The sequence below is a fragment of the Paeniglutamicibacter sulfureus genome, from assembly GCF_030512175.1.
Classification (GTDB): domain Bacteria; phylum Actinomycetota; class Actinomycetes; order Actinomycetales; family Micrococcaceae; genus Paeniglutamicibacter; species Paeniglutamicibacter sulfureus.
Genome location: NZ_JAULBL010000002.1, coordinates 2,352,454 through 2,407,751 on the forward strand (window position 1 = coordinate 2,352,454; position 55,298 = coordinate 2,407,751).

Annotated in this window: 56 protein-coding genes (2 of these 56 only partly in view); 29 read left to right on the forward strand and 27 right to left on the reverse strand. The window is 64.6% G+C overall.

Features of this window, described 5'->3' with window-relative positions; translation table 11 throughout:
* From ffh to Q2T94_RS20705, 5 genes are all read left to right on the forward strand, one after another.
* On the forward strand, positions 1-792 hold the 3' portion of the coding sequence (gene ffh / locus Q2T94_RS17330; protein ID WP_264269753.1) for a signal recognition particle protein. Its footprint begins 759 nt before the window's first position; 792 of the gene's 1,551 nt are visible here — the last part of the coding sequence; its start codon lies off the left edge, out of view; its stop codon occupies positions 790-792.
* A 22-nt stretch (positions 793-814) separates the two neighbouring features.
* The gene (locus Q2T94_RS17335) at positions 815-1,999 is read left to right on the forward strand and encodes a hypothetical protein (protein WP_302265947.1); all 1,185 of its coding nucleotides are present in this window, start codon (positions 815-817) and stop codon (positions 1,997-1,999) included.
* A gap of 772 nt (positions 2,000-2,771) precedes the next feature.
* Positions 2,772-3,290 carry a hypothetical protein gene (locus tag Q2T94_RS17340; protein WP_302265948.1) on the forward strand — a complete coding sequence of 173 codons (519 nt, stop codon included), beginning with the start codon at positions 2,772-2,774 and terminating at the stop codon, positions 3,288-3,290.
* Positions 3,287-3,742, forward strand: a complete 456-nt coding sequence (locus Q2T94_RS17345; RefSeq protein ID WP_302265949.1) for a phage holin family protein — start codon at positions 3,287-3,289, stop codon at positions 3,740-3,742. Before Q2T94_RS17340 ends, Q2T94_RS17345 begins: the two co-directional genes overlap by 4 nt.
* A gap of 214 nt (positions 3,743-3,956) precedes the next feature.
* Positions 3,957-4,175: a metallothionein gene (locus tag Q2T94_RS20705; protein ID WP_495885115.1), complete on the forward strand. Its 219-nt coding sequence runs from the start codon at positions 3,957-3,959 to the stop codon at positions 4,173-4,175.
* Between the two features lie 84 nt (positions 4,176-4,259).
* Here the strand turns inward: Q2T94_RS20705 and Q2T94_RS17355 are convergent, their stop codons facing one another.
* The 6 genes from Q2T94_RS17355 to Q2T94_RS17380 all read right to left on the reverse strand — a co-directional run bounded on the left by Q2T94_RS17355 (position 4,260) and on the right by Q2T94_RS17380 (position 9,300).
* Positions 4,260-4,469 carry a hypothetical protein gene (locus Q2T94_RS17355; RefSeq protein WP_302265951.1) on the reverse strand — a complete coding sequence of 70 codons (210 nt, stop codon included), beginning with the start codon at positions 4,467-4,469 and terminating at the stop codon, positions 4,260-4,262.
* A 247-nt stretch (positions 4,470-4,716) separates the two neighbouring features.
* Positions 4,717-5,037, reverse strand: coding sequence for a hypothetical protein (locus tag Q2T94_RS17360; RefSeq protein ID WP_302265952.1), 321 nt, complete (start codon positions 5,035-5,037; stop codon positions 4,717-4,719).
* A gap of 284 nt (positions 5,038-5,321) precedes the next feature.
* Positions 5,322-6,314: a DNA topoisomerase IB gene (locus Q2T94_RS17365; RefSeq protein WP_302265953.1), complete on the reverse strand. Its 993-nt coding sequence runs from the start codon at positions 6,312-6,314 to the stop codon at positions 5,322-5,324.
* Positions 6,315-7,280, reverse strand: coding sequence for a non-homologous end joining protein Ku (gene ku / locus Q2T94_RS17370; RefSeq protein WP_302265954.1), 966 nt, complete (start codon positions 7,278-7,280; stop codon positions 6,315-6,317).
* A 60-nt stretch (positions 7,281-7,340) separates the two neighbouring features.
* On the reverse strand, positions 7,341-8,876 hold the full coding sequence (locus tag Q2T94_RS17375; RefSeq protein ID WP_302265955.1) for an FAD-dependent oxidoreductase: 1,536 nt from the start codon (positions 8,874-8,876) through the stop codon (positions 7,341-7,343).
* 67 nt (positions 8,877-8,943) lie between these two features.
* Positions 8,944-9,300: a DUF6098 family protein gene (locus Q2T94_RS17380; RefSeq protein WP_302265956.1), complete on the reverse strand. Its 357-nt coding sequence runs from the start codon at positions 9,298-9,300 to the stop codon at positions 8,944-8,946.
* Positions 9,301-10,189: 889 nt separating this feature from the next.
* Here Q2T94_RS17380 and Q2T94_RS17385 point away from each other — a divergent pair.
* The 5 genes from Q2T94_RS17385 (at position 10,190) to Q2T94_RS17405 (ending at position 15,081) form a co-directional block, all read left to right on the forward strand.
* Positions 10,190-10,606 (forward strand): hypothetical protein, encoded by a 417-nt coding sequence (locus Q2T94_RS17385; RefSeq protein WP_302265957.1) that lies wholly within the window; start codon positions 10,190-10,192, stop codon positions 10,604-10,606.
* A 1,110-nt stretch (positions 10,607-11,716) separates the two neighbouring features.
* The gene (locus tag Q2T94_RS17390; protein ID WP_302265958.1) at positions 11,717-12,631 is read left to right on the forward strand and encodes a hypothetical protein; all 915 of its coding nucleotides are present in this window, start codon (positions 11,717-11,719) and stop codon (positions 12,629-12,631) included.
* On the forward strand, positions 12,628-13,083 hold the full coding sequence (locus tag Q2T94_RS17395) for a phage holin family protein (protein ID WP_264269742.1): 456 nt from the start codon (positions 12,628-12,630) through the stop codon (positions 13,081-13,083). Before Q2T94_RS17390 ends, Q2T94_RS17395 begins: the two co-directional genes overlap by 4 nt.
* Positions 13,080-13,721 (forward strand): DUF3618 domain-containing protein, encoded by a 642-nt coding sequence (locus Q2T94_RS17400; RefSeq protein WP_302265959.1) that lies wholly within the window; start codon positions 13,080-13,082, stop codon positions 13,719-13,721. The genes Q2T94_RS17395 and Q2T94_RS17400 overlap by 4 nt, the downstream gene beginning before the upstream one ends.
* Before the next feature lie 187 nt (positions 13,722-13,908).
* Positions 13,909-15,081, forward strand: a complete 1,173-nt coding sequence (locus Q2T94_RS17405) for an alcohol dehydrogenase catalytic domain-containing protein (RefSeq protein ID WP_264269740.1) — start codon at positions 13,909-13,911, stop codon at positions 15,079-15,081.
* Positions 15,082-15,150: 69 nt separating this feature from the next.
* Here the strand turns inward: Q2T94_RS17405 and Q2T94_RS17410 are convergent, their stop codons facing one another.
* Positions 15,151-16,272 carry a YihY/virulence factor BrkB family protein gene (locus tag Q2T94_RS17410; protein ID WP_302265960.1) on the reverse strand — a complete coding sequence of 374 codons (1,122 nt, stop codon included), beginning with the start codon at positions 16,270-16,272 and terminating at the stop codon, positions 15,151-15,153.
* Between the two features lie 543 nt (positions 16,273-16,815).
* On the opposite strand from Q2T94_RS17410, the gene Q2T94_RS17415 reads away from it, so the two are divergent.
* Positions 16,816-17,610: a GAF and ANTAR domain-containing protein gene (locus tag Q2T94_RS17415; RefSeq protein WP_302265961.1), complete on the forward strand. Its 795-nt coding sequence runs from the start codon at positions 16,816-16,818 to the stop codon at positions 17,608-17,610.
* A 321-nt stretch (positions 17,611-17,931) separates the two neighbouring features.
* Here the strand turns inward: Q2T94_RS17415 and speB are convergent, their stop codons facing one another.
* Together speB and Q2T94_RS17425 are read right to left on the reverse strand one after the other, a co-directional pair.
* Entirely contained in the window at positions 17,932-18,930 is a 999-nt protein-coding gene (gene speB, locus Q2T94_RS17420; RefSeq protein ID WP_302265962.1) for an agmatinase, read from the reverse strand.
* Positions 18,927-20,324 (reverse strand): MFS transporter, encoded by a 1,398-nt coding sequence (locus tag Q2T94_RS17425; protein ID WP_264269736.1) that lies wholly within the window; start codon positions 20,322-20,324, stop codon positions 18,927-18,929. Before Q2T94_RS17425 ends, speB begins: the two co-directional genes overlap by 4 nt.
* Before the next feature lie 207 nt (positions 20,325-20,531).
* Between Q2T94_RS17425 and Q2T94_RS17430 the strand changes: the two genes are divergently transcribed.
* From Q2T94_RS17430 to Q2T94_RS17445, 4 genes are all read left to right on the forward strand, one after another.
* Entirely contained in the window at positions 20,532-22,037 is a 1,506-nt protein-coding gene (locus Q2T94_RS17430; protein ID WP_264269735.1) for a PucR family transcriptional regulator, read from the forward strand.
* 394 nt (positions 22,038-22,431) lie between these two features.
* Entirely contained in the window at positions 22,432-23,301 is an 870-nt protein-coding gene (locus Q2T94_RS17435) for a VOC family protein (protein WP_302265963.1), read from the forward strand.
* Between the two features lie 167 nt (positions 23,302-23,468).
* Positions 23,469-24,251, forward strand: a complete 783-nt coding sequence (locus Q2T94_RS17440) for a CatB-related O-acetyltransferase (protein WP_302265964.1) — start codon at positions 23,469-23,471, stop codon at positions 24,249-24,251.
* A gap of 340 nt (positions 24,252-24,591) precedes the next feature.
* On the forward strand, positions 24,592-25,662 hold the full coding sequence (locus Q2T94_RS17445) for a 2,3-butanediol dehydrogenase (RefSeq protein ID WP_302265965.1): 1,071 nt from the start codon (positions 24,592-24,594) through the stop codon (positions 25,660-25,662).
* A 20-nt stretch (positions 25,663-25,682) separates the two neighbouring features.
* On the opposite strand, the gene Q2T94_RS17450 is transcribed toward Q2T94_RS17445, so the two are convergent.
* Entirely contained in the window at positions 25,683-26,297 is a 615-nt protein-coding gene (locus Q2T94_RS17450) for a flavodoxin family protein (protein WP_302266456.1), read from the reverse strand.
* 242 nt (positions 26,298-26,539) lie between these two features.
* On the opposite strand from Q2T94_RS17450, the gene Q2T94_RS17455 reads away from it, so the two are divergent.
* Entirely contained in the window at positions 26,540-27,094 is a 555-nt protein-coding gene (locus Q2T94_RS17455) for an isochorismatase family protein (RefSeq protein ID WP_264269730.1), read from the forward strand.
* Between the two features lie 74 nt (positions 27,095-27,168).
* Here Q2T94_RS17455 and Q2T94_RS17460 read toward each other — a convergent pair whose 3' ends face one another.
* A complete protein-coding gene (locus tag Q2T94_RS17460; protein WP_302265966.1) occupies positions 27,169-28,047 on the reverse strand; it encodes a class I SAM-dependent methyltransferase in 879 nt (292 codons plus the stop codon).
* A gap of 68 nt (positions 28,048-28,115) precedes the next feature.
* Here Q2T94_RS17460 and Q2T94_RS17465 point away from each other — a divergent pair, with 68 nt between their 5' ends.
* Complete coding sequence (locus tag Q2T94_RS17465) at positions 28,116-28,682, forward strand: helix-turn-helix transcriptional regulator (protein WP_264269728.1); 567 nt, start codon at positions 28,116-28,118, stop codon at positions 28,680-28,682.
* A gap of 227 nt (positions 28,683-28,909) precedes the next feature.
* Positions 28,910-29,020 (forward strand): hypothetical protein, encoded by a 111-nt coding sequence (locus Q2T94_RS20615; protein ID WP_344760958.1) that lies wholly within the window; start codon positions 28,910-28,912, stop codon positions 29,018-29,020.
* 97 nt (positions 29,021-29,117) lie between these two features.
* Here the strand turns inward: Q2T94_RS20615 and Q2T94_RS17470 are convergent, their stop codons facing one another.
* A complete protein-coding gene (locus Q2T94_RS17470) occupies positions 29,118-30,743 on the reverse strand; it encodes a peptide chain release factor 3 (protein WP_302265967.1) in 1,626 nt (541 codons plus the stop codon).
* Positions 30,744-30,883: 140 nt separating this feature from the next.
* Positions 30,884-31,312, reverse strand: a complete 429-nt coding sequence (locus Q2T94_RS17475; protein WP_264269726.1) for a hypothetical protein — start codon at positions 31,310-31,312, stop codon at positions 30,884-30,886.
* Between Q2T94_RS17475 and Q2T94_RS17480 the strand changes: the two genes are divergently transcribed.
* Positions 31,296-31,877 carry a dihydrofolate reductase family protein gene (locus tag Q2T94_RS17480; protein WP_302265968.1) on the forward strand — a complete coding sequence of 194 codons (582 nt, stop codon included), beginning with the start codon at positions 31,296-31,298 and terminating at the stop codon, positions 31,875-31,877. The two genes, Q2T94_RS17475 and Q2T94_RS17480, sit on opposite strands and share 17 nt — an antisense overlap.
* Here the strand turns inward: Q2T94_RS17480 and Q2T94_RS17485 are convergent.
* From Q2T94_RS17485 to Q2T94_RS17495, 3 genes are all read right to left on the reverse strand, one after another.
* Positions 31,859-32,470, reverse strand: coding sequence for a hypothetical protein (locus tag Q2T94_RS17485; protein WP_302265969.1), 612 nt, complete (start codon positions 32,468-32,470; stop codon positions 31,859-31,861). The genes Q2T94_RS17480 and Q2T94_RS17485 overlap by 19 nt on opposite strands.
* 262 nt (positions 32,471-32,732) lie before the next feature.
* Positions 32,733-34,097: an MFS transporter gene (locus Q2T94_RS17490; RefSeq protein WP_302265970.1), complete on the reverse strand. Its 1,365-nt coding sequence runs from the start codon at positions 34,095-34,097 to the stop codon at positions 32,733-32,735.
* A 249-nt stretch (positions 34,098-34,346) separates the two neighbouring features.
* Positions 34,347-35,576: an MFS transporter gene (locus tag Q2T94_RS17495; RefSeq protein WP_302265971.1), complete on the reverse strand. Its 1,230-nt coding sequence runs from the start codon at positions 35,574-35,576 to the stop codon at positions 34,347-34,349.
* Between the two features lie 208 nt (positions 35,577-35,784).
* On the opposite strand from Q2T94_RS17495, the gene Q2T94_RS17500 reads away from it, so the two are divergent.
* Positions 35,785-38,091, forward strand: a complete 2,307-nt coding sequence (locus Q2T94_RS17500) for an FdhF/YdeP family oxidoreductase (protein ID WP_302265972.1) — start codon at positions 35,785-35,787, stop codon at positions 38,089-38,091.
* Here Q2T94_RS17500 and Q2T94_RS17505 read toward each other — a convergent pair.
* Together Q2T94_RS17505 and Q2T94_RS17510 are read right to left on the reverse strand one after the other, a co-directional pair.
* Entirely contained in the window at positions 38,088-39,032 is a 945-nt protein-coding gene (locus Q2T94_RS17505; RefSeq protein WP_367281557.1) for a DUF4389 domain-containing protein, read from the reverse strand. The genes Q2T94_RS17500 and Q2T94_RS17505 overlap by 4 nt on opposite strands.
* A 73-nt stretch (positions 39,033-39,105) precedes the next feature.
* Positions 39,106-40,137, reverse strand: a complete 1,032-nt coding sequence (locus tag Q2T94_RS17510; protein WP_302265973.1) for an NAD(P)-dependent alcohol dehydrogenase — start codon at positions 40,135-40,137, stop codon at positions 39,106-39,108.
* 96 nt (positions 40,138-40,233) lie between these two features.
* Here Q2T94_RS17510 and Q2T94_RS17515 point away from each other — a divergent pair, with 96 nt between their 5' ends.
* Positions 40,234-40,911 carry a TetR/AcrR family transcriptional regulator gene (locus tag Q2T94_RS17515; protein ID WP_302265974.1) on the forward strand — a complete coding sequence of 226 codons (678 nt, stop codon included), beginning with the start codon at positions 40,234-40,236 and terminating at the stop codon, positions 40,909-40,911.
* 15 nt (positions 40,912-40,926) lie between these two features.
* Here Q2T94_RS17515 and Q2T94_RS17520 read toward each other — a convergent pair whose 3' ends face one another.
* Entirely contained in the window at positions 40,927-41,367 is a 441-nt protein-coding gene (locus Q2T94_RS17520; protein WP_302265975.1) for an arsenate-mycothiol transferase ArsC, read from the reverse strand.
* Positions 41,368-41,369: 2 nt separating this feature from the next.
* The gene (locus tag Q2T94_RS17525) at positions 41,370-41,753 is read right to left on the reverse strand and encodes an ArsR/SmtB family transcription factor (RefSeq protein ID WP_302265976.1); all 384 of its coding nucleotides are present in this window, start codon (positions 41,751-41,753) and stop codon (positions 41,370-41,372) included.
* Between the two features lie 210 nt (positions 41,754-41,963).
* On the opposite strand from Q2T94_RS17525, the gene Q2T94_RS17530 reads away from it, so the two are divergent.
* Both Q2T94_RS17530 and pstS read left to right on the forward strand, forming a co-directional pair.
* Positions 41,964-43,406, forward strand: coding sequence for an FAD-dependent oxidoreductase (locus tag Q2T94_RS17530; protein ID WP_302265977.1), 1,443 nt, complete (start codon positions 41,964-41,966; stop codon positions 43,404-43,406).
* Positions 43,407-43,787: 381 nt separating this feature from the next.
* Complete coding sequence (pstS, locus tag Q2T94_RS17535; protein WP_302265978.1) at positions 43,788-44,918, forward strand: phosphate ABC transporter substrate-binding protein PstS; 1,131 nt, start codon at positions 43,788-43,790, stop codon at positions 44,916-44,918.
* Between the two features lie 86 nt (positions 44,919-45,004).
* Here pstS and Q2T94_RS17540 read toward each other — a convergent pair whose 3' ends face one another.
* The 3 genes from Q2T94_RS17540 to Q2T94_RS17550 all read right to left on the reverse strand — a co-directional run bounded on the left by Q2T94_RS17540 (position 45,005) and on the right by Q2T94_RS17550 (position 47,970).
* The gene (locus Q2T94_RS17540) at positions 45,005-46,045 is read right to left on the reverse strand and encodes a hemolysin family protein (protein ID WP_302265979.1); all 1,041 of its coding nucleotides are present in this window, start codon (positions 46,043-46,045) and stop codon (positions 45,005-45,007) included.
* Positions 46,042-47,382, reverse strand: coding sequence for a hemolysin family protein (locus Q2T94_RS17545; protein WP_302265980.1), 1,341 nt, complete (start codon positions 47,380-47,382; stop codon positions 46,042-46,044). The genes Q2T94_RS17540 and Q2T94_RS17545 overlap by 4 nt, the downstream gene beginning before the upstream one ends.
* 99 nt (positions 47,383-47,481) lie before the next feature.
* Positions 47,482-47,970, reverse strand: coding sequence for a potassium transporter TrkG (locus tag Q2T94_RS17550; RefSeq protein WP_302265981.1), 489 nt, complete (start codon positions 47,968-47,970; stop codon positions 47,482-47,484).
* Between the two features lie 218 nt (positions 47,971-48,188).
* Between Q2T94_RS17550 and Q2T94_RS17555 the strand changes: the two genes are divergently transcribed.
* Together Q2T94_RS17555 and Q2T94_RS17560 are read left to right on the forward strand one after the other, a co-directional pair.
* A complete protein-coding gene (locus tag Q2T94_RS17555; protein WP_302265982.1) occupies positions 48,189-49,406 on the forward strand; it encodes an amidohydrolase in 1,218 nt (405 codons plus the stop codon).
* A gap of 153 nt (positions 49,407-49,559) precedes the next feature.
* On the forward strand, positions 49,560-49,688 hold the full coding sequence (locus Q2T94_RS17560) for a hypothetical protein (RefSeq protein WP_256449130.1): 129 nt from the start codon (positions 49,560-49,562) through the stop codon (positions 49,686-49,688).
* Positions 49,689-49,808: 120 nt separating this feature from the next.
* Here Q2T94_RS17560 and Q2T94_RS17565 read toward each other — a convergent pair whose 3' ends face one another.
* Together Q2T94_RS17565 and Q2T94_RS17570 are read right to left on the reverse strand one after the other, a co-directional pair.
* Positions 49,809-50,708, reverse strand: a complete 900-nt coding sequence (locus Q2T94_RS17565; RefSeq protein WP_302265983.1) for a uracil-DNA glycosylase family protein — start codon at positions 50,706-50,708, stop codon at positions 49,809-49,811.
* Between the two features lie 157 nt (positions 50,709-50,865).
* The gene (locus tag Q2T94_RS17570) at positions 50,866-51,498 is read right to left on the reverse strand and encodes a uracil-DNA glycosylase family protein (RefSeq protein ID WP_302265984.1); all 633 of its coding nucleotides are present in this window, start codon (positions 51,496-51,498) and stop codon (positions 50,866-50,868) included.
* 440 nt (positions 51,499-51,938) lie between these two features.
* On the opposite strand from Q2T94_RS17570, the gene rpsP reads away from it, so the two are divergent.
* The 4 genes from rpsP (at position 51,939) to trmD (ending at position 54,192) form a co-directional block, all read left to right on the forward strand.
* Positions 51,939-52,352 carry a 30S ribosomal protein S16 gene (rpsP, locus tag Q2T94_RS17575; RefSeq protein ID WP_217388303.1) on the forward strand — a complete coding sequence of 138 codons (414 nt, stop codon included), beginning with the start codon at positions 51,939-51,941 and terminating at the stop codon, positions 52,350-52,352.
* Between the two features lie 3 nt (positions 52,353-52,355).
* Complete coding sequence (locus Q2T94_RS17580) at positions 52,356-52,595, forward strand: RNA-binding protein (protein ID WP_264269707.1); 240 nt, start codon at positions 52,356-52,358, stop codon at positions 52,593-52,595.
* A 239-nt stretch (positions 52,596-52,834) separates the two neighbouring features.
* On the forward strand, positions 52,835-53,380 hold the full coding sequence (rimM, locus tag Q2T94_RS17585; RefSeq protein WP_302265985.1) for a ribosome maturation factor RimM: 546 nt from the start codon (positions 52,835-52,837) through the stop codon (positions 53,378-53,380).
* Between the two features lie 5 nt (positions 53,381-53,385).
* Positions 53,386-54,192, forward strand: coding sequence for a tRNA (guanosine(37)-N1)-methyltransferase TrmD (gene trmD, locus Q2T94_RS17590; RefSeq protein ID WP_302265986.1), 807 nt, complete (start codon positions 53,386-53,388; stop codon positions 54,190-54,192).
* A gap of 22 nt (positions 54,193-54,214) precedes the next feature.
* On the opposite strand, the gene Q2T94_RS17595 is transcribed toward trmD, so the two are convergent.
* The gene (locus tag Q2T94_RS17595) at positions 54,215-54,964 is read right to left on the reverse strand and encodes an ankyrin repeat domain-containing protein (RefSeq protein WP_302265987.1); all 750 of its coding nucleotides are present in this window, start codon (positions 54,962-54,964) and stop codon (positions 54,215-54,217) included.
* A 167-nt stretch (positions 54,965-55,131) separates the two neighbouring features.
* A protein-coding gene (thiC, locus tag Q2T94_RS17600; RefSeq protein ID WP_302266457.1) for a phosphomethylpyrimidine synthase ThiC crosses the window boundary here: on the reverse strand, positions 55,132-55,298 show its 3' end. It continues 1,618 nt past the right edge of the window; only the last 167 of its 1,785 coding nucleotides appear in the window; its start codon lies off the right edge, out of view — the gene reads right to left on this strand; its stop codon occupies positions 55,132-55,134.

Here is a 55,298-nt window from a genome sequence, read left to right on the forward strand (position 1 = left end):
GTGCTCACCAAGCTCGACGGCGACGCCCGCGGCGGTGCCGCCCTCTCGGTGGCCTCGGTCACCGGCAAGCCCGTCATGTACGCCTCCACCGGCGAGAACCTCGACGACTTCGAGATCTTCCACCCGGACCGCATGGCGTCCCGCATCCTGGACATGGGCGACATCCTCACCCTGATCGAGCAGGCCGAGCAGAACTGGGACAAGGGCGAGGCCGAGCGGATGGCGAAGAAGTTCGCCGACCGCGAGGACTTCACGCTCGATGACTTCCTGGCCCAGATGGCCCAGATCCGCAAGATGGGGTCGATGAAGAAGATCCTGGGCATGATGCCCGGATCGCAGATCTCCCGCCAGCAGCTCGAGCAGTTCGACGAGTCGCAGATCGACCGGATCGAGGCCATCGTCCGCTCCATGACCCCGCACGAGCGCGTGGCACCGAAGATCATCAACGGCTCGCGCCGCGCACGTATTGCCAAGGGCTCGGGCGTGCACGTCTCCGAGGTCAACTCGATGCTCGAGCGCTTCGGCGAGGCCCAGAAGATGATGAAGAAGCTGGCCTCCGGCGGGGCCATCCCGGGCATGCCCGGCGGGCGTCCAGGCGCCAAGAAGGGTTCCAAGGGCTCGGCCAAGAAGAAGCAGAAGTTCGGGAATCCGGCCAAGGCCGCGCAGCTGGCGGCGGCGGAGGCCAACAAGGCCAAGACCCCCTCGGGTGCCGCCTTCGGCGCCGGGCCCAAGGACTTTGACCCCTCCGAATTGAACCTGCCGAAGGGGTTTGAGAAGTTCCTTGGCAAGTAGCCCCGGGGAGCCGGATGGAGGCGTGGCGCCAGCGTGGCTGATCGCCTCCATGGCGTTCATCTTCGATGAGCCCTCCGGCGTCCAGGCCCACCGACGCCTGAAGGAGACCCTGCGCGCCCGGCAAAGCATTTCCCTGCTGGCCGAACCCGTCTCCTGGGGCAAGCTCTCGGTGGTCGAGATGGTCGTGGCGGTGAACCCCGACGGTTTCATCGTCATGGCCGATGAAGCGGGGGAGATCTCCTTCGGCCAGCAGATCGAGGGATTCGCCATCGCCCTGAAACGTGGCACCGGAGCGCTTTACGCCGACTTTGACGGTGTGGATGCCGAGAGCGGGGAACCTATCGCCGACGACGCGCTCGAGCACCCGACCGGAGGGCGATCGGTGCTGTTGGGCACGTTCAAGGAATCCGAGGTGGCGTTCTTTGCCGGTGCCACCAAGACGGCCTGGCAGCACTTCTCCACCGAACACGGCGACGTGGCGGTGCACCAGGGCTACATGCCCGAGATCATGTTGTCGAAGTCGACGTTCCCCGCCATCATGCTCTCGCGCCTTGGCCCGCGCTTTTCCATGGTCTTCTGGTTCGAGGGCCAGAGCCGTAAGCTCCACGGCTACCCGGGTTTCGGCCACGGCTGGTCGGTCGCTGCCGAGCCGGTGCTCGACCCCGTTCCGGGCACCAAGGCGGCCGAGGTTTCCGACTTCCTCACCCGCGAATGGCTCGCGCCGGACCTGGAATCCATTGCCCGGCTCTCCGAATACGGCATCGGCGAGGACGTGATCACCCAGCTCAACGAGGCACTTGGCGGCAGCGGGTCGGTCGAGAAGTTGCGCGCCGTGCTGGAAATCTTTGGCAGGCCCCGTGCCTTGGCCGACTACGTCGAGGATGGCACGGTGCCGGAATCTGCGCGCCTGGTCGAGCCCCGCGGACTGGGCCCAACCGTTGCCAAGGCCATGGGCGCCGACGCGCGCGAGGCCAAGGGCATCCGCAAGTTCTTCAACATTCTTTCCTGGCGACCCCGCACGCAGGTCCTGTGGGGCGTGTTCGAGGCGGTGGTTGCCATGGCACTGGTGCTGCTCACCGACTGGCAGCAACCCTGGCTGCCCTTCTGGGCCGTGGCTCTCATTGCCGCGCTCTGGGGAGTAGACGCACTGTCGAACATCGGCATCGGCACCTGGCGGCTCACCCGGGATCGTCGCTCGGGCCACTAGCAAGTACCCCCATCTCCCGGCCGGACTGGCCACAATGTCCGCTGGCGGGGTCCGGGCCCCGGCCCTTTGCCGTCGATTCCGGGCCGACCAGGACAGCACGCACCCATGCGACCATGGGGGCGACTCCGGGACGCGCAGTGTTTCCCTCGCCGACAGGTCATAAGCCGTCCAGTGAAGCGATTCCCTGCCTCCGATGTCAAAACCCTTGTGCCGAGGCGGAACTGTTGCTTTGCTCTTATTGACAGGGTTTTCCCGGGCGCCCCAGAGCTCCGGAAGACCGCATCGTGGCAGCGCCGATGGCCGCCGGGATACGTTGAGGACCCCACATGGGGCCGCTGTCTCCAACGGCGTCGACACGCAACGACGGGCCATTCACCAATTCACATCGAGTCCAGAGATAACCGAACCGGGGCGCGAGGAGAATCATGCGCTGTGAAAGGTCATGGGCGGCCGGGTTTCCATGGCAGACATCGCTTCCAAGGCGCGGACCTATTGGAGGAAGACCATGAACGTCAATGATTTCAGTGCCCCCTACCCACCGGAGTTCCCGATGGATCGGCAAGCAGTTCGGCCGACCGTGCAGCCGGCAATCAAGAACCAGTGGACCGATACCGCCAGGCGGACGGCGACCGGACCCGCCCCTCCGGCAGTGGGCCCCTCCGGTCCGGCCGTAGATGGGGAAGCCGGTAACGACGCGCCGGGACCGGTCGTCTCCGGGAGCGAGTCCGCGGGGACCCATATCGCGCGGGACCTTGGGGATGAGGGGTCCAGATTGTTCTCCACACTCGTCGGCGAGATCGGGAACCAGGCCTCCCTCCAGCAACGCCGGGTCGTCACCACGCTCCGTGAAATCAGCGACGAATTCGCGTGGATGCTGCATGACGGTTCAGCCAGGGGTCTGGCCGCGAACGTCGTCGAACGGGCAACGGTGTACAGCGCAAACGCGGCTGATTGGTTGGACGGTCGGGACCCCGGCGACCTTGTTCAGGAGACCAAGCGGTTTGCGAAGCGACACCCGGCGGCATTGCCTGGAATTGCCCTGGGCGCCGGCCTGGTTGCCGGCCGTCTGACCCGGAACGCCAGCGAAGGTCTGTCCGTACGGGAGGCAGACGACGCGCGGACAGGCAGGAACCCGGTGTCTGCAGAGCGTCCATGGAATAACTCCGCGATGCAGCCGGCGAAAGGTGCGAACATTGGCGGCATCGAGCCTCGGCGCACCGAAGGCGAGCCCGATGTTGGAGGAAAGCCTTCGGGACTGCACGGCCCGGGGCCGGGATTCAGCCGACCATGAGCAGGCAACCAGCGGACGTCCAGCCCGAAGGCACCTTGGATTCGCCCCGCACCCATGGGTCGGACCGGATGCAGCGCCATGGGCTGGAGGACCGGTTCAGGGGATTCACCGAAAAATTTGATGTCATCGTCCACCAGCAGATCGGGCTGGTCAAGGGCGAGATCCGGATCCTCTACCGGACGGTGCGCAAGGGGGTGAGGCTTTACGCCGGGGCCGTCCTGGCCGGACAGTTCGCGTTCCTCTTCCTGGCATTGGCCGCCCTGGCAGGCCTGGCAACCTGGATCGGCTGGGGATACGCAGGACTTCTTCTGGCAGCGTTCTGGGTCATCATCGCCGCCGTACTCATCGGCATGGGCCGGAACGGGTTCGAAGCTTTCGATGGCTTGCCCGATGGCAACGCAACCCACCGGGAGATGCCCCCGAAAACCAGTTCCCGGCACACGGCACCGTGAAACGCGCGCCGGAGACGGAAAGGATGCGCTTGGACGATGAAGCATGACACTTCCCGGCTTCCGCCGGGGATGCCCTGGGGGACCGGGAAGGAGGTTTCGAGCGGGACAAGCAAGGTAGGGGACCTGTCTCGCCTCATCCTTCCGGAACGGAAAAAAATTGGTTTACCCCCCCGAAGAAGATCATACAAAAGGAGCAACCATGGCTACGTGCGATATGTGCGGCAATGACTATGACAAGACCTTCACGCTTACCCGGGGCGGGGAGACCCGGACGTTCGACAGTTTTGAATGTGCCATCCACATGATGGCACCGGCATGCGCCCACTGCGGATGCAGGATCCTGGGCCACGGCGTGGAAAGTGAGACCGGTATGTACTGTTGTGCCCATTGCGCCCGCGAGGCGGGGCACGCGCAGGCAACCGACAGGGCCTGACAATCGCGAGGCGTTCGCTCGGCTCACGGGAGGGGCATGGGCCCCGACCGGAAAATGAAAGCCCGGGGCGAGAACACGGTGCTCTCAGCCTCTCGTGGCGACATTCCTCGGTAGTCCCGCGACGTGGGGAATGTCGCCGGTCTCTTTGCGGGCTGCGGCGATTTCCGCGGCGGGGACACCGTGTTCCAGCGCCGCGCGCGTGATGGCGTCCAAGGTTTCCTGGCGTTGTCTCAGCAAGAGCCGAGCGGCCGCCACGTCTTCGCTGGCTGCTCGGATCAGGTCCAACTCATGCACGGCACTTTCCTTTCACTGGCCGCTTCAATGCGGCCTCTTATCTTCGGTCATTTCGTTCGTCAGGCATGCTGGACAACTGGAACGCGGACAGCGTGCTGGTCGATGCTTCCGGCACATCATGGGCGGCTTGCTTCGGCACTCGTTTCGAAGGGACAGTCCGTCATTCGGCATCCGATGGTGGCATGCCAGCCTCTTACCGCTCATCCCAAGTCAAGCATTGGCCAGCTGATGGATCAATGAATGGGAGTCAGATGCGCCCGTGTTTCTGTCCCGTCGCCGCATTAAGGATGGAATGCGGCGTTAGCGGCGGTTGGGTGGTCCGCACCGCCAGGAATTTCTCGCACCGGCCGCACCAGCATTCAATCTCCCAAGTTGCCAGTTGGGAACTCCGATGCGGCAGGGGAATGACTTTTTCGAAGACGAGGTAGTGATCGCTTTGGCAGCTTTCACAGATGACTGCCGAACCATTTTTTGGCGGGGCTGGCGACGTAGTGACGCCCATGGCTGCCGCCGGCACGGGCAAGGAAACGTGTCGTTGCGGCTCCGCAAGCAATTGGGGGGACTTCATGAACCCGATCCTCGAGTTTCGTTGAAAGACAACGGGTTCCCGGGGACTGGAGAAGCGCCGTGTGGCTGGCGGAAGAATCCGCCAACTGAAGACCTTTTGATTATGTAGGTGAGGTGTCGCGGAGCACAAGCATTTCGACATCCACGCGTCCATGTTCGTCACACGCCCCGGGGAGGGCCGGCCGAACACACACGCAGATTCCAAGGACGGCGAAAGCAATAGCTGATGACGTAAAGGATTCGGGCGTTCGTGTTTAGCGGTGACCACCTGGAGCGGTACAGGGCTCACCCACGGTGTCCTTCACGCCCATCGAGCAAGAGGTCCAGCACCGCACGATCCGGCCGGTGCCCGGGATTGGCAACCACGCCACGTTCAAAGAGCGCAATCACCCGCGGGTTCACGTAGGAGTCCCGGGCGACGGCGGGGGTGTTGTGCAACCAGTCGGCGGCTTCCTGGATGGCGGCGGTGACGGCGGCGGGCGACGTGGCCCCCGCCCGCTGGGCACGGCCCAAGGACACGGCCGCCACTACGGTGCCTTGCCATGTGCGAAAGTCCTTGGCGGTGAACCCATGACCGGCAACGTCGCCCAGATAAGCGTTAACCTCGGTATCCGATACTGCCGTCCATTGCTTCCGGCGACCGGATGCCACGGCGTGGCAGATCGCCGGCCCCGAGCCGGGTGTGCGCGGCAGCGAGGAAAAATAGTCGGCCAGTAGGGGATCGCTGATCGTCACGTCCCAGGTTCCGGCTGATTTGCCGGAGAAATGCAGGTGTACGGTGTGGCTCTCGGTTTCAACGTGTCGCTTGAGCAGCGTGGTCGCGCCGAAAGAACCGTTCTCCTGGGCATAGGCAACGCCGCCGATCCGAAGTCCGGCCCGGTCCATGAGCCGTACGGCAGCTGCCAGCGCCCGTCGTCTGGGGTCTTGGGTCTGCTTAAGGTCACGGGTCACAATGCGGCGGAGGACCGGGAGTCGCTGGGCGAAGGCCAGGGAGCGGATGAATTTTTCGTCATCGCGCACCTCGCGCCAGCGGGCATGGTAGAGGTACTGCGTGCGTCCCGCTGCGTCCACCCCTGTTGCCTGGATGTGGGCCTTGGGGGAGGAAGCGATCCAGACCTCCGTCCAGGCCGGGGGAATCGCCAGTTGCCGGATCCGCTCGAGCAGCCGCTCCGAGCGGATCCGCCGCCCGTTGGCCGACAGGTAACTGAAGCCGCGCCCGGCAACCTTCCTGCGAATGCCCGCGGTACCGGGCTCCACGCGTTCAAGGCCATCGTGCATTTACGCGCCCTTGCGGGACTTGCTTTTTGCAGCGGGGGCATCGGCGGTCTTGGTTGTCGTGGTCTTCTTTTTCGCAGGTGTCTTCGTCTTCGCCGGCGTCTTTTTTGTGCCCGTCGCCTTCTTGCCGGTACCGCTTTGCCCCTCCGTGCCGCCCTCGTCCTTGTCCTTGGGCTGGCCCTTCCGGGCAATGCTGCGCTTGAGCGCCTCCATCAAGTCAATGACGTCCCCGGACTCGGCCTCCTGCGTATCGGTGTCCTTCGCGCCGAAGGTCTTTTCGGTGTCAAGGGAATCGCCTTGCTTGAGCTTCTCCTCGATCAGCGTGCGCAACTGGGCCTGGTAGTCGTCCTCGAACTCCTCGGGAGTAAAATCGGCGCTGAATTGCTGGACGAGGGCCGCCGACATCTTCAGCTCCTGCGGACTGATCTTGCTGTCCTTCCGGGCCTCCGGGAAGTCAGCCTCGCGGACCTCGTCCCCCCAGAGCAGCCCCTGGAGCACCAAAACGTCCCCGCGCACGCGCATGGCACCCAATCGGGTCTTCTGCCGCAGCGCAAACTTCACCACCGCGGTCAGTTCGGTCTCTTCAAGGGTGCGGCGCAGCAGCGAGTAGGCCTTGGGCGATTTCGAATCGGGGGCGAGGTAGTAGCTGCGTTCGAGCATGATGGGATCAATTTGATCGCTGGGCACAAACTGAACCACCTCGATCTCCCGGCTCTTCTCCGCTGGAAGGGCTTCCATGTCCGAGCCGCTGAGCACCACCGTCCGCTCACCGTCGTCGTAGGCCTTGTCGATGTGCTCGTAGTCGATCTTCTTGCCGCAGACCTCGCAGCGGCGCTGGTAGCGAATTCGGCCGCCATCGGCGTCGTGCACCTGATGGAGTTGGACGTCGTGGTCCTCCGTGGCGCCATAGGCCTTGACCGGCACATTGACCAGCCCGAACGCGATGGATCCGGTCCAGATTGCTCTCATGTTCCCAGTCAAGCACCCGGGGCATTCGGTGACCAGAGAATGCGCATCCATTCCCTCCTTCTATGTCCGGTCGTGTGCGGGCTTCAGGTCGCTGGTCGCAGGGCCCTCGATCAAGATGCCCGAGGGAGTGAAGCGGGAGCCGTGCAGCGGGCAGTCCCAAGAACGTTCCTCGTCGTTCCAGGTGAGGATCCCGCCCAAATGGGTGCAAACGGCCGAGACCCGACAGGTACGCCCATCCACGATTGATTCGGCGACGGGGTGAACGCCGTCATGGACCACCCTGCCATCTGTTCGTCCCGGCGCGGTTGCCTCGTCGGCGTCGGGGGCTTTTTCGGCGACGCGGGAATTGGATTCGGTCAGCGCGTGCGCCCAACCCGTCACCAGCCCCTTGGCAACACCCGCATTGAATTTGCCGGTTTCGGCCAGTGCCGCGGCACCGGAGGTGCGATGGGCCAACACCGCGCCCCAGGGGGTCTCCTCGCCCAGGATTTCGGTTGAGAGCCTCAATGCGGCTGCGACGGCGTTGGTCATGCCCCACTTGTTATATCCGGTGGCGACGTGGATCCGGCCGCCGCCGCGCGGCATCGGACCGACGAACGGCACGGCATTGACTGAACGGTAGTCCTGTGCGGACCAAGCGTGCGTGCGTTCGGCCACCGTGAAGTGCTCCCTGGCCCACAGGTCCAGGTCCCGGGCAGCTGCGCTTGGGGACCCTGCGCCAACCGGGTGGCCATTGCCTCCCACCAGCAATACGGGCTTTCCGTGGCGTGTGGCAGTGCGCAGGGAACGACCTGGGTTCCCGACCGAGAGATACATGCCTTGCGGAAAGGGCCGGCCGTCGGGGGCACCGGTGTAGGCAGCGAGGTAAGACCGGGAAGGTTTCAGTTTGGCGAAGAATCCACCCCTGTCCAAGACAGGGGTGCCGGTGGCGATGATCAGCGTGTCGGCGAACAGCAATCCTTGATTGGTGGTGATCTCCAGGGGTGCGGAATTGCCCGCGCCGGTGAGACGGGTGTCCTCAAAGACCTTGACTCCGCGGGCGCGGACGTCATTGCATAGGGCCGTCAACACGTCCACGGGGTCGAACTGGGCCTGGTCGCGCAGGACGAGGGCTCCGGCAACCGCGTACGGCAGCCCGATATCCGGATCCTCCAGGGTGTCGATTTGCAGTCCGGCTTCACTGCTGGCCTGCGCCTCCTTTTCGAGTTGTTCGCGGCCCGAGGCATCGACTGCATAGGTGAAGGCATCACGGGATTGGTGCGGTACCCCGACCTCGTCAAGATACCGCAATAGCCAGGACTGTCCCTCCTTGTTCCCTTCCATATAGGCATGTGCGACTTCCGCAGGGAAATTCTTGCGGATTTCCTGCATCGTGGTGCCTTGAAGCAGACTCAGCTTCGCCGTGGTGTGCCCGGTGGTCCCGGCGCCCACGAATCGGGACTCGATCAATGCCACGCGCAATCCGGCCCTGCTAAGAAGCAGCGAGCTAACCAGACCGGTGAGGCCGGCCCCGGCCACCACCGCGTCGTAGTGCCCGTCGGGTACGAAGAGGTCTGTTGCAATGCCAGGTCGAGGATCTAGCCATATCGAGTCCATGGTGTGCTCCTTGGGTTGCTTCTGCGGTTTTTTGTGGTGTCAGCGTCACTGGAGTGTTTCCCTCCAGCTACTGGGGACCCCTATTCTTCGGGTCATTTTCCAGCAAGGCATCCGAAAGCTTGGCCGCTGACTCGACCTGGGTGAAAAGCGGATCGCAGTCCGGCCCCCGTCCTGCGTTGTTGCCATGTGCGATCCATCCCTTGCGCTTCGGGTTCTCCCCAAACAGGTGCTTGAATTGGCAAAGCTGGCGGGCCAACCAATCCGTCAGGGGTCTTGTCCAGCAAAGTTCCGGGGATAGCGGATTGACTGATAAGGCCAGCATCTCGATCCCGCTCTCGTGGTCTTTGCTTCCCCGTTCGCGATCCGTCCCACCCTTCTGCATACCTGACATAGAGATCAGCAGATTGTTTGACCATTCGTTCAAGATCGACGAGCGAATCCAGCATCGGGACATCCACTGGTTTGCTTTCTCGCTGGCCCTGCCATGGGCTTGGATGGATCGCTGGCATATGGATCCAACGCGTGATGGCGTGCTCGATATCGAGGGAGGGTCGAAGGACCACTCGTCTGCGTCGTTCGCCTGTGTGGTTCACTCTGTTAGCGCCGATGTGCCAGGACGGCTGCCGTGGGACGTCTTCTCGAAACGCGGAGATTGCGCGTGATGTCCGGCTCATGGGAGCAATTACGGACTGCTCAGCAGCAAACGGTCCCTTTGTTGGCAGTCGCGGTCGTCGGACCTCATCCTTCCGTGACTGTGCAAAATCGAATTCGGTTATGACTCTCCTGGATCTGGCGTTCTGCGCCATGCTTCGCCCCTTGCACGTCGGCGGGAAAAACATCGTGGTCATTCCGGGCGACCCAGGGTTCCCTGACCAAGCCCGGCAGTTGCATTGGTTTCGACGGTGCCCAGTCCTCGATCACGGGACCGTCGCCCGATAGCTAGTATTCGCCGCGCAGGCGGCTCTGAGCTCTGCTAACCGAGCCATATGACGGTCCCATGGTCGAGCTGTGTAGTTCGACTCTAATGGCACTCTTGCCATGCAAGGAAGGACTTTACACGTTGCTAGGAACATTCAATATCGACGTATTTATCGAATCGCGTGGAAGGCATCTCCAGTATCGGAATATTACGGGGTTGAATCACCTGGAGGACCTTCGGTGCAACCGCAATTGAAGGCGATGGAAGGTTTTTACGGTTCAAAAGCCACCTCGGCGAGTCGCCAAAAACGGGTTGTCACGTCGGTGCTGGTTTATTACATTAGGTCTCGTCATCCCGCTCGTATAGGGGTCGAAGATACAAAAGGAGAAGAATCATGGCAGATGAATACAACTCCGGACAGTTCGGAAACCAAGACGAAAACGAGAATCAAGATCTGATCGGCGGGGAGGCCGATGCTGGCAGCTTCGGCAACGGACAAAGCACGGATGGCTCGGAAATGGTCAGTGATTTAGGCGGCGATGGCGGCGGCCAGGAGTCCGGCGGGTTCGGCGGCGGCCAAGAGTCCGGTGGGTTCGGTGGCGGCGACGGCGGCGGCCAGGAGTCCGGTGGGTTCGGTGGCGGCGACGGCGGCGGCCAGGAGTCCGGTGGGTTCGGTGGCGGCGACGGCGGCGGCCAGGAGTCCGGTGGGTTCGGCGGCGACGGCGAACCCCTCGAGTCCGAGCAGCTCGGCGACCGTACCGGTAGCAGTGAAGACGAGACACTTGGCGAATTCGGCAACGAGGATCGTTAAGTATCAAGCGTGTGTCCAATAGAGGACGAGAACGCCTTCAGTGGTCGCTGTTCTTCGGAACGGCGACCACTGTCGCTTGGTTAGGGTAGGTGTCTTTCGGTTGAGCGTCAACACTCCAAGAGCCCGTTGTTCCGATTGTTCAATTGACATCGGAAACTCAGCATTCATCTCACGCTACTAGGTGGGGACGCAACTGCACTTCCCGCACTCGGCCGCCCATTAGTTGAAACTGCCGCGCGAGAGGGGCGGCTGCGATTCACGAGCCTTTGACGGGTTGCCGGAGTATGTGGATTTTCGTTCATTGGAGTAGCTTCAAAACGGATTCGATCGATCTGAACCGAAGCAGACCGACAACGTGATAATAGACGTCGCACGGGCGATGTCGTGGACGTCCAGTTCGAGGCAATCGACCTTACTCATTCCCATAGGATCATTCCCACAGGACCCAAACTCACGGCCAAAAAAAATCATGCGCTCCCAGTTGCCTGCCCTTGCAGTATTCCGGCACTGTGGAGTCCCTGTGGCTCCTCCCTGTATTGAAGACGCGAGGTCCGCCCGAGTCGATGAAAAGTAGTCGCGATCGGTCCTCCGTACGTCAATTGACGATGGATGATTCAAGGTGCCACGTTTCCCATCCGGCGACCTGTACGGCAACGCTGGGCCTGGAGTCCAGTCGAAGGCCAGTTTCCGCTCTATACACCCTCTACGGTTATTGACGACTCAACCTCAAAGCAAGGGCAACGACCGTCCTCAAGGCTGTTTCTGACGGCCGCTCCGAAGCGCCGCGACAGAGATCCCAACAATTTTCATGGGGTCGATGTCAAAAAGGTTGTGTCCGCGCGATTCTCTTGTTTTGCTGATTTGTATCGCGGATCCTTTAGCAGCGGGGATCCAGCGTTTAGGTTCGGCATGGAAAGTTTCCTCTCTTGATCCTGAGCAAAGCGCGAACATTCAGGAAGCCGAAATACTGAGAACAAGTCAAGTTCATTGATTCGCATACGCGCCAAGGACCCGGTGCGATGCACGCACGGTGTCCCGCCACACAGGCTGCGGGTCACGAAATCCGACGAATACTGCCCTACGGGGCGTGGATCAATTGGAGGTCAACCAATGAGTGAGAATGATTTCAACGCCGCATACCCGCCAGAGGGAAACATGGGCGACGCAGGTCGTGTGCCCCCACCGAAGACGGGAGGACACAACGTCCAAGCGCATCGGAATGACCCGGTTTCCGAGCCGTTCGAGACGGGCGATCCCACTGTGCCGCCGGAACCACTTCTGCCTCCCGATCTAGGTGGACCCAGTACCGCCGGCGGCGACGCGAAAGTCTCCGGCGCCCCTGTGGTGGGCGCTCCTCAGCCGGGTTCCACGTCCGGGAAAAGCCAAGAAGCCAAGGTACAGGCTCGCGAACTGGCCGAAGACGGCAAGGAATCCGCCAGGCACGTAGGCCAGGCAGCCAAACGAGAGGCGGAGTCTGTACTCGACGACGCGAAAAAGCAGACCAGCAACCTGCTGGATGAACTTGGCTCGGACGTGAAGGCCCAGACCGCCGTCGCGCAGGAAAAAGTTTCCACGAACCTGCGCCAGATCAGCGATGAACTTCGCTCCATGGTGCAGTCCTCGGACGCCTCGGGCACTGCATCAAACCTCGTGGCCCAAGCGGCCCGGTATAGCGGCGACGCCGCGCAGTGGCTTGGAAACAAGGAGCCGGGCGACATCCTCCACGAAGTCAAGGACTTTGCCCGACGTCGTCCCGGGGCCTTTTTGGGCATCGCACTTGGTGCAGGATTGCTCGCCGGCAGAATCACCCGAAACGCCGGAAGCGGTCCAGATGCCTCCGAAAAGTCCCGGGCCTCAACGGCGCAAATTCCCGAAATGGGCGAACCACGGGACGTAAGTCCTCTTCCGCCAACGGTTAACCAAACCATGGGTTCAGGTGCCATCGGCGGCACAGGCATCGACCCGGGGGTGGAGTACTACCCGCCCACGGGTCGACGGAGCGAACAGGGGTTCAGCGGATCATGAGCGAATTCCCGACAAATACCGGTGCTCATCAGGCCGGCGCTCCGCCGAACGCGGAAACCACCAATGCTGCCGCGGACCTGTCGTTGGGAGACCTCTTTAGTGACCTGACACAGAACGTTTCGAACCTGGTACGCCAGGAAACCGAACTTGCCAAGGCCGAACTACGGGCTTCGGCCCGATCTGCAAGTAAGGGGGCGGGGCTCTACGGAGGCGCAGGAGTTGCAGGTCACTTCGTCCTGCTTTTCCTGTCCATAGCGGCCATGGTCGGGATCGCGAACTGGGTCGGCTACGGCTGGTCCGCCGTCATCGTTGCGGTGGTATGGGCCATTGTCGCCGCGGTCATGGCAAGCGTTGCCAAGAAGCAATTCAAAGAGGTGAAGGGGCTTCCCCAGACCGCCGAAACCATCAAGGACATCCCGCCAGCATTCAACCCCAAGGAGGAAACCCCATGAGCAGGGAGCCGGAAGAGATTCGTGATGACATTGAGCGTACCCGCGGAAACCTCAGTGAGGACGTGGACGCCATTGCCGACAAGGTCAGTCCCTCGAGTATTGCCCACCGGCAAAGCGAGCGGATCAAAGGTTCGGTACGTCGGGCCAAGGACGCGGTGATGGGCAGCGTTGAAACCGCGGGGGAAGATGCGAGCGACATGTTGCATAATGCCCCCGACACCATGGTCTCCAAGACCCGTGGGAACCCGCTGGCAGCGGGCCTCATCGCCTTTGGTGCCGGACTTCTCGTCTCTTCCCTCATACCGGGTAGCGACCAGGAACGCGAGATGGTTCATACGCTAAAGGAGAAAGCGGAGCCATTGACCGACGAACTGTCCGCGGCTGCCAAGACCATCGCCGAGGACATGAAGGAACCGGCAACCGAGGCCGTGGAGAACCTGAAGTCCTCCGCTCGCGAATCGGCCGATACACTCCGGACGGAGACGGCCGACGAAGCCAGCCACCTGAAGGACCACGCCGGCGGAGCCGCGGCGAATGTGTCGGACTCGGGCGGAACGACGGGCGCAACACCGCGCACCACCACGGATCGCGGGGCAGCTTTCCCCGATCCGCCACGCACGAGCGGCGGATTCCAGTAGCGCAAGGCGTTGTGCCGCGGGACCGGGCGATCCCGGCCCCGCGGCACACTGCTGTGAACCTCGTTCCGTCGCCCGTCGATCGAATCGGGCTGTGACGGCCTGCTTCGGCGAACCCCGGGGCGATCTCTCTAGCCGCTGCGGCCACAAACACACACCAATTGAATCCACCACGCTTCGGGAGGAAACCATGAAGGCATTGACCTGGCAGGGAAAACGAAAGATCGAGTTCACGGAGGTGCCCGATCCGTGCATTGAAGAGCCCGGGGACATCATCATAAAAGTAACATCGAGCGCAATCTGCGGATCCGACCTCCACCTCTACGAATTGTTGGGACCGTACATGCACGCCGGCGATGTTGTGGGTCACGAACCCATGGGCATTGTGGAGGAAATCGGGTCGTCGGTTTCCAGGGTGAAGGTCGGGGACCGGGTGGTCATACCCTTCAATATCTCCTGCGGCAGCTGCTGGATGTGTGACCGCGGACTGCAGTCGCAGTGCGAGGTCACCCAAGTGCGGTCCCACAACAAGGGTGCTGCATTCTTCGGTTACTCGGAACTTTATGGCCGGGTGCCCGGAGGACAAGCGGAATACCTACGTGTTCCCCATGCCGATTACGGCGCGATCGTGGTCGGAAAGGAACTGCCCGACCACCGCTACCTCTTCCTTTCCGACATCCTGCCCACCGCTTGGCAGGGTGTGGCCTACGCCGATGTCCCGCAAGGGGGGACCCTGGCGGTCTTCGGGCTAGGACCAGTGGGCCAGCTTGCCGCACGCATCGGCACGCACCTGGGCCAAAGGGTGATTGGAGTGGACCCCGTGCCCGAACGCCGAGCCATGGCCGAACGCCACGGCATCGAGACCATGGACTTTGGCAAACACATTGCCAAGGAACTATTGGATGCAACGGGCCGGGGACCGGACGCAGTGCTGGATGCGGTGGGGATGGAAGCCCACGACTCCCCGGGAGCCCAGGTGTTGCAACAGGCCACCGGGCTGCTACCGGACAAGATTGCGAAGCTGGCCCTTGAAAAGGTCTCGGTTGATCGCACCGCAGTGCTTCACGCGGCCGTGGCCTCGGTGCGCCGGGGCGGCACGATTTCCCTCAGTGGCGTGTATTCCGGGGCGGCTACTCCCATGCCCATGTTGGAGATGTTCGACAAGCAGATCCAGTTGCGTCAGGGGCAATGCAATGTCCGGCATTGGACCGAGGAGCTACTTCCCTTGGCCGAGGACACAACGGACCCCTTAGGTTTGGATGATCTGGTGACACACACGGTGCCCCTGGACCGTGGCCCTGAACTCTATGAGACATTCCAGAAGAAGCAGGACGGCTGCATCAAGGTCGTGTTGCAGCCCTGATCGGGGGAATGGGGAAGGGGAACCGGACGTGTTGTCCGCGATCCCCTTCCCATTCCTTTGCCCGCCGGGCTACGTGTTCCTTCGTTCGTTTGCGTCAGGATCCTCGCCCCGTGCCGTGGCTTCCAGACGAAGATCCTTGCCCTCCTGTATGTCCTGTTCCTCGCGTTTCCGTAGCTTGTCGCTGGCCTTGGTGTCGCGAGGCGGCAATTGAAGTGATGCCTCGGCCTCTATGCCGCCTTGCAATTCGCGAGCCCGTTCTGCTTCACTGTCGAAGATGGCGCCGAAGAGCAACGACAGATTGGCAATCCAGATCCACAGCAGCATCACGATGACTCCGCCAATGGTTCCGTAGGTCTTGTTGTAATTGCCGAAGTTCGAGACGTAAAAGAAGAAGCCCAGGGTCGCGATCGCCAGGATGAGCAAGGCAATGGCCGAGCCAGGACTGAGCCAGTGGAACTTTGGTTGCTTGACGTTGGGGGTGCCGTAATAGAGCACCGCTATCAGGACTATGGCGAAAAGCACCGGCACCGGCCACTTGGCAATGTTCCAGATACTGACCGTGGTTTCGCCTAAACCGACGGCGTCGCCGATGGTTTGGGCCAGCGGTCCGGAAATGACGAGCAGTATCGCCATGCCAGCGGTCATGAGGAGCAGTACGAGGGTCAGCAACAGCAACAGCGGTTTCAGTTTATAGAACGGGCGTCCCTCTTCCACGTCGTAAATACGATTCATCGCCCGCCCGAAGGCTCCGACGTAGCCGGAAGCACTCCAGAGTGCACCCAGGAGACCGGCGATCAATGCCAGTCCGGCCGATGGCGTACTGGCGAGCTGTTCGATGGGCTGGCGCAAGGTATTTGCGACTTCGGGGCTCGCAATGCCTTCAAGCACCTGCATCATCGTCTGAGTGGTGCTTTCGGCTTGTCCCACGACGCCGAGCAATGAAACCAAGGCAAGGAGGGCAGGGAAAAGCGAAAGCATTGCAAAGTAGGTCAAGGCGGCGGCGAGGTCAGTGCATTTTTCACGCGAGAATTCCCTGATGGACCGGGTGAAGATGTACTTCCACGATGTCCCATTCAAATCCGTGGGACTTTCCGGCTTCCGTTTGTCGTCGGGAGCGGGAGCCGACCTGCCCTTGGCTGCGGTATCGGCTGCTGATCCGCTGTGGCTGTTGGATCCCTTGGGGCTGCGCATAGAACACCTCGGCAATCTATTGTCTTCCGTGGATATTTTCCTGCTTGCCAAAAGTTAAACACGACCCCTCGGACGGAGCAACGATTTTGACATTCGTTGGAACCAACACACGGCAAAGTTTCGTTCAGTCCATCTTTTGATCGTCCATCAACTACTCCGCCGCCTGGGACTGTAACCCGGACACAGGGTCCGATGGCCGGACGCGGTGCCCGTGTCTGTCATCCAGGGCGATGGGCCACCGCGCCCACGGTCTCGTCGAGCCGGGTCCAGGGTCCGGCGGGATCTTGAATTGCCCGCGGTGCACATGCAGGGGGGGCGGGCTGAGACTTCCATGACCAGGTCCCCGCGTGATTGTCGGAGTCGCGACAGGGAAAGAATGCGAAACGTGACCACCGTAACGACTACGCACGGCATGCGAGAGATCACTTTAGGCCATAAGATTGGTACTTACGGTTAAGCAAAGAGCCGTTGGCATGCCTTTCGGGATCCAACCCCTAGCGAATGCCCCCAGACGTACCGGAATCCCGGTTTTTTCCATGGGGCATGGACGCGTTCGATCCCAGGCACAACGGAAACGGCAAATTGAACGTGGCCAGTAACACGACCGCACATCCCGACGCAGCTGAATCGTCCATCAGCGACTATCTCCAAGGCTTGATTCTGGAGAGCAAAGACATCGAAGAGTTCCTCAATGGCCTCGCTAGCCATGCCGCACTTATTCTCTCCAACGACGATGACCAAGTCTTGTGTGGAATCACCCTTCTGCGAGACCGGAAGGCCGCAACCGTTGCCAGCAGCAGTGATCACGCTCGGCAAATGGACGAAATCCAATACAGTTTCGGCGACGGTCCGTGTATGACCGCAGCCCGAGACCAATTGACGATCGAGATCCCGGACCTCGATGCCGAACTACGGTGGCCTGAATACGCAGCGGCCGTGCGCCAGTATGGGATTTGCTCGGTATTGGCCGTGCCCTTCGATCTCGAGGACGACGCAAAAGCGGCGTTGAACCTGTACTCGGCGACACCTGAAAGGTTCGATGCGGAGGCCGTGGAGGCCGCCAAGAGCTACACTGAGCAAGTCAACAAGGTCTTGCGACTCGGATTGCGCCTCGCGCGCCTCGTTGAGACTGCCGCCCATCTACGGTCGGCGCTGGAATCACGAACCATCATTGACCTTGCCGTTGGTATCATCATGGCCCAAAACCGGTGCAGCCAGGAAACCGCGGTGGAAATTCTCAAGTCGGCGTCAAATGGGCGCAATCTCAAGCTGCGTGACATTGCGGACACCCTGGTGCGGTCCATTAGCAGGGAAGCGACCCACACGCATTTCGACTGAGGCATGTCGCTTGCGTGGTATTTGAGTGGGCCTGTTTCGTCGGCAACAAGGCCTGCCGACGAAACAGGCCCAACAGTGCACCATCCCTGGTGCTCGCGGTGTGACGCTTTCGCTGCCCGGCCAGATCAAATAGATCTCGATGGAGTGCGTCCTCCCGTGCTTCTTTGCATTGTGGGACGGCAACCTTTCGGCTTTCGGCGGGTGTTCTGGCAACATCATTCGGGCGGGCCAGCCAGCTACGGCACGTGTGGTTCTCTCTACAGCGCCGGCCCGGCCAACGCCTCAGACGTTGGCCGGGCCAAAAGCACCGTGGGAGCCGGCCTAGACCATGGCAGGCTGAGAAGTCAGTTCAGACTGTTCCCGGATCAGATGGCCCGAATTGACCATCAGGCCCATCATGTCAAAAACTACCGTGGCCGCGGCGAGCGAAGTGATGTCGGCATGATCGTAGGCGGGGGCGACCTCGACGACGTCGGCACCGACGATGTTGATGCCGTTCAGGCCGCGCAGCAGGCGCAGCAGCTCGCGGGAGTGCAGGCCGCCCATTTCCGGGGTGCCGGTGCCCGGGGCGAAGGCCGGGTCCAGCACGTCGATGTCCACCGACAGGTACACCGGGGTGTCGCCCAGGCGTTCACGCACCTTCGCAATGGCCGCCGGCACGCCGATCTCGTCGATGTCGGTGGAGCGGATGATCTGGAAGCCGAACTCGTGGTCGCGCAGGAAGTCGTCCTGGTCGTAGACCGGGCCGCGGATGCCCACGTGCATCGACTTGTCCTCGATCAGCAGGCCTTCCTCGAAGGCCCGGCGGAACATCGTGCCGTGGGTGATCGGCTCGTCGAAGTAGGTGTCCCAAGTGTCCAGGTGCGCATCGAAGTGCAGCAGGGCCACCGGTCCGTGGACCTTGTTCACGGCCCTGAGCATCGGCAGGGCAATGGTGTGGTCCCCGCCGACGGCGATCACGCGCTTGTCCTTGGCGAGCAGCGGCAGGGCCTGTTCCTCGATCTGCTCAACGGCCTTGCCGATGTCGTACGGCGTGCAGGCCACGTCGCCGGCATCGACGACCTGGACTGCCTCAACCGGGGTGACGTCGAGCTCGACGTGGTAGCCGGGGCGCAGCAGGCGGGAGGCCTCGCGTACCGCGGCCGGACCGAACCGGGCGCCCGGCCTAAAGGAGGTACCGCCATCGAAGGGTACGCCGAGCACTGCGATGTCGTAGTCGGGGACCGCATCGATCTGTGGAAGGCGGGCGAAGGTTCCAAGCCCGGCGAACCGGGGGACCTTGGTGGCCTCAACGGGGCCGATGGGCTGGTGCTTGCTCATACGAGGGTTCCTTTGACTGTCGTTTCCGTGGTCTTGCCGTGGGGCTTGGTGTGTTTCTTGTTGCCGTCCCCCGAGATGTCGGCAAGGGAACGGTTGGCCGTTTCGGGGGCCAGGATGAAGGTGGCGATGAGCCCCACCAAGGAGATCCCGGCACCAATCAACAGGGCGCCGGAAGCACCGAAGCTGATGATTGCAACCGGCATGAGGTAGGTGCTTGCCGCCGAGCCCACCCGGCTGACCGCGGTGCCGAAGCCGACGGCGGTGGCCCGGATCTCGGTGGGGAAAAGCTCGTTGGGGTATACAACTTCGAGGAAGCTGGAAGCACCCGAGGCCAGGGCAAAAATTGCCAGGGCCGTGAACAGGGTCTTTGGACCGACACCGGGGATGAACGCTGGGGCTGCCAATGCCAGGACAATGATGCCGAAGGTCCATAGGAGCAGCTTGCGCCGTCCGATGCGCTCGACCAGCCACAGGCCCGGGATGCCACCGACGACAAAGAGCAGGGAAATCAGCAGCGACCCGCCGTAGAGGTTGGCATCCCCGTCCAGGCCGAAGGAGGCGAGCAGCTCCGGGGCGAAGGTGTAGACCGCGAAGAGGGGGATGACTTGGGCAGTCCAGAAAATTGAGACAAAGAGGGTGTGGCGCCAGAACTTCTTGTTGAAGATGTCGGTGAACGTGGCTGCGCGCTTGCCGGTGTCCTCGTCCTCGCCGAGCGAATTGACGTCGTAGTCGTTGCCGTAGACCTTCTTGATGACGGTGCGTGCCTCGTCGACTCGGCCGCGGGAGAGCAGCCAGCGCGGGGACTCGGGGGTGCCCAACCGGAACAGCAGCGTGATGATCGCGAAGATGGCCGGGCTGGCGAGCATCCAGCGCCAGGCGTCCGGCCCCACGCCGCGCATGGCGAACCCGACGGCGAATGCGGCCGCCGCGCCGATGGCCCAGACCACGAACGTGGCACCCAGGAGCCGGCCGCGATGCTTGCGTGGGAGGAACTCAGCCAGGAGCGAGGTTGCAATCGGGTAGTCGGCTCCGATGGCAACGCCCAGGAGGAAGCGCCATAGAACCAGCTGCCAGATATCTGTGGAGAAGGCACTGAGGATGGAGAAAACCGCCAGGGCAATGAGGTCCAGGATGTACATGGTGTGGCGACCGACCTTGTCGGTTACCCAGCCAAAGACACCCCCGCCAAAGAAGATGCCGACGAGGCTGGCTGCGCCGACCATGCCGATTTCCTTGGGGCCCAGGTCAAGCGCCGGGGTCATGGTGATCAGGGCGATTCCAATGATTGACAGGGCGTAGCCGTCAATGAAGGGACCGCCGGAGGAAAACACGGTCAGCTTTTTATGGAACCGCGTCAGTGGCGCATCGTCAATGAGGCGAACGGAGGTGCTCATTGCGGGCTCTTTTCTCTCTGTATGCCCGAGAACTACGGGCTGGCTAGTGGTGTGGTTCCATCATTCGTGATCGGAGTCACGACGACAATCGACATGTGTCAACTATCGCTGGCACCGACTAGACATTTGTATGACAGGTCGCGTTTGATGGGAGGATCCCGCCGGAACGGCGGCGGTGCCGCGGACGTCGACAAAAGGGAATGCGCAATGGCCATGAGCGTGAAGGAGTTGCTGGACGAACCGCAATTGGGTCTGCAGTTGGTGGCCGGGGCGCAAGGGTTGGGGCATTCGATCACCTGGTCGCACACATCGGACCTGCCCAACCTCTGGGAATGGGTGTCACCGGGGGTGCTCTTGATGACCAATGGCCTTTCGATCCCGTCGGATCCCGCGGGGCAGGTCCACCTCGCCCAAGCGCTGGCGAACGCAGGGGCTGTGGCGCTGGCGGTGGGAGAGAAGATGCATTCCCCGGACTTCTCCGACGAGTTCCTCAAGGCCTGCGATTCCTTGCCCCTTCCATTGGTCTCCGTTCCCTACCCTCTGCCTTTTATGGCGATCTCCCGGTCCATTGCCGAGGCGAGCCTGCTCGAGGAATCACGCCGGATCAAGCAAACCGCTCGCATCTACGACTTGTTGCGCAAGGCCACGACGCCCGGCGAAACCTGGTCCCAGTTACTCGAGGGGATCGGGAGGGAAATCGACGCTCGGCTGTATGTGGTGGATGATCGCTGCCTGCATACCTGGCAACCAGGGGATGCCGCCCTGCCCGATGATGTGCTGGAGCGTGTGCGGCGAATCAGCTCCGAATCCACGGCAGAGACCCGCCACTTTCTGTGGAGTTCCGACGGCGGGGACTCCATGATGCTCATGGATATTCCCACCCATCCGCATGCCTTGCTGGTCGTGTTGCCCGCGGGGAATACGCAACCGGACGGGGTCGTCCTGTTGCATTCGGCCACCGTGCTCGGATTGGGACTTTCGCGCTCGGCATTGTCCATGGAAAGCCGCTTCCAGTCGGGAGGGGAATTCTTGTTGCAATCATTCGAAGGACGCATAGGTGTGGCTGAAGCCGCGCGCCGCCTCGAAGAGTTCGGACTAATGGCTGGCGACTTACGCCTGGTTGCCGTGCCGGCCCGATCCGAAACGGGCCTGCCGCAGGTCCACCGCGCTTTGTGGCGCCATGGAGTGAACAGCATTTGTCTGGCGGTTGAGGGAAAACTGCATTTGCTCGTCTCCGAAGATTGCCCCGAGGATCTGCTGCAACACGTCTTGGAGGCCAGGCTGCCTATTGGCCTGAGCACTCCGGTCGGAGTCGATGAAATTCAACGTGGTCTACGCGAATCCTTGTGGGCGTTGGGCCAGGCCGCGGCCCAGGGCATGCGGTTGGTCGGGTATGCGGAGGAGGGAGACTGGTTCGGGATGCGCGGGCACCGTGACGGCGCGGCACTGGTGCAGAGACTGCTCGGACCGGTGATTGAGCACGACCGGGTTAACCAAACCGAATTCATGGACACTCTCCGGAGCTATCTGGAAAACCAGCGATCGGCTCAAAAAGTTGCCACGTTGCTTTTTGTCCATCGGCAAACCATCATCTATCGCATCCGCAGGATTCGCGAACTCACCGGGCTGGATCTGGCTGAATCCTCCGCGGTAGCCCAATTGTGGCTGGCCTTTCAGGCATATGAGGCGATGGACCCTGCTCAGCGACCGTGACGGGACAGGCCCGACTTGCCGTTGGACTCCTGGATTAGACCTGCCGCCAGGCGGGGCGGGCGAGGCGAGCCTCTCGAAACGAACGGTGCACATTGCGCTGGCCCTAAGAATCTTGTGCACCGCCGCCGCCTGGTCCCGCGCCACGAAGTGCCCTCCGCCGCGCGGTCCTTTGGCGAGCGGGTTGGTGAAGCGCTGAACCCAGCACGGACTCCTGCTGCGACTCAGGCATCCCATGAGCAGGCGGTGATGCACCTGTAACCTGCGGTGCCTTTGGCAAAGCCGACACCGTGACGTCTGGTGATCTACGGAACAAGATCAATGATTGTAGCTTCAAGTAAATCGTGTCATACTTGAAGCAAGAACATCCCACGATCACGCATCAGGAGCTGCCAAGATGAGCACCATCACCCAAGATCAATTGTCCGCCGATCTGGCCATGGGCACCGTCATGCTCAAGGTCGGGGACATGAAGAAGATGAGCGCGTACTACCAGAAGGCCCTGGGCCTCGAAGTTCTATCGGAGGGACCGACAGGGACAGGCCTGGGCCGGCGTGGTCTCGAGCTCGTTCACTTAGCAGACGGCACGGGCTTGAACCTTCCTGGCCGTGGTGAAGCGGGCCTCTTCCACACGGCGCTGCTCTTTGACACGCAGTCGGACCTTGCTGCCACCGTGCTCTCTGCTGCCCAGTTCGACGGATCACTGTTCACCGGCAGCTCCGACCACCTGGTCTCCGAGGCCTTCTACTTCAACGATCCCGAGGGCAACGGCATCGAGCTCTACTGGGACCGCCCGCGTGACACCTGGACCTGGAACGGCGACACCGTCGCCATGGACACCATCTACCTGGATCCCAATGACTACCTCAACAAATACCTTAACGAGGCGGCCGTGAGCGGATTGACCGCCGCGAATGCCGGCATCGGCCATGTGCACCTGCAGGTGGGCGACGTGGCCACGGCGGAAAAGTTCTATGTGGACACCCTGGGCTTTGCCAAGACCACGAGCTTCCACGGACAGGCACTCTTCGTCTCCGCCGGCGGCTACCACCACCACATGGCCATGAACGTGTGGAACTCCCGCGGCGCCGGTCCCCGCAAGGACACCTTGGGCCTGGGTGAAGTCGTCATCACCGTCCCGAACCAGGACGAGGTCGGCGCTCTTGCCGAACGCCTCAAGGTTGCCGGGATCTCCAGCCACCACACCGGTGCCGAGCTGCGCTTCGAAGACCCGTGGCGGAACCAGCTGCGCGTCGCGGTCGGCTAATGTCATTCGCCAACCATGACGGCGGGCCGGGGACTTCACGATTTCGCGTGGATCCCCGGCCCGCTTTCTGCCTTGGCGTTCTTCCGTGACTGCCGGTCATGGTTTTGCCAGTAAATGCCGATGAAACCACCGGATTCGATGACTACGGTTGAACGATGCATTTACGCTTGAGCGAACTACGCCCTCACTTGGTTGCGAACCGGATCTTTTTCATGGGTCCCGGCGCCAAGTCGATAGAAGCCACCGGAGCCAGCTACGGGGATGACACCCAGATCAAGTTCGGCGACGACCTGCGCCTTGAGCCCTACGCCACCTATTGGGCAGGTAGCGGCCGGCACTTGGTGAGCCTGGGATCCTTTTCATACACCCATTCCCGCCTTCCGCTTTCGGCCAAGGTGGGGCGCTACACCTCCATTGCCAAGGGCGTGAAGGTCATGGGCGCACGGCATCCGCACGAATGGGCCTCCACCAGCCCGGTCTTTTACAACCGCCGGCTCATGATGGAGACCTTCGAGCGGGACAGGGGAGAGCGGCCCACCTACCGGAAGTTCGACTACACCCCGAATCCGGTCACCATCGGCAACGACGTATGGATCGGCGAGGACGTCACCCTGGGCCACGGCGTGACGATTGGCGACGGGGCGGTGGTGGCATCCAACTCGATCGTCACCCGCGACGTGCCTCCATATTCCGTGGTCGGCGGCGTACCCGCCAAGACCATCAGGCCGCGCTTCGATGAGGAAACCACCAACGATCTGCTGCGCAGCAGTTGGTGGAATTACTCGCCCACCGCATTGAACCAATTGGACATCCGGAATCCGGCGGAATTCGCCCGCGGTGCCATCGGCCTCATCGAGGCGGGGGCCATCGAACCCTACCGGCCGGAAGTCGTCACGGGTCACGAACTGGCTGCGGCGCTCGATCCGTCCAACTCCAGCGCCGCGTCCTAAGCCCATCACGGCATTTTCGCCGGTTCCCAGTGCGGGCCCCGTGGTGCTGCCGAATCCGGGGCATGCGGATGGGGCGGTCAAGAGTCGCCCGTAGGGATATTGTCCTATTCATCGCAGGGGGCAGTTTTCCCGCTGCCCACCCTCGAACCAGGCAACAAGTGGAGAGTTTTATCTGGTCCCGGCCGTATTCCCGAAACGTTGTGCATTGCCCCTAGCCAGTGTCGAGGGCACAGCGGTAACGTCGATCATGAGCGTTGCCCGGCGGCCGGTGCGCAAGATTGTTGTCGGGAATCGCGAGGGCGCGAGTCGCCGCGTCCGATCTTTCGAGAAAGGACTTGCCGTGAAGGCTGCTCGTTTTTACGCCCAAAAGGACATCCGCATTGAAGAGATTCCCGAGCCCGCGCTGCGCCCCGGGGCGGTGACCATCGATGTCGCGTGGTGCGGCATCTGCGGCACCGACCTGCACGAGTACCTGGAGGGCCCGATCTTCACCCCGGGGCCCGGGCACCCGCACCCGCTGTCCCACGAAGAGGCCCCGGTGACCCTCGGCCACGAATTCTCCGGAACCATCACGGCGGTTGGCGAGGGCGTCATGGATCTGTCAGTCGGACAGAACGTCGTGGTCGAGCCCTACTTTGTCTGCGGACAGTGTGCCTCCTGCCAGGACGGGAACTACCACCTTTGCGTCAAGATGGGCTTCATCGGGCTTGCCGGCGGAGGCGGGGGACTCGGGGAGAAGATCGTCGTCGACGCGCGCTGGGTCCATCCCATCGGGAACATCCCGCTGGACGAGGCCGCGCTGATCGAACCCTTGTCGGTGGGGCATCATGCGGTAGTGCGCAGCGGCGTGATGCCGGGGCAGGTAGCCCTCGTGGGTGGCGCCGGACCCATCGGCCTGCTGACTGCCGCGGTGCTCAAGGGAATGGGAGTCACCACGATCGTCAGCGAGCTTTCGGCTGCCCGCAAGGACAAGGCGCGCGAAAGCGGGGTCGCCGACCACGTGCTCGATCCCAGCGCCGAGGACGTCAAGTCGCGGGTCTTGAAAATCACCAACGGAATCGGTGTCGACGTGGCCTTCGAATGCGCCGGGGTCAACGCGGTGCTCGACACCCTGCTGGATGCGCTGAAGCCCACCGGCGTATTGGTCAATGTCTCCATCTGGGGTCGCCCGGCCACCGTGGACATGCAAAAAATCGTACTCAAGGAAATCGATGTGCGCGGCACTATCGCCTACGTGCGCGACCACGCCGAGGTCATCGAGCTGGTCGGCAGCGGAAAGATTGACCTCAAGCCGTTCATCACCGGGCGCATCGCCCTGGAGGACCTGATCGACAAGGGCTTCGACACTTTGATCAATCACAATGAGACGGCGGTGAAGATCATCGTCTCGCCTAGTGGCAGGGGACTTTAGTACGGACAAACGGGCACGACCTAGGCCGCAGGATAGGGCCCGTCCCTCAGCGCTGCTGCCAGATGCACGGTGTTCCGGACCGAGATCCGAGTGGCGTTGGCGGTCACCTCGGGCGTCTGTTCCAGATCCTGGTAATCGGTGGTGTGCATGGCTTCGCCCACCCAATATGTTGATCCTTGGGCCGGGATGGTGTAGCCAACTTCGGCCAGACCTTGGGACAGGTCGGCAATGACATGGTGTGCCCCATCCTCGTTGCCGACCACTCCAACCATGGCCACCTTGTCGAACAGGATGGGACGACCTTGGTCGTCGGTTTCGGATAGCTCGGCATCAAGACGTTCCAAAACCCGTTGGGCCAGGCTCGAGGGATGCCCCACCCAGATCGGGGTGGCGAGCACCAGGATCTGCGCTTCCAGGAGCTTTTTTCTGAGATCAGGCCAGTCATCGCCAGCGCCCATGTCCTTCAGGACGCCGGGCATCACGTTGTGGTCGACAATGCGTACCAGTTCGCTCTCCACCTTGTGCTTGGCGAACTCGTCAGCAATCTGTCGCGCCAACATGTCGCTGCTGGATGCCTTGGGGGATGGGGAAAGCGTGCAAATGAGGATCAGGGCGTTCAAGGGTTCATTGGTCATGTCTCCACTCTGCCGGGTCGGCGCGGAGGCGACCAGTGATTGCGCATCCTGCAGAATTGATTCCTCGAGGTATCGGGGCACGTAGCCGGATTGAAGGAACGACGAATCCGAAGTTGCCGTAACCATGCCATGGACCTGAGCCAAGAATTGTTCGAATATTCACTCGCGCCATTCACAAATGTCTGGATCGCGGCGTAGGTTGGTTCGTGGATAAACTCCATGACGCCCGCGAAGGATTTCTCATGAGCACATTTTCCGATCGAACCCGCTCCGCTCTCATCGTGATCGATGTGCAGCGGGACGTCGTGGCGAACGCCTATCGGCGAGACGAAACCATTGGCAACATTAGTGGCCTCGTGAAGCGTGCCCGTGCGGCCGGAGCGCCGGTGGTGTGGGTGCAGCATTCGGACGAGGAAATGGAGAAGGGCAGCGACGCCTGGCAGATCGTTCCTGAACTCTCGCCGGCCGCCGACGAGCCGGTGATCCACAAGATCTATGGGGACTCCTTTGAGGCCACCGATCTCGAGGACGTGCTTTCCGCCGCCGGCGTCGGCCGGCTGGTGGTCTCCGGCGCCGAGTCCGATGCCTGCATCCGCTCGACCGTCCATGGCGCCTTCACCCGCGGCTACGACGTGACGCTGGTGTCCGACGCGCACACCACCAGTGACATGACCCAGTGGGGCGCCCCGCCCCCGGAGGTCGCCATCTCCCACATCAACCTCTACTGGCAATTCCAGGGGGCGCCGGAGCGCACCGCGGCGGTCACCGCCGCGCAGGACGTCGACTTCCGGTCCTGACTGTCCCCAACAGTTCGACCCGAACAGGGCGGACCGCCGGTGAATAACTGGCGCAGGTGCCCTGTGGGTTGTTCCTACCGGGGGAGACGTGCCGCCCACACCGTGCGGCTGCCGCGCATCGACAGGTCCGTGCGTGTGAGCACCGAGCGCGAGTCCTTGGCATCCAGCAGCGCTTCCAGGGCTTGGAGGTCCGCCGCCGGCAGCGTGTCCGCCAGGGAATCGCGCATTCGGGACAACCACCGGTGGGCGGCGCGCGCCACCAGCTCCTGGTCCTGGTCGATCGCGTAAACAAAGGTTCGCTGGTCGATGACCTCCATCCCCGCGTCCTTGATCGGGCCGGCCCAGTCCGGGTGGGCGTTCCAGTTGGCGCTGCCTGCTGCGGCGTGGCAGCGTTCCTCCAGGCCCGGGTCGCCGAAGCCCAGATCCCGGGGCAGGTAGCGGGGGAACGAATCCATTTCCACGACCACCAGCAGCCCGTCGGAGGACAGCGTGCCGGCGATCTGCTCGTATACGTTGGCAGGATCGCTCATGTGGTGCATGGAGGATGCTGCCCACACCAGGTCAATGTCCCTCAGATCCGGCCACGACGTGTCCAGGTCCACCTGCAGTGTCGTGAGCCGCTCCTCGAACCCATGGTCCCTCGCCTTCTTCGACAGGCGCCCGAGCATGAACTCCGACTGGTCCAGGGCCACGACCGCGGCCTCGGGGAAAGTCCGGGCCAGTCCGAGCGTTCCGGTGCCCGTGCCGGCGCCCAGGTCCAGGATGGTGCGCGGGTCTGGCTGGTGCCCGGAGGTCCAGGCGAAGATCTCCTGGAGGTGGTCCTTCATCAACTGGGCATCCAGGTCGAGCATTTCCGCCATGCCCTGCTCGTTCGAGTGCTGGTGCCCGTGGTGATTGGCGTTGTTCCCGCCGTGATGGTGGTGGCCGTGTTCCGGGGAATGCTGTGTCGTCATGGTTCAAGCCTAACCAGTGGATGCGTGATTGGCATACACTCTTGCGTATGACGCAAGAAGATTTTTCCATGGACACTGTGATCCGCCAGCGCCTCAAGGGCCTGCGGCTGGCCAAGGGCTGGTCGCTGGATTCACTGGCGGCCCGCTGCTTCCTGAGTCCCTCCACGCTTAGCCGGATTGAGACCGGCCACCGGAGGATCGCCCTGGACCAACTCGTTCCCCTGGCCAAGGCGCTGGGCACCACCCTCGACCAGCTGGTGGAGCCGACCAGCGACGAGGACGTGGTGATCCGACCCGAACCCGAGCACCAGCCCGGACTCACCACCTGGCTGCTCTCGCGCGAGCACTCCGTCAATGGAACCACTGTGGCGAAGATGCGCATCACCCACGAGCGGACCACGAATGACATCGGCCTGAGCGTGCATCCGGGCCGCGAGTGGTTCACCGTGCTTTCCGGGACGGCGTCCCTGGTGCTGGGGGAGCGCACCATCCTGGTTTCCGAGGGGCAGGCCGCCGAATTTTCCACCATGGTCCCACACCACATCGGGGCGCACGAGGGTCCGGTGGAGATCCTGACGATCTTCGACCACGGCGGGGAACGGGCCCACATGCACCACGACCACGCGGCGGATTAACGCATCCCGCAGGACGCGACTGGAGATTACGGTCAAGGCCGTGCCCGGGGGACCCGCCTCTACTTGGCTGCCCGACGCGCTGGCCCCCGGCACAGTGACCGTCGCCCACGGTCCGCTGGGCGGCTTCGCCCCGCTGGTGTCCATTACCCGGGCGCTGCTGGATGCCGGCGCCCGGGTAATGCCGGCGCACCATCGACTGCGCGGCGGACGAGTTCATCCTCGACGCCGTGCTGGCCGCGGGGGCTCCCGTGCCTTCCTCGTGCACGCCGGGGATGCGCGGCGCCTGCAAGTTCTCCCTGCTCGGGGGCACGGGAGATGAACCACGCCGGAGGGATTAGGCCCGGGGAGATCGCCGCGGGCAAGATCCTGATCTGCTGCTCCACGCCGACCGGCGACCTGGTGATCGACGCCTAGCCGGCTCCGCAGGTTCCCGTGTTATTTGGCTTCGTCGCCGGTGATGCCGAAGAGCTCGGGGCTATCGGCCATGGTGCGACCGAGCTTCCACTGGTTCCTGAAGAGTCCCACGGGATTCCCATTCGACCGGTAGACGACCTCGACGGCGGCGGCCTTGGCGGTCTGTACCGGATCCGGGCCGTAGAGGTCCCTGGCCATTTCATAGGGCAGTGCCTCTTCGATGACGGCCGGAGCGTTGAACTCGCGCTTCAACCGATCCAGGGCCACATCGAACTGCAGGACTCCGACTGCCGCGAAGATCGGCGACTGGCTCGTCCCGGAGCTGCGGTAGAGAACCTGGATGGTGCCTTCTTCTTCGAGGTGGGAGATTCCACGGGCGAACGCCTTGGCTCGACCGGCATCCAGGCTGCGCACCATGCGGAAGTGTTCGGCGTTGAAGTGCGGCAGTCGCGGAAAGGATACAGCCTCGCCGGCATGCACCGTATCGCCGATCCGCAAACCGCTGACATTGCTGAAGCCCACCACGTCACCGGGCCACGATTCATCCGCTGAATCGCGGTCCCTGCCGCTCATGTGGTGGGTGTACTTGGAGGAAACGGGCTTTGCCGTTGAATCGTTCCGTAGTGCCATGCCCCGCCGGAAGGTCCCGGAGCACACCCGGACAAAGGCAAGCTTGTCGTGGTGGTTCGGGTTCATGCCCGACTGCATCTTGAAGACGAACCCGGAGAAATCCGAATCCAATGCACGTAAGGTGCCGGCCTCATCCGCGCGCGGACCAGGCGCGGGCGCCCGGTTCACCAGGAAATCCAAGAGCGGGGCGACCCCGAAGTTGGACGCCGCAGCAGCGAAAAGCACCGGAGTGGCCCGACCGGCCAAGAAATCTTCCCCGTCAAAGCCGCCATTGAGGGCGACGGCCATGTCGCAGTCTTCGCGGGCGGCTTCCCACGAGTCCCCGGCGTCCAGGGCGGCCTCTTCGGGGCTCAGTTCGTCGGCCTGTGCGAGGCTGGCGCCGGCATTGGTGCGAGATAAGCGCGTGTAGGTTCCGCTTTCCGGGTTGTACAGGCCACGGAAGTCGCCTGCGATGCCCACGGGCCAGTTCAAGGGCACCGGCATCCTGCCGGTGGCATCCTGGACCTCATCTAGCAGCTGCAACGTTTCCTGTCCGGGACGGTCCCATTTGTTGAACACGGTGACCACCGGCAGCCCAAGTTCCTTGCAGACGGCAAAGAGCTTCAGGGTCTGGGTTTCCATTCCCCGTGAGGAATCGACAAGCATGATGGCGCAGTCCACGGCCGTCAGCACCCGGTAGGTGTCCTCGGAGAAGTCCGCGTGCCCCGGGGTGTCGAGCAGATTGAAAATGACATCGCCGTGTTCGAACCGCAATGCAGTGGAGCTGATGGAGATCCCGCGTTCGCGTTCCATGGTGCCCCAGTCGGACATGCTCGCCTGGCGCCCCTGCTTACCGTGCGTCACACCTGCCTTCGTGATGACCCGCGCATGCAGGGCCAAGGCCTCGGTCAATGTCGACTTGCCGGCGTCGGGGTGCGCAATGATGGCAAACGTCCGGCGCCTGCGGGCCTCGTGAAACACGTCATTGCCGTCGGTGTTGGGAGGGGAGTCGAAATCAGTGAAAGTGCTGTGAACCATCCCTAGAATCTACACTCGCGCGAGGGCTGCGCTAAGCCGAGCGGCTTCGCCTTGGACTGTCCGGGTCCGAACCTGTCCCGTAAACAGGCCTCCCGGCACCCTTCCGACCAGTGGCTTGCGCGGTGCCAGGGGGTTCCGGGCTACTGCTTCAACTCGTAGCGGAAGGTGACCCCGGTGTCTTCCATGATGCACCTGCCGCAGAGACCGGGATACGGCATTTCGCACGCGCCGTGGCCCATGATCTCGACGCCGCCGGCGCCTGGCCGGGTGCCCGAGAGCTTCTGCACAAACGACGCGGCCTGCGCGCAGCTCATGCCGGAGTCCGCCAGATCGAAGGAGCAGAGCGCGCCTGCGCGGGGGCCGCCTGCCCCCGCATCGGCCTGCGGCGTGCCCGAGGCCGCCTGCGTGGTCCGTTCCAGGGAGATCATCATCGCCTTGAACTGTCGGTACTCAGTGGTCTTGGCCGACTGCCACAGTCCTGCCGTGCCTTCCTGTTGCAAGGCGAGTCCGCTCCGGTTAATATTGGGCACCCCCAAAGCAAAGGAGAGTCCCGTGGGCAAGGTGGTCATGTACGGATCGGTGTCGGTGGACGGCTTCGTCGCGGACGAGAACGACCAGCCCGGACCGCTGTTCGACTGGTTGTCCGCCGGCGATGTGCCGCTGGATGAGAGCGGGGCGTTGAAGGTGTCGCAGGCGTCCTACGACTACACCCGGCCGTACTGGGACCAAATCGGGGCGACAATTGTGGGCCGCCACGTCTTCGACATGACCGAGGGCTGGGACGGGAAGCCCCCAAGCGGGGTAGACCACGTGGTCGTCGTGACGCACCGCCCCAAGCCGGAGGGCTGGGACCCCGAGGCTCCATTTCACTTCGTCGACGGCGTCGAGGCAGCCGTGGCCAAGGCTCAGGAGCTCGCGGGTGAGCGCATCGTCGAGGTCTCCGTTGGCGACGTCGGTGGCCAGGTGCTTGCCGCGGGCCTGGTCGACGAGGTGCGCATGGACGTCGTACCCGTCGTGTTCGGGTCAGGCAAGCGCTACTTCGGGTCGGTCCGTGCACAGCACCTGTTAGGGGATCCCGACGTCGTGATTCAGGGCAACCGGGTGCTTCACCTGCACTACTTGGTGCGCCGTTGACCGATCTGGGCCGGGGCCCCGTGGCGCCTCCACAGGAAAAATCCGAGCACGACGATGGCAACTGAGAGGAGTAGTCCCGTTGCCGGCACCTGGACGAAGAGCGGGACGAAAGAGACCAGTGCCCCCGCAAGGAGAAGCCCCGCGGCGAGTCGCGGATAGACGCCGGCACGGAGTGTCGCGATGGCGAAGAGAACCCAGCCGACGGCGGCGATCAGGAAGGAAAGCGCGAATCCCGTGAATCCCAGCTCTCCGGTCGCCACATCGGGGGCTTGGGCCGCCAAATCGGGGACCACGAAGAACTCGAACCAGATCGCCCCCACCGTCAGCGCGGTCCCGCCAAAGGCGAGCAGGAATCCGGCAAAGCCCAGAATCCCCGCGGCCCGGGACTGGCTGGCGTACAGCCCGGTCAACCCGAGCAGCAGCAACACGGTGCCGAGCAGGTAGAAGCCAAACACGATTCTTTGCGAGACGTCGCCGGCTGCGTCGGTGGCCTCCAGGTCGACACCCAGGCTCAGCACATCCCCGATGATGGAAAGAATCCCTGCCGCGATCGCGGCCAAACCGGCTAGCCGGAGCAGCTTCTCGGATGACATGGAACGGTTCCTCTCGACGGCATTGTCGGAATCCGCACCGTCCGGTGCGCCGACCAAACAATTCCAGCCCATTGGCTGGCAAGATCTCGCGTTGACCCATTAACAGCCGCCGCGGGGCTTGATGCGTTGCCCCACTTGAGGACCTCTGCGAATCCGCACGGGATCCGATGGGGGCAACGCGGCGTTGGTTACGGAATCGGCCGGGAGCCACGCCGCCGGGCGGGGTTCGAGGGTCCGCTGGTGTCGGTGGCGCGTCAAACGCCTAGGGGTCGTACATGGGTCCGGGTGTTTCGTCGGTTTCCAGCGGCTTGAGGTCCTCGTCCCCGAGGTAGAGGTTGGTGCCCGTCTGGTCCTTGAGCGTGATCGTGGCAATCAGCGAAACCGCGACGAGCAGGAACAGGTAGGTCGACACCGCCACCGTCGTGTTGAACGAGCCCACGAGGGCGGTGGCGATGGTGGGGGCGAAGGCCCCGCCGAGCACCGCGCCCAGGGCGTAGCTGATGGAGGATCCGCTGAGCCTGATGCGGGCCGGGAACAGCTCGGCGTAAAGGGCCGGCAGCGGTCCGTAGGACAGGCCCATCACCGCGCCGAAGACGATCAGTGCCAAGGCGACCATGGCGATCTCTCCGGTGTCGATGAGCAGGAAGAGCGGGTAGAGCCAGGCGAGCATGGCCACCCATCCGATGATGTACATCTTGCGCCGGCCGATGCGGTCCGAGGCCACCCCGGAGACCCAGGTGGAAACCAGCCAGGCCACCGAGCCGATGGTGATGATGTTCAGGATGGTGCCGGCGTCCAGCCCCAGGCGCTTGGTGGCGTAGCCGAGGATGAAGCCGCCGGTGAGCATGTAGCCGGCGGCGTTGTTGCCCATGAAGACCAGCGTGGCCTGGACGACCTTGCCCGGGTGCTGCCGGAAGAGGGTGGACAGCGGTGCGGTCTCGGTCTGCTTCGTGGCCTCCATCTGGTGGAAGACCGGGGACTCCTCGACCCGGGTGCGGATGTAGTGCCCGATCAGGATCAGCACGAAGCTCAGCAAGAAGGGCACCCGCCAGCCCCAGGCCAGGAACTGCTCCTCCGTCAGCGCCGCGGCGAAGATGGCCGTGACCCCGGCGGCCAGCAGCATTCCGGCCGGAACGCCCAGCTGCGGGAAGGCCCCGAACCTGCCGCGCCGATCGGCCGGGGCATGCTCGACGGCCATCAGCGCCGCCCCGCCCCACTCGCCGCCGGCGGAGAAGCCCTGGACGACGCGCAGGAACACCAGGAGGATCGGCGCCCACACCCCGATGGTGGCGTAGGTGGGCAGCACGCCGATCAGCGTGGTGCCCGCGCCCATCAGGATCAAGGTGATGATCAGTACGACCCGGCGCCCGTAGCGGTCCCCGACCCGGCCCATCACCACCGCGCCGAAGGGGCGGAAGAGGAAGCTGATTCCCACGGTGGCGAACGAGACGATCGAGGCCACCGTTCCCTCCAGCTGCGAGAAGAACAGCGGGGCCAGGACCAGGGCGGCGGCGTTGGCATAAATGAAATAGTCGTACCACTCGACCGTGGTGCCGATCATGGTGGCCCCCGCCACCCGGCGCTGTTCGGGGGTCATTCGCTGGGAGGCCTTCGGTGTGGTGCCCATGGAAATTCCTTTGTCCGGGGATGAGGGTCCCGGGTCCGGTGCCACTCGCCTGATGCTCACATTGTAGGGCTTCCCCCACCCGCGGGCGAGGGTTGTCGAGGCCCGGGAATAGTGCCCGTGAAATGGGGTTCCCCGTACCTGTCGACGGCGCCCGGCGCCGGCCGAGGTGCGGCCCGCACCCCGGCCGGGCCAGGCCCCGCGCTCCGGGATCCCGGCCCGGCGGCCCGGCGGCTCGGCGTCCCGGCGAGCTTAGGCGGAGGCCCTCCGGTTGCGCCGGCGCCGGCGCAGCACCAGGTAAAGGCCCAAGGCCACGCAGAGCAGGTAGATGCCGGCGACGGCCGTCCACCCCAGCGCAAAGCCGCCGGCCGAGCCGACCAGGGTCCCCATGACCAGCGGGCCCACGGTGAAGCCGCCGAACTGCCCGGCGGTGACCATCCCGGTGGCCATGCCCATCGAGGAAGACGGGACGCTGCGCACCACCGCGGCCATGAGCACCACCGAGACCCCCAGGGCCGAGGCCCCGTGCAGGGCCACGGCCAGCCAGAGCAGCAGCGCCGACCCGGTGGTGCCGGCGGCCAGGAACACCCAGGCACCGGCGAGCGCCAGCAGGGCAAGCAACAGCAAAAGCGGCGGGGCCGCCATGCCGCGGGACATCATCCGTCCCCAGCCCACGCGCGCGGCCACGCCGATTGCCCCGGCCGCAGCGGCGGCCACGCCGCCGAGCACCAGGGAGAAGTCGAGTTCGCGCACCGCATAGAGCGAGAGGTAGACGTTGGTGGCCTGCACGCCCATGCCGTTGACGAAGCCGAAGGCGGCCAGCGCCCAGATCAGGAACCTGGTGCTCGGCGGGGCCGGGGCCGGGCCGCCGGTGGGCATCTCGCCCACCGGTATCGGGATCTTGGGCAGCAGCGGGACGGCCTTGAGCACGCGCAGCGCCACCACGCCCAGCAGCACCGCGGCCGCGGCACCCGCGCCGCTGGCCCCGTGCCAGCCGATCCAGGCGGCCAGGGCGGGGAAGCCGAGGCTTGCCACCAGCTGGCTGACCTGCACGCCTGATTGCTTGATGCCGATCCAGCCGATGCGCTGTTCTTCCGGGACGCGTTCGGCAAGGATCCGGTTGGTGACGCCGTTGGGGAAGGACTGGGCCAGGCCGGCAAGGCCCGAGGCGACCAGCAGCAGCACGTAGCCGCCGGGGATCGCGGCGAGCAACAGGGACAGTGTGGCAAGGGCGAAGACCAGCGCCAGCAGGCGGGCATCGGGTTGCTTGTCGGTGAAGCGGCCGAAGGCGGCATTGCCGACGGCCCCCGCGCCAAAGCAGACGGTGGCCAGCAGCCCGAACTGCGCCTCGCTGATTCCCAGCTCGGTGATGACCAGCGCGCTGACGGCGCTCAGCCCGTAGGTCAACAGGGGGCCGATGCCGACTGCGACCAGCAGGATCGCCAGCAGGGAGTATCCGGGGCGCCCGGCGGGTTCCTTCATCCAGGCTCTCCTCATGTCAATGGGGCATTCCGGGGGATCCGGGTCCGGGCTCCAGTGTTTCACATCGGCGGCCGGTGACAGCTACCGCGTCGGGGCCCTTGAATGCCACCCGTCCCGGTGCTAGACCTGAAGGCACATGGCTTCGGCCCGGTGCCGGAGCGTATTCCGACCGGGCCGCGGGCGGTCCGACGAAGGGGCTCTGATTCCCATGGCAGGCAAGCCGCTGAAGGACGACGTCACCGACGAGAACCTGGCGGTGGGCCCGCCCAAGCGCAGCGCCGGCGGCCTGCCGGGGCTGTTGGCGTCCATTCCGCTGGCCTTGGGGGAAATGGGTCCGCGGCGGGCGGCCGGCACGCTGCTGCACATGAACCAGAAAGACGGCTTTGACTGCATGAGCTGCGCCTGGCCCGATCCGCCGCACCGCAAGGTCGCCGAGTTCTGCGAGAACGGGGCCAAGGCGGTGGCCTGGGAGGCCGACCCGCTGAAGGTGCCCACCGGGTTCTGGGCCGGGCACCCGGTCTCCGAGCTCAAGGAACGCAGCGAGTACTGGCTGGGGCAACAGGGCCGCCTGGTCGAACCTGTCTACAAGCCCCCCAACAGCGAGCACTACCGACCGGTCTCCTGGGAGAACGCCTTCGGCCTGATCGCCAGGGAACTGCACGCGCTGGCTTCCCCCGACGAGGCGACCTTCTACACCTCGGGCCGGGCCAGCAACGAGGCAGCCTTCACCTACCAGCTTTTCGCGCGCGCCTTCGGCACCAACAACCTGCCCGACTGCTCGAACATGTGCCACGAATCCACGGGAGTGGCCATGACCGAGAGCATCGGGGTGGGCAAGAGCGCGGTCCAGTACGAGGACTTCGCCAAGGCCGACCTGATCATCATCATGGGGCAGAACCCCGGCACCAACCACCCGCGGATGCTCACCGCGCTGGAGGAGGCCAAGGGGGCCGGGGCCTCCATCGTGGCGATCAACCCGCTGCCGGAGGCCGGGCTGATCAACTTCAGGAACCCGCAGCGCCCGCGCGGCCTGGTCGGACGGGGCACGGACCTGGCCGATGCCTACCTGCAGATCCGCCTGGCCGGGGACATGGCGCTGATGCAGGCGCTGGCCAAGCGGGTCTTCGAGGCCGAGGACGCAGCTCCCGGCTCGGTGCTGGCCCACGACTTCCTCGCCGAGCACTGCATCGGGCTCGAGGAGTACCGCCGCCACCTTTCCACCCTGGAAGAGGCCGACGTGCTGGCAGCCACCGGCCTGGACAGCGCGCAGATCGACGACCTGGCCCGGCGCTACCTGCTGGCCGACCGGGTCATCATCACCTGGGCCATGGGGCTGACCCAGCACACCAAGGCTGTGGACACGATCAAGGAAATCATGAACGTGCTGCTGCTGCGCGGGAACATCGGTCGCCCCGGCGCCGGGCCCTGCCCCATCCGTGGGCACTCCAACGTCCAGGGGGACCGGACCATGGGCATCTGGGAGCGGATGCCGCGCTCCTTCATGGACAGGCTGGCGGCCGAGTTCGACTTCGAACCGCCGCGGGAACACGGGTGCGACGCGGTGCAGAGCATCCAGGGCATGGCCGCGGGGCGGATCAAAGTGCTGATCGCCCTGGGCGGGAACCTCGTCCACGCGATTTCCGACACCAACGCCGCCCAGGACGCCATTGCAGCCACGCGGCTCTCGGTGCAGATCTCCACCAAGCTCAACCGCTCCCACGCATACACCGGGGCCGCCGCCCTGATCCTGCCCACCCTGGGGCGCAGCGACATCGACGTGCAGAAATCCGGGGTCCAATTCGTCACCGTGGAGGACACGGTCTGCGCGGTGCACGCCTCCCAGGGGCGGGTCATGCCCGTCTCGGACAAGATGCTCTCGGAGGTCGCCATCGTGTCGCGCCTGGCCCGTGGGGTGCTGGGGCCCGAACACCCCATCGGCTGGGAGGGCTTCGAGGAAAACTACGACAACGTCCGCGAGCACATCTCGCGCGTGGTGGACGGCTGCGCCGACTACAACGCGAAGGTGCGCCGGCCCGGGGGCTTTGTGCTTCCCCACCCGCCGCGGGACGAGCGGCGCTTCCCGACCCCGAGTGGCAAGGCGGTGATCACGGTCAACGAGCTGGCGACCATCAGGCTGCCCAAGGATCGGCTGATCCTGCAGTCCCTGCGCTCGCACGACCAGTTCAACACCACCACCTACTCGCTAAACGACAGGTACCGCGGTGTGCACAAGGGACGCAACGTCATCTTCGTGAACCCGCAGGACCTGGCCGCGCTGCGCCTGGCCGACGGCGGCTACGTGGACGTGCACTCGGAAGCCGGCGACGGGGTGGATCGGGTGCTGCGCGGATTGCGGATCATTTCCTACCCCAGCGCCCGCGGCTGCGCTGCGACCTATTTCCCCGAAGCCAACGTGCTCGTTCCCCTGGCAGCGACGGCCCAGGGGTCCAACACCCCGGTGTCCAAGGCCATCATCGTGCGCCTGGAACCCGCGCCGGCGCCCGGCCCTGGCTAGAGGGACCGGGTGTCGGCGCCGGATGGCCCCGGTTCCCCGGGATATGCCGCCGGCTCCCCGGGACCCTGGTCCAGTCGGAACGGGGGATAGGCGTCGGTCAGCAGCGAGGTGTAGGCCACGGTCCGTTGGATCCAGCGGTTCAGCCCCAGCAGCAGGTCGAACAGCCCCCGGCGGTAGGTGCCGGTGACCAGCAGGACGACTCCGGCGATGAGGACCAGCAGGCCGAGCAGGGATATCCCGGCCTCCTCCGTGTCCCAGGAGCCGCCGGAGAGCGCCGCGATGACCAAAAGGTGCGGCAGGGCGAGCAGCCAGGACTTCACCAGCACCTTCCAACGCGAAAGCCGTGCCGGATAGGAGACGTCGAAGTTGGCCGGATAGGGACCGCGCGCCAGCGTGAACGGCGGGTAGCTGTCGGTGCCCAGCACCCCGTAGGCGTAGAACGACACCCGCCATTGCCAGCGCAGCACCCCGACGGAGAACTGGAACCACGAGGCCGGATACCGCCCGGTCACCAGGATCACCAGTCCCGCGGCGACGGTCACCACCAGGAAGGCAACCCACAGCAGGGCCAGCACCACCACGTGCGGGATGGCCAGGATCCACTTCACCAGCCACTTCCAGCGCGAAAGCCCCGGGTCCAGGTGCCCGGAGAGGTGCACCGGCGTCGCCGGGACCGGCCCGGGCAGGGCGCTTGCCTGCGGGGCGCCGATTCCGATGCCGCGGCCCAGCCCCGCGGCGCCGACGAGGATGGCCACGATGCCCAGGGCGATCCCGGCGGCAATCAGCAGCGCGAACAGGTCAAGGTCGCGGAACTCCTTGATGGCCAGGGCTCCGAGGGAGGCGGGAATCAGCAGCGCCCCGAACAGCAGCAGGGCCAGATGGATTCCCGGCATGTGTCCGACGGGCGGTGTCTGAAGTGGGGGTGCTGGTGGGTTGGTCATGGCGTTCGTCTTTCGCGAAGTGAAGCGGGGTTGGGGGAGAGAGGCGGGGGCACGGAATTCGTGGCGGCGCAGGCTAAATGATGATGGCGATCTTGCCGCGGGCCTTGCCCGCCACCAGGTGCTCCATGGCCTCGGGCACTTGCGCCAGCGGGAAGGACTTGTCGAGGTGGGGGCGCACGGCACCGGATTCGATGAATCCGGCCAGCTCCTCCAGGTCGGCTGCGCGCTGGGCGGAGGCGAGCATGGCCAGGCGCTGGCCGATGAAGGGCGAAAGTGCGACGGCTCGAAACTGCCGGCCCATGCCCAGCCACCTGCCGGCACCCTCTCCGCCGACAATAACGGCAGTGCCCTTGGGTGCCAGCGCCTTGCGCAACCTGCCCAGGGTCGGGTTTCCGGCGATGTCCACGATCAGGTCGTAGTGCCCGGTTCTCTCGGCAAAGTCCTCGCGGCTGCGGTCGATGGCGTGGTCGGCGCCCAACGTGCGCACCAGGTCCTGCTTGGCCGGCCCGGCGACGCCGGTGACCTCGGCGCCCAGGGCCTTGGCCAGTTGCACCGCATAGCTTCCGACCCCGCCCGAGGCCCCGATGACCAGGACCCGCTGGCCGGCGGCAATGCGTCCCAGGCGAAGTGCCTGGAGTGCGGTGGCTGCCGACACCGGGATAACCGCTGCCTGGGCGAAGTCGAGGCTGGCGGGCTTGGCGGCCAGCCTGTCCTCCCTCGCCACCGCGTACTCGGCGAAGGTGCCCTGCCCGAATCCGTGGACCGCGTCGCCCACCGCAAAGCCGGTGACAGCGGAGCCCATCCCCACGACCGTTCCGGCAAGGTCAAGGCCGGGAACGGGGTTCCGGGGCCCGCGGAACCCGAAGGCCAGGCGCATGAGCAGCGGCGTGCCGGTCATGACATGCCAGGTTCCGCGGTCCAGGCCGGCGGCGTGCACCCGGACCAGCACCTCGTTGTCCCGCGGCACGGGGATGGGCAGGTGCGCCTCGTGGAGCACCTCGGCATCCCCGTAGCGGTCCTGCGCGATGGCCCGCATCGAGCGTTGGGGCGGTATGGTTCCGTTCGTTTCGAGTCCTCGTGCTGGATGTCGCTTGGCGCCGGTCATGGCGTTTCCTTCCGGGATGCAAGGCCTCGCGAGTCGAAACCTTACTTAGTACGAGAGACTAACTTACATTGTACTAAAATGCGATAGGATCGGGCCATGAAGTCCAAGGAAATCCGGGAAAAATCGCCCGCCCGCACCCCGCTCAATCGGGAACGTGTTCTCACCTGCGCCGTTTCGATTGCCGACCGGGACGGCATGGGGGCCCTGACCATGCGGTCGCTGGCAACGGCCTTGGAGGTGAAGCCCATGTCCCTCTACTACTACGTGGCCAACAAGGGGGAGATCCTGGATGCGCTCGTCGACATGGTCTATGCGGAAATCGATGTCCCGACGGTAGGCGGGGAGTGGAGCAACGAGATGCGCCGCCGCGCGGGCTCGGTGCGTGAAGCGCTGGGGCGTCATCCATGGGCCATCGGGTTACTGGAGTCGCGCACCGCCCCCGGCCCGGCGACGCTTCGCCACCACGATGCGACCCTCGGCGTCCTGCGCGCCGCTGGGTTCTCCGTCAAGTCCGCTGCCCACGCCTATGCGTTGTTGGACAGCTACACCTACGGCTTCGCCATGCAGGAAGCCGCGTTGCCGTTTACCGGGCCCGACACGGCCGCGAGCGTCACCGATCCCATCGTGCAGATGTTCGCCTCGGGCGAGTACCCGCACCTCATGGAAATCGCGACGGAACACGTGCTGCAGCCGGGATATGACTTCGGCGACGAGTTCGGGATCGGCCTGGAGCTGATTCTCGAATCCCTGTCACGCTGGATCGACGAGGGCTAGGGTTCCCTCGTCCGCTTAGCTGTTCTCGGTGCCCAGCAGCCGGGCAGCGAGGTCCCTGACCCGGGCATGGATGTCATCGCGCACCAGTTCCATGCGCTCCCTGCCCTCGATGCCGCGGGCGCTTGGTTCTTCGGTTTCCCAGGTTTCCACCCTGACCCCGTCGAGTACAGGGACCTTGGCCTCGGCGCCCAGGACCACCACCAAACCGGCTGCCCGCATGTTCTCCTCGGTCAGCGCCTTGGGCCGCTCCGCGCTGATGTCGATGCCCAGGTCCTGGAGGACCTCGGCGGAAAGTCCGTTGATCGCGGCCCCGGGCTTGGTTCCCGCGGAGCTGACGTCCACGTCGTTGCCCGCCTCGTGCTTCATGAGCCCGGCGGCCATCTGGGACTTGCCGCCGTTCTTGACGCAGACGAACAGGACGGCGGGCTTGCGCGGTGCGCGTGGATTCTCTTCCATCATCATGCCTTCGGTTTCAGGGTTGCGGCCAGGGAATCCAGCGCGCCGGGAACCAGTGAAAAGTAGGCCCAGACCCCCCGCTTTTCGCGGTGCAGCAGGCCGGCCTCGACCATGATCTTCAGGTGGTGGGAGACTGTCGGCTGGCTCAGGCCCAGGGGCTCGGACAGGTCGCAGACGCAGGTCTCGGCCCCGGGGGACGAGGAAACGATGGAGAGGATGCGCAGGCGGTTGGGGTCGGCGAGCGCCTTGAAGCGCCCGGCCAGGGCCTCGGCCTCGGTCGCCTCGAGGGTCTCCTGTCCCGGGGCGGAAACGCAGCATGCCGCCCGCGCGACGCCGTCGGCCGCGGGGCCATGCTCGCGGTATTGGGGGTCGGCCAAAGTGGACATGGGCGCATCCATCGCTTTCTTCCGGCTCCGGGCCAGAGATTGACAATCATCGATATCTGCAACGATACTCGACATATCGAAGTTCGTCGATGTATGGGTTGGGATGGAAGATTCTGGTGGCACGCACCGGCCGCCGAAACGCCGTTTCTCCCGGCCTTGACGAACGCGCCAGCACGGAGCACCCGCAGTGAACGCCAGGAGCAGCAGACCATGAAGCAGACCCACCCAGTCGTCATCATTGGTGCCGGACCGATCGGCCTTGCCGCCGCCGCGCACCTTCTCGAACGTAACCAGGAGGTGCGCGTCCTGGAGGCCGGAGCCGGCCCGGGTGCTGCGATGCAGGCTTGGGGTCACATCAGGCTCTTCTCCACCTGGCGCTACAACATCGATGCAGCCGCGCGCCGGTTGCTGGAAACCCCCGGCGACGGCTACGCCGGGGATTGGGAAGCCCCGCGTGAAACCAAGCTCCCCACCGGCGCACAGATGGTCGGCGACTACCTCCGGCCCCTGGCCGAACACCCCGGCATGGCCCCGCATATCAGCTACGGGCACCGCGTCCTGCTTGTCACCCGCGTCCAGGCCGACGGCAGGAGCGCGGACAAGACCCGCTCGGCCGGTCGCGACGATGCGCTCTTCTTGGTGCGCACTGCCACCGCCCGGGGCATCGAGGACATCATGGCCCGGGCGGTCATCGATGCGTCGGGAACCTGGGGGAACCCCAACCCGGTGGGACGCTCCGGCATCGAGGCCATCGGGGAGGCAGCGGCCAGGGCCAGCGGCAGCATCACCGCGCCGTTGCCGGACCCGTTGGGATCGGACCTGGGGCACTTCGCCGGCAAGCGGATCCTAGTGCTTGGTGCCGGGCACTCCGCGGCCAACACCCTCATCAGCCTCGGGCGCCTGCGCCAGAAGCACCCGGAAACCACCGTGCTGTGGGGCTTGCGCGGGCCGGCCAACCCCGTCAAGCTCTACGGCGGCGGAGCGGCCGACCAGCTGCCCGCCCGCGGCCAGCTGGGCACGTCGCTGCGCCGCTTTGTGGAAAACGGCGACATCACCATCCTGGAAAACCTCGCCGTCACCTCCCTGGAACAGGCAGACGGGTTGAGCGTGAACCTCGCCGATGGCCGTAGCCTGGTGGTCGACTTGGTCGTGCCGGCCACCGGCTTCCGCCCGAACCTGGCCATGCTCTCGGAGCTGCGGCTCGACCTGGAGGCGATCGTGGAGGCCCCGCGCGCGCTGGGCCCGCTCATCGACCCCGAGTTCCACAGCTGCGGGACCGTCTCCGCCCACGGCGAGCGCGTCCTGGCCCACCCCGAACCAGGCTTCTACATCGTTGGCATGAAAAGCTACGGTCGGGCCCCGACCTTCCTGATGGCCACCGGCTACGAGCAGGTCCGCTCCATCGCCGCCGCCCTGGCCGGGGACCGGGCGGCCGCCGACAACGTCGAGCTGCAACTGCCCGAAACCGGCGTGTGCTCCACCGACCTTGGCGGATCCTGCGACACACCGGTTCCCGCCGAAGCCGCGGCCGGCTGCGGCACACCGGAAACGGATTCCGGGTCCTGCTGCGACACCCCCGAGCCGCTGGCCATAGGATTCGCCACCGGAACGCGGCACGGACACGCCGATCTGGTCGGTACCCGGGAGGAATAGTCCGGAGACCGCCTCGCCTCCGTTCCGGGGCGGCACCTTCCCGACACCAAACTGCCGGAGTCGTTTTCTGGACTGGTCCCATGGCAACGTCGTCATCGGAGAAAACCCGGGCCGAAAACGGCGGTTCCCGATGCGCCTGGTGCAACGACACCAAGGAAGCACCAGGTGCATCCGGCCACCGCGCCTCCGCCACCCGATCGCAGGCAGTAAACTGCGCCCGCGGTTGGCGGCGTGTCCATGGACCGTCGGAATTTTCCCCGCTTAACAGAACACGCGACCCGCCAGTTCGGGTGGCGTCGACCGGTCGCGTTATGGTCGACTAGTTGCTGTTCATCAGTTGTTAACCAGGAGGACTCCTTGCCGCACCAGGCGAAAAAACCCATGGTCACCGGGCCCCGCTTCAATACCCCGTCGATTCGACGTGTGGCGACGGCGCTTGGCCTCGGCCTGCTGCTCACCGGCTGCGGTGCCGACTACCCCTTGGGCGAGGCGCAACGCCAGGCGGCGGAGAACAACTCCTCCAACCTCTCCGGTACCGTCACCGGCGGCGGATCCAGTGCCCAGAACTCCGCCATGAACGCGTGGATTGGCGGATTCGCCACGATGCACCCCAAGGTGCAGGTGCAATACGCTTCCGTGGGTTCCGGCGCGGGACGCGCGGGACTGCTGGCCGGCGCCACCAACTTCGCCGGCTCCGACGCCTACCTCAAGGAATCGGAAGTCGCCCGCTCCCAGGAGACCTGCGGACCGGAGGGGGCCATCAACATCCCCACCTACATCTCGCCGATTTCCGTGGCCTTCAACCTGCCGGGGGTCAAGGAACTGAACTTCGATGCGGCAACCATTGCCAAGATCTTCGGTGGCAAGATCACCTCGTGGCAGGACCCCGCCATCAAGGCGCTGAATCCGGGTGTCGCCATCCCAGATGTCCCCCTGACCGCTGTCGCCCGCTCGGACGACTCGGGCACCACCGAGAACTTCACCGACTACCTGCATGCCGCCGCGCCCGAAAATTGGGAGCACGATCCTTCGGGCTCCTGGCCCGGCGGGCTGGGGAGTGAGCAGGCCCAGGGAAACTCCGGGGTCGTCACCACGGTGGCCCGCACCGAGGGAGCGGTGACCTACGCCGATGATTCGCTCGTTGACAAAACGCTTGGCAAGGGAAAGCTGAAGGTGGGCGATTCCTTCGTAGCCGTCAGCGGCGAGTCGGCGGCCATCGCCGTCACCGCCTCGCACCGGGTCCCCGGCCGCGGCGCCAACGACATTGCCCTGGAACTTGACCGCAGCACCACCAAGGCCGGCGCCTACCCGTTGGTTCTGGTCTCCTATTTCATCGTGTGCAGCGGCTACACCGATCCGAACACGGTGGAACTGGTCAAGGCCTTCGGCCACTATGTTGTCAGCGACGAGGGGCAGAAGGTCGCGGCCGACTCGGCCAAGAGCGCGCCGATGCCCAAGGAACTTGCCGAGGATGCCGCAAGGGCGATCGATTCGATCACGCAGCGTCCCTAGCGTCCCGAATTGGCAGGAAAAACGGGAGCGGTCCAACGCCCAATGGGGGTCGGACCGCTCCCGTCGCGTATACGGCGGTGGACGAACTAGGCGCTGGTGGCGTCCTGCACCTCGCCGACCAGTTCCTCGATGATGTCCTCCAGGAAGAGCACCCCGGTGGTGGCGCCCTCGGCGTCAAATACGCGGGCCACGTGGGACCCGGTGCGGCGCATGGCAGCCAGCGCGTCCTCCAGCTCGCTCGCGCCATAGACCGAGGCCAGGGCCCGAATCCGCTTGGCCGGGACCGCGGAGGCGAAGGCCTCCGGCGTGGTGAGGTCCATGACGTCCTTGAGGTGAAGGTAGCCCGTGGGTTCGCCGTCCGGGTTCACCAGGATGTAGCGGGAATAGCCGTGCTCGGCCACGGTGGACTGGATGTCGGCCGGGGAGGAACCCTGCGGCAGGAACACCATTTCGCCGACCGGCACCTCGACGTCGGAGACCTTCTTGGCGGTGAACTCGAAGGCCTTGCCCAGCGTGCCGCTGGCATCTGAGAGCACCCCGTCGCGGGTCGACTGTGCGACGATGCCCGCCACCTCGTCCAGGGTGAAGGCGCTGGCGGCCTCGTCCTTGGGCTCGACCTTGAACAGCCGCAGCACGGCGTTTGCGATCCCGTTCAGTGTCCAGATCACCGGCTTGAAGATCCGGGCCACGAGCACCAGCGTGGGAGCCAGCAGCAGGGCCGCGCGCGTGGGCACCGAGAAAGAGATGTTCTTCGGGACCATCTCGCCGAGGACCACGTGCAGGAAGGTGACCAGCAGCAGCGCCGCGATGAAGGCGATGATGCCGATGGCCTCCGCCGAGAGCGTGGTCAGCCCCAGCGGGATTTCCAGCAGGTGGTGGATTGCCGGTTCGGAGACGTTCAGGATGACCAGCGAACACACGGTGATGCCCAGCTGGCTGGTGGCCAGCATCAGCGTCGCGTGCTCCATGGCCCACAGCGTGGTCTTGGCCGCCTTGGAGCCGGACTCCGCCATCGGCTCGATCTGCGAGCGGCGGGCGGAGATCACGGCGAATTCGGCGCCGACGAAGAAGGCGTTGATGACCAGCAGGACGACGAGCCAGATGATTCCGGGTAGGTACTCGCTCATCGGGTCTGCTCCTGGGTCGAATCGTCGGCGTTGCGGTCCTGGGATGTCAGGTCGGGGGTGAACTTCAGGCGCTGGACGTGGGTGCCCACGACGCGCTCGACCCGCAGCGTTCCGCCGTGCAGGTGGACCTCGTCCCCGGGCTCCGGGATCCTGTCCAGCTCGTCGGCGACGAAGCCGGCGACGGTGTCGTAGTCCTCGCCGTCGGGCACCGTGATGCCGGTGCGGTCCAACAGCTCGTCGGGGCGCAGCGAGGCATCGAAGGTGACCGAGCGCCCGGTCGTCAGCACGCCGACCCGGGCGCGGTCGTGCTCGTCCTCGAGTTCGCCGACGAGTTCCTCCACGAGGTCCTCGAGCGTCACGATGCCGGCGGTGCCGCCGTGCTCGTCCGAGACGATGGCGACCTGCAGGCCGTGGGTGCGCAGGCGCCCCAGCAGCGAGTCGACGCCCATGGACTCGGGCACCATCAGCGGGGCGACCATCAGCTCGGTGGCGGCCACGGTTCCGCGGGCTTCCAGCGGGATCGCGAACGCCTGCTTGAGGTGTACGACGCCCAGGATCTCGTCGCGGTCCCGCCCGATGACGGGGAAGCGGGAGAACCCGGTGAGCGTGGCGGTCTCGACGATGTCCTGCGCGCTGGCCGTCGCCTCGACGGCGCTCATGCGCACGCGCGGAGTCATCACGTCGGCCGCGGTGTGCTCGGAGAAGCGCAGCGTGCGGTGCAGCAGCGTCGCGTGGTCGGTGTCCAGCAGGCCCTCCAGCGCGGAGCGGCGGACCAGGGAGCTAAGCTCCTCGGCGGTCCGCGCACCGGAGAGCTCCTCCTTGGGCTCGATGCCGAAGGAGCGGATGATGGAGTTGGCGGTGTTGTTGAACATCAGGATCACCGGCTTGAACACCGCGGTAAAGGCCGCCTGGAAAGGCACGACCACCTTGGCGGTGGCCAGCGGCAGCGCGAGGGCGAAGTTCTTGGGCACCAGTTCGCCGATGATCATCGAGAAAACGGTGGCCAGGAAGATGCCGATCACTGCGCCGACGCCGGGGACCACGGCCGCCGGGACGCCGGCGCCCAGTAGCGGGCCGCGCAGCAGCGAGCTGATGGCCGGCTCGAAGGTGTAGCCGGTCAACAGCGTGGTCAGGGTGATCCCCAGCTGTGCGCTGGAGAGATGGGTGGAGGTGATCTTCAGGGCCTTGATGGTGGTGCCCAGCCGTTTTTCGCCGCGCTCGGCGCGGGCCTCGAGTTCGTGGCGGTCAAGGTTGACCAGGGCGAATTCGGAGGCAACGAACAAGCCGGTGCCAACGGTCAGGAGCAGGCCGATGCCGATCATGATCAACTCATGCATGGGGGCGCCCCTCTCCGGTGGTGGTCGGAATCAATCCGGCGCAGCGGTGGAGGGGCAAGGGCATGTGGGAAGGGGGGTCGTCCATAGTACTTGTAAACTTTAGCGGACCGGGCGGCGTCCGGTATTCGCGTCCGGGGCCGCCGGCAGGCCCCCCGTTGGCCTGCGCGGGCACCTGCCGGCGCGACAGTGCGCCGGAAGACGCCCTGTTTGCCGGGCCCCGCCCGCGGAGAAGATTCCAAGGGAACTCACAGCTAACGCAGCGCGGCGAAGCCTTCCGCGGCGGCTGTCGCCCCGGCCACGATGATCTCGGCGAACGTGGAGATCTTCAGCCCGCTGTGCCCCCGGGCCGCCGCCAATGAACATCAGGACGTCGACGCCCAGCCAAGTCGCCGGGACCATCTGGCCGAAGGCCAGCGAGTTGAATCCGGCGGTGCGGGTCATGACCGACTGGAAGAATCCGGCCAGCAGCGTGTCCACCGTGGCCAGCGCGCCCAGGGTCTTGGGGTTTGACCATTCCAGGCCGCAGATGAAGGCGGTGCCGGCGGCCAGCAGGGCTACCGAACAGCAGACCACCAGCTTGGTGTTCATGGTCCAGTGCAGCGGCCTTCGCTGAAGAGTGCGAACCCGGCATTGTTGAGGCGAAGGACATGATGCCAAGGCCGCCGAGCTGGATCAGCACGAGGATCGCCACCTGCCCGAAGGGAGCGGCAGCACTGCTGCGGGGGAAGCCCGTGGCCGATACGCCCGCGCACGGAGAAACGCCATTGCCATTCACTGTCGGGGATTGGGGTCATAGACTCGTGCCCATGAGCATCGACGTCGAGAGCCTGTACCGCGACCTGCACGCCAACCCCGAACTTTCTTTCCAGGAACACCGCACGGCCGGAATTGTTTCCGGGCACCTGCGTGAACTTGGACTGGAAGTGCAGGAAGGCATTGGAGGCACCGGGGTGGTCGGGGTCCTGGCAAACGGGCCAGGGCCGACGGTCATGCTGCGCGCGGACATGGACGGCTTGCCGGTTCTGGAGGCGACCGGCCTGGAATATGCCAGCACCGCCACGGGCATCGGCCCAGACGGACGCCTGGTACCCGTCATGCATGCCTGCGGCCACGACGTGCACGTCACCTGCCTGCTGGGAGCCGTGGAAAGACTTGCGGGCGAGCGCGGCTCGTGGTCCGGGACGCTGCTGGCACTCTTCCAGCCGGCCGAGGAAGCAGGCGGCGGGGCCCAAGCGATGGTTGACGCCGGGCTCTTCGATATGGTGCCGGCACCGGACGTGGTGCTCGGACAACACGTGGCGCCGTTCCCCGCGGGATGGATCGGACTGCGCCCCGGCGTTGCCATGGCCTCGGCCGATTCGCTGAATATCACCCTGCATGGGTCCGGCGGGCATGGTTCGCGGCCCGAAACCACCGTGGACCCGGTGCTTTTGGCGGCAGCCACCACCATGCGCCTGCAGGGCATCGTCTCGCGGGAACTTGCCGCCAGCGATCAGGCGGTGCTCACCGTCGGGCAGATCCATGCCGGCACCAAGAACAACATCATCGCCGCGCAGGCCACCCTGGGCCTGAGCGTGCGGACCTTTGACGAGAGCGTGCGCGCCAAGATGCTCAGTTCCATCGAACGGGTCGTGCGCGGGGAGGCCATGGCCTCGGGGTCGCCCAGGGAACCGGTGATCACGCTGGAGGAACATTTCCCGCTGACCGTCAACGACCTGGATACATCGGCGCGGGTGACCGCGGCGCTCGTCGAGCGGTTCGGTGCGGGGAAGGTCATTGACCCGGGTCCGGTGGCAGGCAGCGAGGATGTCGGTGTTCTCGCCACGGCAGCGGGGGTGCCGCTGGTGTACTGGCTGCTGGGCGGGGAGGACCCCGGCCTGATCAAGGACTTTGCCGCCACCGGCAGGATGCCGGAGGGCGTTCCGTCGAACCATTCACCGCATTTTGCCCCGCGGATCCAGCCGACCCTGAACGTGGGCATCGACGCCTTGGTCGCCGCGGCCCGGGCCTGGCTTGCCCGATGACCAGCTGTCCGCGGACCTTCGTTCACATGGTGCCGTGAGCGGAATCCGGCAGGTCCGGACAAGTTCGCAGCAATACAGCGTATGGTGTGGCGGTAGGGGTACTTTCCCCTAACTTTTGGGAATGCCGAGCATTCCCGGCTAGGACGGCACAAAATGTCGAAGTCACCGCGTAAGGCCGAGGCCAAGAAACCCTCGAAGTCCATCAAGGAGAAGCGCGCCGAAAAGCGCACGAAGTCGGCGGGCGAAACGATCCTTGACCCCGTACGCAAGGTATCGAAATAACCGCCATGCGGCGTGGCTGATCAAATTGGCCACCTCGGGACCACCTGAAAATGCCTGTCCGTCGGAAGAGCACTCTTCGACGGACAGGCATTTTTGTGCTCGGGAACGAGCCGGGCGCTGCTAGCGGATGCCGGCGCCGCGGTAGACCCGCACCCAGGTGTCGGCCGTGACGCCAAGTGCCCGGCGCTGTCCGGCCACGTCCACCGTCAGCGTCACGCGCCACTCCGGGCTCGGCTGGAAGGCCTTGAGCAGCGGGCCATGCAGGGTCTGGTTGCCGTCACTGACCTCGATCACGCGGCGCAGGTGCTCCGGCCCAAGGTCCTCGGCCCGGACCATGGTCTCGCGGCGGGGTCCGGCCGGGCCGCGGGGAGCCTGGACGATCTTGCGGGCCTCGCGCATGGCCTGTGAACGTCGGGCAATGCGTTCGGTCCGCTGGGCCGTGGTGCCGCTGAGGGACAGCGGGGCGGGGGAGAAACTGGGGATGGCAGTGATGCGTGAAACCGCCTGCGGTGACTTCTTGGCGACCTTTGCCCAGAATTCCTCCGGGCCCTTGCCCATCAGGATGACCGCCCGGAGATTGGGAACCAGGCGCAACAGCTTGCCCATGGGATCGACTCCGGCGTTCTGCTCGGCACCCGTGAGCCGCCCGGAAGCACCCTCGGCCCGGTACCAGGGGAAGGCGTGCCAAAGCACGACTTCCTTGGTATCGATTCCGGACTCGTCCAGCAACGTGGACAACGCCTCCGCGGTGGCAGTGTCGTCCTCGCTGGAAACGATGTCCTCGCCGGTCTCGGCACGGTTTGCAGCGTCCGGGGCCGGCATCAGGCACAGGACGGTGGCATCGGTGCCGCCGTGAAGGGGTGCAACGAAGGGGACGGTTCCGGCGCCTTCCGGGGAAATGGCGCGCAGGTCCTGAACCAGGGAATTGAGGGGTGCAACGTGTTCAGCCCACAACTCCGATTCCTGCGAGTTCCTGAATTCGGGGTCGATCATCTTGCGGGGCATGAAGGGTTCTCTCATGAATCTTTCGAGGGGGTCGAACCACAAGCATGGCACGGCCAGAAGCCGAACCCGTAGCCCGGAGGGGCTGACGTATCACGCGTCACTGGGTCGTTCCCGGCCAAGTGCCGGGAACGCGGGGAGTCGGGATGCTGGCATGCGTCACCGCCAGAGGGCGTCAAGAATCCTGCTTGCCTTCACGCAATCGGCTGGCGATTCCAGCCCAGACGCGTTTCTGTTCCTCCCGGTCGACGGTCCGCTTGGCGCCCAACGGGTGAAGTGAACGCACAATGTGCAGGTCCGGATAGCCGGACACGATCTCCGGGAGAACCGCGTCCGCGGCGTCCTGCGCCTTGCGCCCCAAGAGCAACAGCATCCTCAACTCCGTCATGAGCCCCATGACCTCCAAGAGCGCCCTTCCCCCTTCGAGCGACTGCTCCGGCGTCAGGTCCCGCTTGGGATCAAGGCGTGGCCAGGGATAGCCGTTCCAGTGGCAGAGATCCGCCGGATCGATGTCGAACTCCGTCATCAGGTGACGTTGGCGGTCCGCTGCGCGGTCCGGGTTCCTGATGCACATGAACCTGGTTTCGTCCCGTGGTTCGCCCGCGTCATTGAGCACCATCAGGGCAGGGGCGTGAATCCCGCCGTGCCACGGGGCTGCCAACGGCAGTCGCACTCCGTCCTTGCCATCACCAAGTCGGCCGATCAGCTCGTTGAGGGGAGCCACGTGTTCAGCCCGCAGGCCCTCACATTGCTGGACCCAGAACGGGTCATCGGGCTGGGCGCGCTTCCATTTGTCGGCCGGTGCCATCGAAATCCCTGTTCCTCCTTGATCCCGGGACGTCGAACAGGCCCCGGACGGACACCGAATATACCAAGGGCAAGTGGCCGTTCAGGCTCTGGCCGGCGAACCTCTGCTGGCGCCGGTGAAGGGGACTCACCGATCCTGGATCTTGAGCCGCGGTTCGTGGCTGCCCTCGTGGGCGGATGGCTGCCCGCGGCTGTTGCGATCGGCAACCGGAACCGATGCAAACGTCCGTGGTTGCTGTGCCATCGGACACGGGTCTCTGGAAATGACGTGACATGTCCCGTCAGTCCAAAACTTTCTGGCATAATGGACAGGTACTCGATTTGATGTGGCCCCTCTCTCCGCGTTGAATCCTGTCCTTTTGAAGATCTGCGGTATGGCCCGCCCCACGGGTGCAGAAACAGGGATTCGCACATGTTGAGAAAACAGGAGTGACCACTACCGTGGCCGTTAAAATTCGTCTGAAGCGTTTCGGCAAGATTCGCGCCCCTTACTACCGTATCGTCGTCATGGATGCGCGCTCCAAGCGCGATGGCCGTGCGATTGAAGAAATCGGCAAGTACCACCCGACCGAAGAGCCTTCGTTCATCGAGGTTAAGTCCGACCGCGCGCAGTACTGGCTCTCCGTCGGCGCCCAGCCGACCGAGCAGGTTGCCGCGATCTTGAAGATCACCGGTGACTGGCAGAAGTTCAAGGGCATCGAAGGCCAGGAAGGCACCTTGCGCGTCAAGGAAGCCAAGCCGGCATTCGTTGTTCCGGAGAAGGGTTCGGTCATCCTGCCCGAGGCCATCACCAAGAAGGCCGAGAAGCCGGCTGCCGAGGCCGAGGTCGAGGCAGAAGCAACCGAGGCCGAGTAGCCAGTGCTCGTTGATGCGCTGGATCACCTGGTACGTGGCATCGTAGACACCCCGGAAGACGTACAGGTTGCGTTGAAGGGGAATCGTCGCGGTGACATTCTCGAGGTGCGTGTGCACCCCGAGGATCTCGGTCGGGTCATTGGCCGTCAGGGTCGCACCGCCAAGGCGCTGCGCACCGTGGTAGCCGCTCTGGCGGAGGAACCGATTCGTGTTGACGTAGTCGACACGGACCGTCGCCGGTAGCCAGCCTCACCACACAGCCTTGTCTGGCTTTGGTCCCACGATCCATGACGGATCGTGGGACCAAAGTGGTTTAAGCCCCGACGTGCAACGCAGCCGTCAGCGGCGAGGAGCCTGCAACCACCAAGTCGCACGTAAGATTGAACCTAGAAAAGTGTGTTCACGGGATGTAGGTCCCCTGAACGCACGCCCCTGCCGGCCAAGGCCGGCAAACCACCGATTTGTATTCAAGGAGAAAACGCATGCGCCTCCAGGTCGCCCGCATTGGCAAGCCGCACGGTATCCGCGGAGAGGTGACGGTGCAGGTCCTCACCGACGCACCCGAAGATCGTTTTGCCCCGGGTGCCGTCTTCGAGGTCGAGCACCCCACCGTCAAGAAGCTCACCGTCGAGGGTGCCCGCTGGAACAAGGAAATCCTGTTGCTGGCCTTCGAGGAGCTGCTTGACCGCAACACCGCGGAAACGATGCGTGGAGCCAAGCTGTTCATCGACACCGACGAGGTCGAGGACGATTCCGAGGGCTGGTACGAGCACGAGCTCGTGGACCTGGAAGCCCGCGTGGGGGAGAAGGTCGTCGGCAAGGTCACCGCGCTGCGCACCGGCAATGTCCAGGATTTGCTGGTTGTCGAATCCACCGAAGGCGACGAGATCTACGTCCCGTTCGTGGAGAGCATCGTGCCCGAGGTCAACATCGCCGGCGGCTACATCCTGATGACCCCGCCTGCCGGCCTGTTCGACATCAATCGCGAAGACGTCGCTGACACCAACGCACCGGCAGAGGAAGCCTAGGCCCGATGCGCATTGACGTTGTCTCGATTTTCCCGGAGTACCTCGCTGCCCTGGACCTGTCGCTGATCGGCAAGGCCAGGCGGGAAAAGGTGCTGGATTTGAACGTGCACGATCTGCGCGACCACACCCACGATCGCCACCGCACCGTGGACGACACCCCCTACGGCGGCGGTGCCGGCATGGTTATGAAGCCTGAACCCTGGGGCGCGGTCCTGGACAGGATCGCCACCGAGTCCCCGCTTTCCGCAACCTCCGGGAACAAGCCCATCTTGGTCGTCCCCTCGCCGGCCGGCGCGGTCTTCAACCAGGCCATGGCCTACGAGCTGGCCGAAGCCGAGCACCTGGCCTTTGCCTGCGGCCGATACGAGGGCATCGACGAGCGGGTCCTGGAACACGCCGCAGAGGCATTCGACGTCCGCCCGGTTTCGATCGGGGACTACGTGCTCAACGGGGGAGAGGTGGCGGTCCTGGCCATGGTCGAGGCCATTGGCCGGCTGATTCCCGGCGTGATTGGAAACCCGGAGTCGCTGGTCGAGGAGTCGCACTCCGACGGATTGTTGGAGTACCCCGTGTACACCAAGCCCGGATCCTGGGAGGGCCGGGAGGTCCCCGAGGTGCTGCTCTCCGGCAATCACGGCAAGATCGCCCGCTTCCGCCGCAACAAGCAGCTTGAGCGCACCGCGTCCCGCCGCCCCGACTTGATCGTGCAGCTGGATCCCTCCACGCTGAACCGGCACGACCGCGACACCCTGTGGCACAGCGGCTTTGCCATATCCGAGGGCAAGATCATTCCGAAGGACGAGCTCGCCTAAGCCCCACGCGATTGTAGGCCGCCTAGCGCGGTGGTTCGGCACTTTCCAGGAGGCCGACCACCGCGCTTTGCTGTCCCCGGCGGGCATGCTCGAGCGCCGTGGTCCCATCGGAATCCGCAATGGAGACGTCCCCGCCGGCGTCGATGACCAGACGCACCACTTCCTGGTGTTCGGGACCACCTATGCCCAAAATGACGGCCTCCAGAAGGCAGGTCCACCCAAGATCATTCACGTGGTCGACGGCGACCTTGGCGTCCAGGAGCAGCCTTACGGTTTCGACATGGGCGTGTTCGCAGGCGGGAATGAGCGCGGTGCCGCCATAGCGATTGGTGCTTCCCACATCCGCACCGTTTTCCAGCGTGATTTTCAGGATGTCGTTGAGCCCCTCCGCCCCGGCATACAGGAATGCCGAATCCGAGATCTGATCCTTGGCATTCACGTCGGCCCCCCGACGGATCAGTTCCCGGGCCGCGTCCACTGCGTTGGCGCGGGTAGCGGATACCAGCACCGGCCGGCCATCGGTGCCGCGGTAATTGGCCGAAACCCCGGCATCGAGCAGTCTTCGTACCTGCTCGGCGTCATTGGCCACCGCCGCCGCGACCAGGGATTCCTCCGGCGCCGTCACGTCGACGGTCCCGTTATCCGACGTGCTTGCCCGTGGCGTCGAAGATTCCCGGACGCCCGTCGTGGGGATGCTGCAGGCACCCAAACCAAGGATGGCGGCAACCAGCGCCCCTGTGATCAATGCGGAAGGTGAATGTCGGTTGGACATGGACCCATCCTAGTCCGGGGCGACGCCGAGGTGAGTGGCCACGGGATTACGGAGTTCAATCCGTCACAATGAACGTGTCTTCCCCGCGTTGAACGCAGGGTAAACCCGGGGAAGACGCATCCGTTCGGGCAGGTTCCCGTTGGGGGGACTACATGGGGGCGGGGATGCTAGGCCTTGCTCGGTACCTCGAGCTCGGGAAGATAGACCTTGCCTCCGGCGGCCAGGAATTCCTGGCTTTTTTCGCGCATCCCGCTGACCATTTCTGCGATGGCGGCCTGCGAATCGGCCGAGCCGTATTCGTCCCGGATGTCCTGGCTGATGCGCATGGAGCAGA

Bases quoted from the DNA above. Each gene is read 5' to 3' on its own strand.
- Q2T94_RS17345 (WP_302265949.1), top strand. From the start codon at position 3,287: ATGAGCAGGCAACCAGCGGACGTCCAGCCCGAAGGCACCTTGGATTCG.
- Q2T94_RS20705 (WP_495885115.1), top strand. From the start codon at position 3,957: ATGTGCGGCAATGACTATGACAAGACCTTCACGCTTACCCGGGGCGGG.
- Q2T94_RS17360 (WP_302265952.1), bottom strand. From the start codon at position 5,037: ATGAAGTCCCCCCAATTGCTTGCGGAGCCGCAACGACACGTTTCCTTG.
- Q2T94_RS17365 (WP_302265953.1), bottom strand. From the start codon at position 6,314: ATGCACGATGGCCTTGAACGCGTGGAGCCCGGTACCGCGGGCATTCGC.
- ku (WP_302265954.1), bottom strand. From the start codon at position 7,280: ATGAGAGCAATCTGGACCGGATCCATCGCGTTCGGGCTGGTCAATGTG.
- Q2T94_RS17375 (WP_302265955.1), bottom strand. From the start codon at position 8,876: ATGGACTCGATATGGCTAGATCCTCGACCTGGCATTGCAACAGACCTC.
- Q2T94_RS17385 (WP_302265957.1), top strand. From the start codon at position 10,190: ATGGCAGATGAATACAACTCCGGACAGTTCGGAAACCAAGACGAAAAC.
- Q2T94_RS17390 (WP_302265958.1), top strand. From the start codon at position 11,717: ATGAGTGAGAATGATTTCAACGCCGCATACCCGCCAGAGGGAAACATG.
- Q2T94_RS17395 (WP_264269742.1), top strand. From the start codon at position 12,628: ATGAGCGAATTCCCGACAAATACCGGTGCTCATCAGGCCGGCGCTCCG.
- Q2T94_RS17400 (WP_302265959.1), top strand. From the start codon at position 13,080: ATGAGCAGGGAGCCGGAAGAGATTCGTGATGACATTGAGCGTACCCGC.
- Q2T94_RS17405 (WP_264269740.1), top strand. From the start codon at position 13,909: ATGAAGGCATTGACCTGGCAGGGAAAACGAAAGATCGAGTTCACGGAG.
- Q2T94_RS17410 (WP_302265960.1), bottom strand. From the start codon at position 16,272: ATGCGCAGCCCCAAGGGATCCAACAGCCACAGCGGATCAGCAGCCGAT.
- Q2T94_RS17415 (WP_302265961.1), top strand. From the start codon at position 16,816: ATGGACGCGTTCGATCCCAGGCACAACGGAAACGGCAAATTGAACGTG.
- speB (WP_302265962.1), bottom strand. From the start codon at position 18,930: ATGAGCAAGCACCAGCCCATCGGCCCCGTTGAGGCCACCAAGGTCCCC.
- Q2T94_RS17425 (WP_264269736.1), bottom strand. From the start codon at position 20,324: ATGAGCACCTCCGTTCGCCTCATTGACGATGCGCCACTGACGCGGTTC.
- Q2T94_RS17430 (WP_264269735.1), top strand. From the start codon at position 20,532: ATGGCCATGAGCGTGAAGGAGTTGCTGGACGAACCGCAATTGGGTCTG.
- Q2T94_RS17435 (WP_302265963.1), top strand. From the start codon at position 22,432: ATGAGCACCATCACCCAAGATCAATTGTCCGCCGATCTGGCCATGGGC.
- Q2T94_RS17450 (WP_302266456.1), bottom strand. From the start codon at position 26,297: ATGACCAATGAACCCTTGAACGCCCTGATCCTCATTTGCACGCTTTCC.
- Q2T94_RS17455 (WP_264269730.1), top strand. From the start codon at position 26,540: ATGAGCACATTTTCCGATCGAACCCGCTCCGCTCTCATCGTGATCGAT.
- Q2T94_RS17460 (WP_302265966.1), bottom strand. From the start codon at position 28,047: ATGACGACACAGCATTCCCCGGAACACGGCCACCACCATCACGGCGGG.
- Q2T94_RS17465 (WP_264269728.1), top strand. From the start codon at position 28,116: ATGGACACTGTGATCCGCCAGCGCCTCAAGGGCCTGCGGCTGGCCAAG.
- Q2T94_RS17470 (WP_302265967.1), bottom strand. From the start codon at position 30,743: ATGGTTCACAGCACTTTCACTGATTTCGACTCCCCTCCCAACACCGAC.
- Q2T94_RS17475 (WP_264269726.1), bottom strand. From the start codon at position 31,312: ATGACCACCTTGCCCACGGGACTCTCCTTTGCTTTGGGGGTGCCCAAT.
- Q2T94_RS17485 (WP_302265969.1), bottom strand. From the start codon at position 32,470: ATGTCATCCGAGAAGCTGCTCCGGCTAGCCGGTTTGGCCGCGATCGCG.
- Q2T94_RS17490 (WP_302265970.1), bottom strand. From the start codon at position 34,097: ATGGGCACCACACCGAAGGCCTCCCAGCGAATGACCCCCGAACAGCGC.
- Q2T94_RS17495 (WP_302265971.1), bottom strand. From the start codon at position 35,576: ATGAAGGAACCCGCCGGGCGCCCCGGATACTCCCTGCTGGCGATCCTG.
- Q2T94_RS17500 (WP_302265972.1), top strand. From the start codon at position 35,785: ATGGCAGGCAAGCCGCTGAAGGACGACGTCACCGACGAGAACCTGGCG.
- Q2T94_RS17505 (WP_367281557.1), bottom strand. From the start codon at position 39,032: ATGACCAACCCACCAGCACCCCCACTTCAGACACCGCCCGTCGGACAC.
- Q2T94_RS17510 (WP_302265973.1), bottom strand. From the start codon at position 40,137: ATGACCGGCGCCAAGCGACATCCAGCACGAGGACTCGAAACGAACGGA.
- Q2T94_RS17515 (WP_302265974.1), top strand. From the start codon at position 40,234: ATGAAGTCCAAGGAAATCCGGGAAAAATCGCCCGCCCGCACCCCGCTC.
- Q2T94_RS17520 (WP_302265975.1), bottom strand. From the start codon at position 41,367: ATGGAAGAGAATCCACGCGCACCGCGCAAGCCCGCCGTCCTGTTCGTC.
- Q2T94_RS17525 (WP_302265976.1), bottom strand. From the start codon at position 41,753: ATGTCCACTTTGGCCGACCCCCAATACCGCGAGCATGGCCCCGCGGCC.
- Q2T94_RS17530 (WP_302265977.1), top strand. From the start codon at position 41,964: ATGAAGCAGACCCACCCAGTCGTCATCATTGGTGCCGGACCGATCGGC.
- pstS (WP_302265978.1), top strand. From the start codon at position 43,788: ATGGTCACCGGGCCCCGCTTCAATACCCCGTCGATTCGACGTGTGGCG.
- Q2T94_RS17540 (WP_302265979.1), bottom strand. From the start codon at position 46,045: ATGAGCGAGTACCTACCCGGAATCATCTGGCTCGTCGTCCTGCTGGTC.
- Q2T94_RS17545 (WP_302265980.1), bottom strand. From the start codon at position 47,382: ATGCATGAGTTGATCATGATCGGCATCGGCCTGCTCCTGACCGTTGGC.
- Q2T94_RS17550 (WP_302265981.1), bottom strand. From the start codon at position 47,970: ATGAACACCAAGCTGGTGGTCTGCTGTTCGGTAGCCCTGCTGGCCGCC.
- Q2T94_RS17555 (WP_302265982.1), top strand. From the start codon at position 48,189: ATGAGCATCGACGTCGAGAGCCTGTACCGCGACCTGCACGCCAACCCC.
- Q2T94_RS17560 (WP_256449130.1), top strand. From the start codon at position 49,560: ATGTCGAAGTCACCGCGTAAGGCCGAGGCCAAGAAACCCTCGAAGTCC.
- Q2T94_RS17565 (WP_302265983.1), bottom strand. From the start codon at position 50,708: ATGAGAGAACCCTTCATGCCCCGCAAGATGATCGACCCCGAATTCAGG.
- Q2T94_RS17570 (WP_302265984.1), bottom strand. From the start codon at position 51,498: ATGGCACCGGCCGACAAATGGAAGCGCGCCCAGCCCGATGACCCGTTC.
- rimM (WP_302265985.1), top strand. From the start codon at position 52,835: ATGCGCCTCCAGGTCGCCCGCATTGGCAAGCCGCACGGTATCCGCGGA.
- trmD (WP_302265986.1), top strand. From the start codon at position 53,386: ATGCGCATTGACGTTGTCTCGATTTTCCCGGAGTACCTCGCTGCCCTG.
- Q2T94_RS17595 (WP_302265987.1), bottom strand. From the start codon at position 54,964: ATGTCCAACCGACATTCACCTTCCGCATTGATCACAGGGGCGCTGGTT.